General features: G+C 32.7%; 35 protein-coding genes and 1 tRNA gene (1 of these 36 cut by a window edge). 28 read left to right on the forward strand and 8 right to left on the reverse strand.

Translation table 11 applies throughout. The features are described from left to right. Nucleotides 1-1,677, reverse strand: the 5' portion of a protein-coding gene (sppA, locus tag LBP67_03565) for a signal peptide peptidase SppA (GenBank protein MDR2084054.1). It extends 99 nt beyond the left edge of the window; the window shows 1,677 of its 1,776 coding nt (coding positions 1-1,677); its start codon is at nt 1,675-1,677; its stop codon lies off the left edge, out of view. A gap of 131 nt (nt 1,678-1,808) precedes the next feature. On the opposite strand from sppA, the gene folK reads away from it, so the two are divergent. The 13 genes from folK to LBP67_03630 all read left to right on the forward strand — a co-directional run bounded on the left by folK (nt 1,809) and on the right by LBP67_03630 (nt 16,731). Further along, the gene (gene folK, locus LBP67_03570; protein ID MDR2084055.1) at nt 1,809-2,975 is read left to right on the forward strand and encodes a 2-amino-4-hydroxy-6-hydroxymethyldihydropteridine diphosphokinase; all 1,167 of its coding nucleotides are present in this window, start codon (nt 1,809-1,811) and stop codon (nt 2,973-2,975) included. Nucleotides 2,976-3,074: 99 nt separating this feature from the next. Then, nucleotides 3,075-4,355 carry a TolC family protein gene (locus LBP67_03575; protein MDR2084056.1) on the forward strand — a complete coding sequence of 427 codons (1,281 nt, stop codon included), beginning with the start codon at nt 3,075-3,077 and terminating at the stop codon, nt 4,353-4,355. A 7-nt stretch (nt 4,356-4,362) separates the two neighbouring features. Further along, complete coding sequence (locus LBP67_03580) at nt 4,363-5,253, forward strand: HlyD family efflux transporter periplasmic adaptor subunit (GenBank protein ID MDR2084057.1); 891 nt, start codon at nt 4,363-4,365, stop codon at nt 5,251-5,253. A 12-nt stretch (nt 5,254-5,265) separates the two neighbouring features. Continuing rightward, nucleotides 5,266-6,195: an ABC transporter ATP-binding protein gene (locus LBP67_03585; protein MDR2084058.1), complete on the forward strand. Its 930-nt coding sequence runs from the start codon at nt 5,266-5,268 to the stop codon at nt 6,193-6,195. Further along, nucleotides 6,188-6,925, forward strand: coding sequence for an ABC transporter ATP-binding protein (locus LBP67_03590; protein ID MDR2084059.1), 738 nt, complete (start codon nt 6,188-6,190; stop codon nt 6,923-6,925). The genes LBP67_03585 and LBP67_03590 overlap by 8 nt, the downstream gene beginning before the upstream one ends. Further along, complete coding sequence (locus LBP67_03595; protein ID MDR2084060.1) at nt 6,922-8,085, forward strand: ABC transporter permease; 1,164 nt, start codon at nt 6,922-6,924, stop codon at nt 8,083-8,085. The genes LBP67_03590 and LBP67_03595 overlap by 4 nt, the downstream gene beginning before the upstream one ends. Before the next feature lies 1 nt (nt 8,086). Next, complete coding sequence (locus tag LBP67_03600) at nt 8,087-9,199, forward strand: ABC transporter permease (GenBank protein MDR2084061.1); 1,113 nt, start codon at nt 8,087-8,089, stop codon at nt 9,197-9,199. Between the two features lie 161 nt (nt 9,200-9,360). After that, nucleotides 9,361-10,899, forward strand: a complete 1,539-nt coding sequence (locus LBP67_03605) for a YifB family Mg chelatase-like AAA ATPase (protein ID MDR2084062.1) — start codon at nt 9,361-9,363, stop codon at nt 10,897-10,899. 108 nt (nt 10,900-11,007) lie between these two features. After that, the gene (locus LBP67_03610; GenBank protein MDR2084063.1) at nt 11,008-11,799 is read left to right on the forward strand and encodes a hypothetical protein; all 792 of its coding nucleotides are present in this window, start codon (nt 11,008-11,010) and stop codon (nt 11,797-11,799) included. Between the two features lie 5 nt (nt 11,800-11,804). Beyond that, nucleotides 11,805-13,790, forward strand: a complete 1,986-nt coding sequence (locus tag LBP67_03615; protein MDR2084064.1) for a hypothetical protein — start codon at nt 11,805-11,807, stop codon at nt 13,788-13,790. A gap of 32 nt (nt 13,791-13,822) precedes the next feature. Further along, nucleotides 13,823-14,206: a GxxExxY protein gene (locus tag LBP67_03620; protein MDR2084065.1), complete on the forward strand. Its 384-nt coding sequence runs from the start codon at nt 13,823-13,825 to the stop codon at nt 14,204-14,206. Between the two features lie 103 nt (nt 14,207-14,309). Then, on the forward strand, nt 14,310-15,494 hold the full coding sequence (locus tag LBP67_03625) for a PatB family C-S lyase (GenBank protein ID MDR2084066.1): 1,185 nt from the start codon (nt 14,310-14,312) through the stop codon (nt 15,492-15,494). Continuing rightward, nucleotides 15,487-16,731, forward strand: a complete 1,245-nt coding sequence (locus LBP67_03630) for a peptidoglycan DD-metalloendopeptidase family protein (GenBank protein ID MDR2084067.1) — start codon at nt 15,487-15,489, stop codon at nt 16,729-16,731. The genes LBP67_03625 and LBP67_03630 overlap by 8 nt, the downstream gene beginning before the upstream one ends. A 78-nt stretch (nt 16,732-16,809) precedes the next feature. Here LBP67_03630 and LBP67_03635 read toward each other — a convergent pair whose 3' ends face one another. Next, nucleotides 16,810-17,799 carry a hypothetical protein gene (locus tag LBP67_03635; GenBank protein MDR2084068.1) on the reverse strand — a complete coding sequence of 330 codons (990 nt, stop codon included), beginning with the start codon at nt 17,797-17,799 and terminating at the stop codon, nt 16,810-16,812. 90 nt (nt 17,800-17,889) lie between these two features. Here LBP67_03635 and LBP67_03640 point away from each other — a divergent pair, with 90 nt between their 5' ends. The 9 genes from LBP67_03640 to lptB all read left to right on the forward strand — a co-directional run bounded on the left by LBP67_03640 (nt 17,890) and on the right by lptB (nt 30,241). Further along, complete coding sequence (locus LBP67_03640; protein MDR2084069.1) at nt 17,890-18,630, forward strand: PorT family protein; 741 nt, start codon at nt 17,890-17,892, stop codon at nt 18,628-18,630. A gap of 15 nt (nt 18,631-18,645) precedes the next feature. Next, nucleotides 18,646-19,455: an NAD(+) synthase gene (nadE, locus tag LBP67_03645; protein MDR2084070.1), complete on the forward strand. Its 810-nt coding sequence runs from the start codon at nt 18,646-18,648 to the stop codon at nt 19,453-19,455. Further along, nucleotides 19,455-22,010: a PKD domain-containing protein gene (locus LBP67_03650; GenBank protein ID MDR2084071.1), complete on the forward strand. Its 2,556-nt coding sequence runs from the start codon at nt 19,455-19,457 to the stop codon at nt 22,008-22,010. The genes nadE and LBP67_03650 overlap by 1 nt, the downstream gene beginning before the upstream one ends. 6 nt (nt 22,011-22,016) lie before the next feature. Next, a complete protein-coding gene (locus LBP67_03655; protein ID MDR2084072.1) occupies nt 22,017-24,218 on the forward strand; it encodes a gliding motility-associated C-terminal domain-containing protein in 2,202 nt (733 codons plus the stop codon). 125 nt (nt 24,219-24,343) lie between these two features. Further along, nucleotides 24,344-26,302 carry a peptidylprolyl isomerase gene (locus LBP67_03660; protein MDR2084073.1) on the forward strand — a complete coding sequence of 653 codons (1,959 nt, stop codon included), beginning with the start codon at nt 24,344-24,346 and terminating at the stop codon, nt 26,300-26,302. After that, complete coding sequence (locus LBP67_03665) at nt 26,302-27,159, forward strand: hypothetical protein (GenBank protein ID MDR2084074.1); 858 nt, start codon at nt 26,302-26,304, stop codon at nt 27,157-27,159. Before LBP67_03660 ends, LBP67_03665 begins: the two co-directional genes overlap by 1 nt. 37 nt (nt 27,160-27,196) lie before the next feature. Continuing rightward, nucleotides 27,197-28,543, forward strand: coding sequence for a peptidylprolyl isomerase (locus tag LBP67_03670; GenBank protein MDR2084075.1), 1,347 nt, complete (start codon nt 27,197-27,199; stop codon nt 28,541-28,543). A 4-nt stretch (nt 28,544-28,547) separates the two neighbouring features. Continuing rightward, on the forward strand, nt 28,548-29,516 hold the full coding sequence (locus tag LBP67_03675; protein MDR2084076.1) for an AAA family ATPase: 969 nt from the start codon (nt 28,548-28,550) through the stop codon (nt 29,514-29,516). After that, the gene (gene lptB / locus LBP67_03680) at nt 29,516-30,241 is read left to right on the forward strand and encodes an LPS export ABC transporter ATP-binding protein (GenBank protein ID MDR2084077.1); all 726 of its coding nucleotides are present in this window, start codon (nt 29,516-29,518) and stop codon (nt 30,239-30,241) included. Before LBP67_03675 ends, lptB begins: the two co-directional genes overlap by 1 nt. Before the next feature lie 45 nt (nt 30,242-30,286). On the opposite strand, the gene LBP67_03685 is transcribed toward lptB, so the two are convergent. From LBP67_03685 to LBP67_03695, 3 genes are all read right to left on the reverse strand, one after another. Next, nucleotides 30,287-32,341, reverse strand: coding sequence for a T9SS type A sorting domain-containing protein (locus LBP67_03685; protein MDR2084078.1), 2,055 nt, complete (start codon nt 32,339-32,341; stop codon nt 30,287-30,289). 67 nt (nt 32,342-32,408) lie between these two features. Next, nucleotides 32,409-34,169, reverse strand: coding sequence for an ABC transporter ATP-binding protein/permease (locus LBP67_03690; protein MDR2084079.1), 1,761 nt, complete (start codon nt 34,167-34,169; stop codon nt 32,409-32,411). Then, a complete protein-coding gene (locus LBP67_03695; protein MDR2084080.1) occupies nt 34,169-35,887 on the reverse strand; it encodes an ABC transporter ATP-binding protein/permease in 1,719 nt (572 codons plus the stop codon). The genes LBP67_03690 and LBP67_03695 overlap by 1 nt, the downstream gene beginning before the upstream one ends. 177 nt (nt 35,888-36,064) lie before the next feature. Here LBP67_03695 and LBP67_03700 point away from each other — a divergent pair, with 177 nt between their 5' ends. After that, nucleotides 36,065-38,380 carry a UvrD-helicase domain-containing protein gene (locus LBP67_03700; GenBank protein ID MDR2084081.1) on the forward strand — a complete coding sequence of 772 codons (2,316 nt, stop codon included), beginning with the start codon at nt 36,065-36,067 and terminating at the stop codon, nt 38,378-38,380. Nucleotides 38,381-38,639: 259 nt separating this feature from the next. Here the strand turns inward: LBP67_03700 and LBP67_03705 are convergent. Continuing rightward, nucleotides 38,640-38,713, reverse strand: a tRNA-Ala gene (locus LBP67_03705). A 163-nt stretch (nt 38,714-38,876) separates the two neighbouring features. Between LBP67_03705 and LBP67_03710 the strand changes: the two genes are divergently transcribed. The 5 genes from LBP67_03710 (at nt 38,877) to rho (ending at nt 44,758) form a co-directional block, all read left to right on the forward strand. Continuing rightward, nucleotides 38,877-39,545: a DUF4290 domain-containing protein gene (locus LBP67_03710; GenBank protein ID MDR2084082.1), complete on the forward strand. Its 669-nt coding sequence runs from the start codon at nt 38,877-38,879 to the stop codon at nt 39,543-39,545. Between the two features lie 16 nt (nt 39,546-39,561). Next, entirely contained in the window at nt 39,562-40,866 is a 1,305-nt protein-coding gene (gene murA / locus LBP67_03715; GenBank protein MDR2084083.1) for a UDP-N-acetylglucosamine 1-carboxyvinyltransferase, read from the forward strand. A gap of 197 nt (nt 40,867-41,063) precedes the next feature. After that, nucleotides 41,064-41,963 carry a DUF3078 domain-containing protein gene (locus LBP67_03720; GenBank protein MDR2084084.1) on the forward strand — a complete coding sequence of 300 codons (900 nt, stop codon included), beginning with the start codon at nt 41,064-41,066 and terminating at the stop codon, nt 41,961-41,963. Between the two features lie 54 nt (nt 41,964-42,017). Then, entirely contained in the window at nt 42,018-42,494 is a 477-nt protein-coding gene (locus LBP67_03725) for a DUF4293 domain-containing protein (protein ID MDR2084085.1), read from the forward strand. 320 nt (nt 42,495-42,814) lie between these two features. After that, nucleotides 42,815-44,758: a transcription termination factor Rho gene (gene rho / locus LBP67_03730; protein ID MDR2084086.1), complete on the forward strand. Its 1,944-nt coding sequence runs from the start codon at nt 42,815-42,817 to the stop codon at nt 44,756-44,758. Between the two features lie 361 nt (nt 44,759-45,119). On the opposite strand, the gene LBP67_03735 is transcribed toward rho, so the two are convergent. Together LBP67_03735 and LBP67_03740 are read right to left on the reverse strand one after the other, a co-directional pair. Beyond that, nucleotides 45,120-45,416 (reverse strand): T9SS type A sorting domain-containing protein, encoded by a 297-nt coding sequence (locus tag LBP67_03735; GenBank protein ID MDR2084087.1) that lies wholly within the window; start codon nt 45,414-45,416, stop codon nt 45,120-45,122. Nucleotides 45,417-45,650: 234 nt separating this feature from the next. Then, on the reverse strand, nt 45,651-46,556 hold the full coding sequence (locus LBP67_03740) for a leucine-rich repeat domain-containing protein (GenBank protein MDR2084088.1): 906 nt from the start codon (nt 46,554-46,556) through the stop codon (nt 45,651-45,653). Between the last annotated feature and the right edge of the window lie 121 nt (nt 46,557-46,677).

Genomic DNA, 46,677 nt, shown 5'->3' on the forward strand with positions numbered 1-46,677 from the left:
CGCAGCAATTTTAGTTTCAGTATCACTATTACCGCTTAATATTTCCATCAACTGTTCATAAGATGATTTTTCCTTGGGGTAGTTTACAATTTTATAATTTTCTAATCCAGCTTTTTCTGCGGCAACTTCAATCGCACGAGTTAATCCGCCAAGCTCATCAACCAAACCGAGTTCAAGTGCATCGGTTCCTGTCCAAATCCTGCCTTGCGCAATAGCATCAACTGCTTCAACAGTCATATTTCTTCCTTTTGCAACATGACCGAGAAATGTTTTATATACATTATTAACATGCGTGTGATGAAAAGCTGCATCGCCGGCAGACATGGGATAAAGTACCGAAAGCGGCGTAGAATACTTATTCGTCTTAACAAAGTCGGTTGTAATACCAATTTTATTATTTAATAATTTATGCGCATCGGGGATCATACCGAAAACACCTATAGAGCCGGTTAATGTATTTTTATCACTTATTATATAATCTGCCATACAAGAAATATAATAACCTCCAGAAGCAGCGTAAGTACCGTAAGAAGCTATTACAGGTTTCACTGCCTTAGTTAAAATTATCTCATTAAGAATAATTTCCGAAGCCAATGCACTACCACCCGGACTATTAACTCTGAAAACTACGGCTTTAACATTTTTATCCAAGCGCGCATTTTTTATTTGTTTTGCTAAAGTTTCATCACCAATTTGAATATCACTCCCTTTACCGTCAATAATATCTCCTAAAGCATAAATAATCGCAATTCTATCTTTTGATAATTCTTTCTTAGATTCAGGAACTTTACTGTAAGTTTCCACTTTTATTTGTTCTACTTTTTTATCATTCTCAACTCCAAGCAAGCCGTTTATATAAGCATATGCATCATTAATCTGTCCGACTTGGTCTATAAAATTTAAATTCTTTGCATCATTAGCTGTTTTAATCATTAACTCATCGGCGTAATAATTTAAATCGGCAACACTGATATTTCTCGAACTGCTTATTGCGTCTATAACGGTACTCCATATTGATGTAATATAACGAGACAACTGCTCTCTATTAGCATCACTCATTTCATCCGTAATATACGGTTCAACAGCGCTTTTAAATTTATTTCCGTCAGGGCGAAATACATTTACATCAATCTCAAGTTTATCAAGCATTCTTTTGTAAAACATTGTTCCTGCGCTAATACCTCTAAAGTTTATTAAACCTTCCGGATTGATAATAATATGATCTGATACCGACGAAAGATAATACCCGTTTTGTGACATTCCTTTTGAATACGTTACCACAAACTTTCCAGACTTTTCCTTGAAATCGGATAACGCATTTCTTATTTCTTCTGCAAATGCATAACCACCTGAAACGCCTTGTGTATCAATAAAAATACCTTTAATATTATTATCGGTTTTTGCTCTGTTAATACAATCCAATACGGTATTTAATCCCTGTGATTGCTGAATCTCCATACTAAACATATCAAAAGAAGATAGTAAATCCGACGGAGCTTTGTCGTACATTTGTTTATCAAAATTCAAATATAAAACACTGTTCGGTTTTACAGTGGGCGTGCTTTTAGACATCGAAGAAATGCTCGATACCATTATCATTAAACAGATAAACCATAAAATTCCGAATAGAATCAGCCCGGTTAACGTTGCCAATACGCTTTTAAAGAAACTTTTCATAAAAAAATAGATTTTAATTAGTTATTAAGTTAAATTGATTTTGTTAATTTTAATTTTGAATTTATTATTGCAAAAGTATAAAATTTTATATAATATTGAAAATTATTTTTAAAGAATAAGATTTATTGCTAATGAGGGATTTAGTTTTAATGTTGGGTACAAATTTAGGCGATAGACAAGAAAATTTAAATATCGCCATTAACAAACTTTTATCATATTTTGGTAAAATAACAATCACTGGCTCTGTTTACGAAACTGAACCATGGGGATATAATGATGAACAGAATTATTATAATCAGGCTGTTGTGTTTTCTGCAGATTACTCTCCGCTTGATGTTTTACATATCTGTAAATCGATTGAAATACAAATGGGTAGAGTAAAATTATTAAATGATATGTACGAAAATAGGATTATTGATATTGACATCCTTTTTTATGGCGATATTGTTTTTCATAATGATTTCTTTAAAATTCCTCATGATAAAATTATTCACAGGCGATTTGTTTTGGAACCTTTAAATGAAATTATTCCAAATTTTATTCATCCCGTTCTAAAAAAATCCATTCACGAATTATATCTGGAAAACACTGATAAACTCACTGTTACCAAACTTCAACCATCTAATATTAATTTTCACGACAATGAAAAATTTTCCGAAATACAATTAAATTATAATTATATTGCTATCGAAGGTTGTATCGGAGCTGGTAAAACATCACTGGCAACAAAAATCGCAAATGACTTTAATGCAAAACTTATCCTCGAACAATTTGAGGACAATCCTTTTTTGCCGAAGTTTTACGAAGATATGGAGAAATATGCTTTTCCATTGGAATTATCTTTTCTCGCTACAAGATACCGGCAATTAAATGATCAATTAATGGGGATTGATTTGTTTCACAGTCATGTTATTGCTGATTATTTTTTATCGAAGTCTTTTATATTTGCCGGACAAAATTTACCTGATGATTTATTCAAACTTTATTCTACAATGTTTAAGATCATGAAAACCAAAACTCCGGAACCCGATTTGATTGTTTACCTTTATCTTGACATTGACAACTTATTATCGAACATAAAAAAACGCGGTCGTGGTTACGAACAAACTATCGATTCCAACTACTTGTCAACCATACAAAAAGGATATTTTGATTTTTTCAAACAAGAAGAAGATCGAAGAATTTTAATTATTGACACAAATAACATCGATTTTATTAATAATGAGAGTGATTATTTGAAGATATTATCTGAAATAAATAAGGAAAGGTGTGTAGGAATATATGAATTAAGCCTGTAAATGAGCACTAATAATATTTTTTTACACTCATTAGCATTTGTTAATACATTTTTTATAATTTTGCAGTTTGTATCAATTTTTTTGAATATAAAATTTTTTATGTATAAGAGGCTAATAATTATATTAATAATACTTGCGACAACTTATCAATTGTCTCTATCACAAACTAATAATACATTATGTTTGGACACTTGTTTTGCTCTTCTTGAGAGAAATTATCCATTACTGGATAAAATAGAAATGATTGACAGGGAAAAAGAATATTCAAAAAGTAATTCTAAAAAAGAGAATCTACCTACATTTAGTATTTCCGGCGACGTATCATACCAGTCGGAAGTTCCTTCATTTGTAATCAATTCCGATCTCGGCGATATTTCATTTTCTCCCGATAATAAATTTCGTTACGGAATAAATCTAGACTTGGAGCAACCGGTTTTCGATGCAGGTATATCAAGGAAAAAAAGAGAGCTGACATCAAGCGAATATGATAGTGAAATTCAGAACATTCATATCGAACTTGAAAAAATAAAACTATCCGTTTGCGATATATTTTACAGTGCAATATTAGTTGACGCTTATATTGAGCAATTACAACTTGCAATGGAAAGGCTTGTTGCAAGAAAAGATGTGGTTAGCGCTGCTGTAAATAATGGTTTGGCTTTAGCTTCCGACCTCGATTTAATTAAAGTTGAAATTATAAAAATCGAAGGAAATATTTCCGAAAGAATAATTCAGAAGAAAATCATTACAAAAAATTTATCGCTTTTGCTCGGTACAAACATAAATGAAAATACTGCTTTTGAAATTCCGACTTTAAATATTAACAGACAGTTTATTAACAAAAGACCTGAATTAAAAATGTTTGAGGTCCAAAAAAATCGAATTTCAGCAGCAGAAAGTCTTTACAAAACTTATTGGCCTCAGGTTGACGGCTTTGCAAGAATTGGTTATGGCAATCCTGGATATTACGATTTCTTTCACGAAAAAGCTCATCCTTATTTATTTGTCGGACTAAAAATGAATTGGACTTTTTGGGATTGGGATAAGGCACGTACGGAAAGAAAAAAACTCAACATCGGAAAGGATAAATTAGATGTTGATAAAGCTGTCTTCGATATGAGCGTTAAATTAAATATGAATTCATATTTAGATGAAGTTGAACGTTATGATATGCTGATAAAGAAAGACAAACAAATTATTGAATTAATGGAAAAAATTTCCTTAGCCGCAGAATCTCAATACAATAATGGCGAAATAACATTTTCCGAATATTATGAAAAACTTAATGCGGAATTGAATTCAAAATTAGAACTTAACACGCATGAAATAATGCTTCAAAGAGCTAAAACTAATTATTTATTAAATTTAGGACTATATTAGAATCTTTATGAATAGAAAAACTTTACCCATTATATTTCTAGCTTTCTCTACTATTTTATTTTCTTGTAAAAGTAAAGAACAAAAATCCGATGCATACGGTAACTTTGAGGTAATTGAAGTTATGGTTGCTGCGGAAAGTAACGGAAAATTGCTTTCTTTAAATATTGAAGAAGGAATGTATGTAGAAGAAGGTCAGATTGTTGGAATGATAGATACTATGGATTTGTATCTGAATAAATTGAAACTCGAAACTGCAATCGCTTCAATCAAAACAGGAAGAAGCAGTATTAAGTCCGAAATAGATGTTTTAGAACAACAAAAAGAAAACTACGAAAAAGAATACGAACGTCTGAAAAAAATGTTTTCCGAAGGCGCTGCCACACAAAAACAAATGGATGATGTTACCGGTGCTATCTCGCTTATCGACAAGCAAATGATTGCTGCAGGAACAAAATACAACTCCATTGATTCCGAAATTGGGGCAAATCAAATCAGCATTCAACAAATTAATCATTCTATCGATCGTTGTAAAATCGTTTCCCCGATCTCGGGAACAATAGTCAGCAAATACTTACAACAAGGCGAATTTGCAGCAGCAGGAAGAGCTGTGTTCAAGGTTGCAAACCTGGAGGATATGATTCTTCGCGCTTACATCAGCGGTGACCAACTTGCTCATGTTAAAATCGGACAAACCGTTGAAGTTCTTGTTGATTACTCAAAAGATTCAAATAAAAAATTCGAAGGTACAGTCAGCTGGATATCTCCGGAAGCAATATTCACCCCAAAAATCATTCAGACAAAAAAAGAGCGCGTGAATATGGTTTATCCGATTAAAATTTCCGTAAAAAACAACGGCGAAATTAAAAGAGGTATGCCCGGTGAAGTGAATTTCAAATAGAATGAATCTTACATGATTAGCGTCGAAAATATCAGCAAATCATACAAAGATGTTAAAGCATTAAGTAACGTTAGCTTTAATGTTGATGAGGGAGAATTATTCGGATTAATAGGTCCGGATGGCAGCGGCAAAACTACCCTTATGAGAATAATGGTAAGTTTGATTTTGCCGGATACTGGAAAAATTCTGCTCGATAAACTTGATACCGACAAAGATTTCAAAAAAATCAGAAGTATTATCGGTTATATGCCTGGAAAATTTTCCTTGTATATGGATCTGACAGTTAAGGAAAATATTGATTTCTATTCTAATGTTTTCGGAGTATCATACAAAAAAAATTATTCTTTAATATCAGATGTTTACGACCAACTTGCACCATTTGAAAATCGTAGAGCAGGACAACTTTCCGGTGGAATGAAACAAAAACTTGCTTTATGCTGTGCCTTGATTCACAAACCAAAAATGTTGTTTCTTGATGAACCTACTACAGGTGTTGATGCCGTATCACGTAAAGAATTTTGGGATATGATATATAAACTTCGTGCCGACGGGATGACTATTGTTGCTTCCACTCCTTATATGGATGAGGCCGAAAGATGCGATAGAATAGCTTTATTCCAGAATGGAAATATTCTTGAAATAGACACGCCAAAACAATTAGTTGCGAAATATGAAGGCAAAGTAATTGCCTTAGTAACTCCTCAGGTAAATAAATGTATAAAATTGTTGAAATATTGGAAAAAAGTTCACATTGCATATCTTTTCGGAGATACAATTCATCTCACAATGAACGATAAATCAGAACCAATATCCTCTGTAACCGATTATCTCCACGAAAATAAAATAGATGTTACTTCAATAGAATTTGTAAATCCGAATATTGAAGATTGCTATATTTATCTCAATTATAATGTAAATCCCGAACACCACTCAAATGTCTGAAAATTACGCCATACAAGTAAAAAATTTAGTTAAAAGCTTCGGTGATTTTACTGCTGTGGATAACCTTACTTTCGATGTGAAGAAAGGTGAGATTTTTGGGTTTTTGGGTGCAAACGGTGCCGGCAAAACAACCGCAATGAAAATTTTATGCGGAATTCTGTTACCTACTTCAGGAAGTGTTAAAGTTGCCGGATATGATTTAAAATCTAATAGAGAAAAGGTTAAGTTGAAGATCGGTTATATGAGCCAGAAATTTTCTTTATATGAAGACCTTACCGTTAAAGAGAATTTCAGATTTTTCGGCGGAATATATAAAATGACGAGAAAGCAAATTAGCTCATCTATTGATATTCTTCTTAAACAATTGGATATGGAGGAACAACTTAACACTATTGTAAGAAGTTTGCCCATGGGATGGAAGCAAAAACTTGCTTTCACAATTGCAAATATGCATAATCCCGAGATTGTTTTTCTGGATGAACCTACCGGAGGCGTTGACCCGCTTACAAGAAGAAGATTTTGGGAAATGATTTACGATGCTGCCGAGAAAGGCGTAACAGTTTTTGTAACAACACATTACATGGATGAAGCTGAATACTGCAATCGTGCATGTATCATGAATGAAGGCAAAATTGTAGCCTTAGACACTCCCGAAAAGCTTAAAGTTAAGTACAATGCATCTAATATGGACGAAGTATTCTTGAAAATTGTAAACAGGAGGAAAGCATGATTAGATTTTTCGCCTTTGTAAAAAAAGAATTTCTGCATATTATACGCGATGTTCGTACTTTAATAATACTCATAGGTTTACCTGTTATTATGGTTGTCATTTTCGGATATATCATCTCTAATGAAATCAAAAATGCAAACATAGCTTTTCTTGATTATTCCAATGACAATATCACATCTCAATTAAAAAATGACATCTTAGCATCCGGATATTTTATAGAAGATAATAGTTTTTCCTTGGCACATACAGACGGCGACTATCCTTCAACTTATGATCCTCTTGATATTGGTGTTGAATATGGCGATATAGATGCTCTATTCAAAAAAGGAAATACAAGAATAATAATGGTTTTCGAAGAAAATTTTGCCACAAAATTCGAGCGCGAAGGTTCGGCAAATATTCAACTTATCGTTGATGCTTCTGACCCTAATACCGCTACAATTCTTGTAGGTTACATACAAGCTATTGTTGCCGATTATCAGGAAACATTATTCTATCAAGGCAGAGAATCCATGCAAATAAACATTGAACCGCGTATGATGTTTAACGAAGAATTGAAAAGCTCGTATATGTACGTTCCCGGTACAATCGCATTTATTTTAATGCTGATTTGTGCGATTATGACATCGGTTTCCATCACAAGAGAAAAAGAATTCGGCACAATGGAAGTTTTACTGGTCACACCGCTTAAATCCTCGCAAATAATTATCGGAAAATTAGTTCCTTACGTATTTTTATCAATTATTTGCTCGACAATAATATATACTTTGGGATACCTACTTTTTGATATTCCTTTTGAAGGAGGTGTTTTTAACGTTGCGTTATTTACCTTACTTTTCGTATTAATTGCCTTGCTGCTCGGATTATTAATATCATCATTCACAAAAACAATGGAAATAGCAATGACAATGTCATTAGTAATGTTGTTGCTTCCTACATTAATGCTTTCCGGATTTATTTTTCCAATAGAAAACATGCCTAAATTCCTGCAAATTATTGCATCCCTATTACCGCCGAGATATTTTCTAGATGCCATAAAAACACTTATGCTCAAAGGAGGCGGGCTCGCCGATGTATATAAAGAGCTATTGGTTTTAATTGGTTTTATAGTATTGTTGAATATTGCTAATTTAAGAAGTATTAAACAAAGATTAGAGTAAAATGAAAACAATATTATATATAGTTCAAAAGGAATTTATTCAAATCTTCAGAGATAAGGTTCTGCTGAATCTTATTCTAATTGCCCCTTTAGCGCAATTATTGATACTGATTTTCGCCGCTAATTTGGAAATGAAAAATATTGATTTCTGCGTTGTAGATAAAGATAACACACAAAATTCAATAGAACTTACAAATCTTTTGGCAGCATCTCCATTTTACACTTTAAAAGATTATGTTTTCACTGAAGATCAAGCTATTAATATGTTAATAAGTGGCAAGGTTGACATGGTACTGGTTATTCCTCATAATTTCTCTATAGACTTAGAAAGTGCCAGCAATCCAAAACTTCAACTCTTAATTGACGCAATTAACGGAACATCAGCGTATCTAATTAATAATTATACTTCATATATAGTTGCCGATTACAATGTCGATATCGTAATGCAAACTTATCCAGACTCAATTGACACCGGCACATTCGACATCACATATTCATATTGGTACAATCCGCTATTGGATTACAAAATATTTATGTTTCCGGGATTAATTGTTATTCTGGTAAGTTTAATAGGATTATTTATTGCCGCTTTGAATTTTGTAAAGGAAAAAGAACTTGGAAATATTGCACAAATTAATGTTACGGCAATTAAGAAATATCAATTTATTGCCGGAAAGCTTATTCCTTTCTGGATTATCGGAATTATTGAACTCGCTGTCGGATTGCTCTGCGGAGTAATTTTATTTAATGTACCCTTCTTGGGTAGCGTTTGGACTTTATTTTTATACTGTTCAATTTATCTGATATGTGTTTTAAGTTTAGGATTATTCCTCGGAACCCTGTCAAATAGCCAACAACAGGTTATGTTTTTCACCTTTTTCTTCTTTCTCACTTTTATCATTTTATCGGGCTTATTTACACCCTTAGAAACCATGCCGAAATGGGTTACTTATGTAAATTATGCTAATCCGTTCGCATATTTAATGAAAGTATTGAGAATGATTTTATTGAAAGGAAGCGGATTTTCGGACATTTACATGGACATAGTATATTTATCTATATACAGTGTGATAATGTTTTTCATTGCCGTAAAATCATACCGGAAAACAGGATAAACATCTGAATTTCAAATATCATATTAAATTTTATATTTAGATCCTATAACGTTTGAATATAAATTGTAATCCTACAAATTTCATATCATTATACCAATTCCTTAATTTTTGTTAACAACAACCGACATTTTTTCTTTTATATGATATAGAAGAAAAATAAGATGTTAGTTAAAGTTTACGGAAGCGCAATTATTGGTATTAATGCTATACTAATTACTGTTGAAGTAAGTGTAGAAGTAGGAATTCAATTCTTTTTAGTAGGATTGCCCGATAATACAATCAGAGAAAGTCAACAAAGGATTGAAACCGCTTTACGTGAAGTTGGATACAAATTACCCGGAAAAAAGATTACTATAAATATGGCGCCTGCAGACATCAAAAAGGTAGGTTCTGCATATGATCTTACATTAGCGATAGGCATCTTAGCCGCTTCCGAACAAATAAACAGCGATAGAGTTAGTAATTATGTCATTATGGGAGAGTTATCCTTAGACGGGAGCATTTGTCCGATAAAAGGAGCTCTTCCTATTGTAATTGAAGCTAAAAAAAGAGAGTTCAAAGGAGTTATTATTCCAAAAGAAAATGCGGAAGAAGCAGCAATAATCGAAGGAATAGACATTTATGGAGTTTCAAATATAAAAGAAGTTATTGATTTCTTTTGTGGTTATAACGATTTGAAAGCCACTAAAGTTGATATAAAAAGTATGTTTGAAACACATAATAATGTTTACCAGCAAGATTTTAGTGAGGTCAAAGGACAGTCAAGTATAAAGAGAGCATTGGAAGTTGCCGCTGCCGGCGGACACAATATTATGATGATCGGCTCGCCCGGCAGCGGCAAAACAATGCTGGCAAAACGATTACCAACAATTCTACCTCCATTGAATATTGAGGAATCTTTGGAAACAACGAAAATACATTCCGTAGCCGGGAAACTATATCCCGAAACATCGTTGATTACGAACCGTCCTTTCCGTTCTCCGCATCATACAGTTAGCGATGCCGGATTAGTCGGCGGCGGAACTTTTCCACAACCCGGCGAAATCTCCTTGGCTCACAACGGTGTCCTCTTCCTTGATGAACTACCGGAATTTAAACGCTCTGTGCTTGAAGTAATGAGACAACCTCTGGAAGACAATGTTGTAACTATTACACGCGCACGACAATCTATTTGTTTTCCAGCTAATTTTATGCTCGTTACTGCTATGAACCCTTGTCCGTGCGGCTATTACAATCATCCTGATATTAATTGTACTTGTTTACCAGGAACTGTACATAAATATTTAAACAAAATTTCCGGTCCGCTATTAGATAGAATTGATATTCAAATAGAAGTTGTACCTGTTCCGTTCAAAGAATTAAGTAATATAAAAAACGGAGAAACCAGCGAAATAATCAGGTCGAGAGTAATAAAAGCCCGGAATATTCAAAACGAAAGATTCAAGCAATACAAAGGAATTCATTCCAATTCAAATCTTACCTCAAAATTAATGAAGAAATATTGCGATCTTGATAACGAATGTCTGGATTTATTACGAAAATCCATGGAACAGCTTAATTTATCGGCCAGAGCTTATGACAGAATTATCAAAGTTTCACGCACTATTGCCGATCTTGATAATTCGTCTAATATCCAACCTCATCATGTTTCCGAAGCAATTAACTACAGAAACCTGGATAGAAATAATTGGGGAAATTAAATTAGACGTAATACAAAAATTGAAAGTTGAAAATTTCAAATTATAGTAATTAATAAATAATCAAAGTATTGAAAATCTGAACTTAACAATAAACAAACATTGTAAATTATGAAAAAACACGCGATTATATCCATATTTATATTGTATTCCGCAACGTCTTTTTGCCAGAATATCGCACATGATATTGTTTTCGGGTCATCTACACTCTGTTCGCAGAAAGGAATAACAGCAATTAATAAAAATATTGCAGGATTATCTATTTCAGATAATTCAAAATGGATAATCGGAATAAATCAAACATATTCGATTCCGGAATTATGGAATGTTTCGGCGTCTTATTTGGTAAAAATAAAAAAACGAGGCATATTACCTATAACATTAACATGTCATGGCCCGGGTAATTTCTTAAACTTCAAACTAAAGTTCGGGTATGCGCAAATGTTTTCAAAATATTTTTCTGTAAACATCAGGTTTTTAGCTGAATATTACTTTATTGATCATTCCGAAAACATGTTCAATGCAGGTTTTGAAGTCGGAACTTTATATTTGATTAATAATAAAGCATCCGTCGGATTTATTTTTACAATGCCGAATCTAGTTCACAATACAACAGAAAATGCTTGGAGAAATATCCAGATTGAAACCGCATTCAGTTATTATCTATTCGATAAAGCAAATATAAATTTCGGCATAAGAAAAGAACAATATACAAACATTGAATTTATTGTAAGTATTGTCGGACAAATAGCAAAAAACATGGGTTTGTTTTTAGCATATAATTCCGGGAATAGTCAAATTTCTTCCGGATTAACCATAATCTTTAAAAGCATTAGCATTGCTTTGATAATGGAAACAAATTTCAATTTAGGAGCCAGTCCTGAAATACAATTTATATTCTAAATAAAATGATAAAATTCTATTTACATATTATCACAATACTAATATTATTATTCTGTTTTTCAATCCTTTTATATTCACAAAATACAGAAAATAATATAGATTACACAGAATCATTTATTGAAAATATTTTAGAAAATAATGAAGATACTAATATACTTGAAGACATTGAGCTTTATAATTATTCAATAATCAAAATAAACATTGTATCAGACGATTATTTGTTAAACATTCCGTTTCTTTCGGGATTTCAAAAAGAACAATTGATTCTTTACCGAAAAGAATGGGGCAATATCTTATCAATCGGAGAATTAATACTAATTGACGGTTTCACTAAAGAATCCTACGATTTTTTATCAAAAATTATTGACTTTTCATTAAAAAATGAAAAAATCAAATATAAATTCGGTGATTATTTCAAACAGGCGGATTATGAAATCATTACAAGAATCGGAAGTACTTACGGAGATAATCTTCCATATACAAGCGAAAAAATATCGGAAAAATATTATGGCGGCAGGGAAAAAGTTTTGTACAAATTCTTATATAACCTAGAAGAACAACTGCGCATTGCAATTATAATAGAAAAAGATGCAGGTGAAAGATTCATTGATATTACTAATAAAAGTTTTGAACATTTATCGGGATTTATTCAATGGAAGAGCAGAAATTTTACAATTTCCGCAGGAGATTATTATATTCAATTCGGGCAAGGATTAGGAGTCTGGACAGGACAATCTTTTTTATCAGGAATTGAAACCATTTCTCAAATCAAATATTCAGGTAAAATAAAAGTCAAAACCTCATCAGACGAAGTGAATTATTTCCGAGGCGGTGCAATATCCTGCAGAATAAAATCTGCTTCAATCTACACATATTTTTCATCAAAGAAAGTAGATGCGAGTTTAGATTATAATAATGATTTAGAAAAAGATGTTTTCACGTCGTTATCAACATCGGGTTATCATCGAACTGCAAACGAAATAAATAAAAAGTTCAATTTGCCGGTGATAAATACGGGAATCGGAGCCGGTATAGATATTAAACGATTAAGAATATTTGCGAGTTGTAATTATTCTCAATTCAAAAATATATATTATCCTAAAGAAAACATTGAAAATATTTTCAAAGAACGGAATAACAAATATTTAACATATACTTTAGATTTTGTTGCTTGTTTGCGGAAAAGTGTTATTTACGGCGAAATTGCAATGATGAACAATTTTTCATTAGCGTCAACATTCGGAATAAATTTGCATACAAGTTCATTGACGGAGATAGATATAAACTTAAGATATTTATCTCCAAGATATACCAATCTATTCTTCAATAACATATTCAAATCAAAAAACGGCGAATACGCAATCTCAATAAAGCAGATAACATATTTAAACAGAATATTCACTCTATACAATCATTTAGATATTTCAAAACCGCTTTGGTTAACAACTAATATCTCTGTATTAAATCCGATAATCAGAATATCATCAAAACTGAACATCAACATAACAAAACACACATCAGGAAGTATATTTTACAGATACACAAGTATTTCTTCCAAAGATAATTCGGAAAGAATAACATCATTTTACGAAGAAAAAGGGCATAATCTCAGAATACAAATAGAATTGATTCCCTACCCCTTCTTAACATTACGTTCAAGGGCAGAATTCGTAAAAAAAGAAAACAGCAATGGAATACTTTTATATCAAGATTTATCCTTAAAATTCGATGGAAGATATTCTATAACATACAGGGTTACTTGTTTTGATACAGACGATTATGCGTCAAGAATATACAGCTACGAAAATGATGTATTATATGCATTCTCATCACCTATGTATTATGGCAAAGGAGCATCAATGTTTTTATTAATCAATTACAAAATAAAAAGGTCGATATCAATATGGGGAAAAGTCGCATTTTTTAAGGTGCTTGACAGAGAAAATGCGGATAGGTTTATATATACACTACAAGTTATTTATAAGCCATAGACATAATTACATAATTTACAAAATTTATTATTATGAATAAGATTGACAACATAATAAGAAAAGCAATATCAGCATCTTATAAAGTTCATAATACTTTAGGAGCAGGTTTTCTTGAAAAAGTGTATGAAAAAGCTTTATGTATTGAACTTAAAAATATAGAAATGAACGTTGAGCAACAATTTCCCATTACAGTTTATTATAAAAGTGAAAAGGTTGGGTTCTATTATGTAGATCAATATATAAATAACATTCCTATTGTCGAGCTGAAAGCCGCTGAAAATTTATGTCTTGCTCATGAAATACAATTAGTAAATTATTTAGTTGCAACAAATATTGATGATGGGCTACTTATGAATTTCGGACAAAAGTCTGTAGAAGTAAAAAGAAAATTCAGGACTTACAATAAAAATAGTTGACTATCAGGAATAATTTAATTATATCATAATTTATAAAATTGTTAATTTTCTAAATTATGTCACTCCGTCTATAAGTATTTAATTATTTTTGCATAAAAATTCTATGCGTTACGATTTTGATGAAATAGTAGACAGACGCGGCACTCATAATGTAAAACATGATCTTGCGGAGAAAGTCTTCGGTACAAATGAAATAATTCCTATGTGGGTTGCGGATATGGATTTCAAAACTCCGGATTTTATTGTAAAAGCTTTGAAAGAACGTTGCAAGCATGAGTTTTTCGGATATACTTATGCTTATGAAGGATATACTTCTTCTGTGCTTAACTGGTTGAAAAATCATTATAATCTACCTGCAACGAAAAATGATATTCATTTTATTCCAGGAATTGTTGCAGGAATTGCTTTTTGCATACAAGCTTTTACAAAAGAAAATGATAAAATATTAATCTTAACACCTGTTTATCCTCCATTTATCAATTTGCCGGAAAGAAATAACCGACAAGTAGTTTGTTCAAAGTTGAAAACAGAAAACAGTAGATTTTCCATTGATTTCAGTGATTTTTTTGAAAAAATCAAAGGTTGCAAAATGATGATTCTTTCCAATCCGCATAATCCGGGCGGAACTGTTTGGTCTAAGGAAGAGCTTCAACGAATAGCACGTATATGTCACAAAAACAATGTTGTTGTAATTTCAGATGAAATACATGCCGATTTAATCTTACCCGGCCATAAGCATCACTCATTTGCTTCTGTATCTGAAGATGCAAAAGAATGTTCCATAACTTTTATTGCACCGAGTAAAACGTTTAATATTGCCGGATTATCAAGTTCAATAAGCTGCATTTTCAATAACAACATCAAAGAAAAATACTACGGATATTTAAATCGTAATGAGATAGCCAACGGTAATATTTTTGCATTTACCGCGTGCGAAGCAGCATTTAATTACGGTGATAATTGGTTGCTTCAACTTAGTTCATATCTTGAGAAGAATGTAGAATACCTCAGAAATTTCTTTGAAAATCATTTACCGATGCTCAAAATTATTATCCCTGAAGCGTCTTATCTTATATGGATAGATTTTAATGCTCTTGGGATGAACCATGAGGAATTAAAGGATTTTCTCGTAAAAAAAGCTAAACTCGGACTAAACAGCGGTACTGAATTTGGCGACGGTTATGAAGGATTTATGAGAATGAATATCGGTTGTCCCAGATCAATTCTCATTACTGCATTAGATAATTTAAAATCATCAATTAAAAGTTTAGGCAAATTAAATGAATAAAATCAAAATAATAAAGATAATAAGTGTAATTATTGTTCTATTTTTTATCATTCTTACAATAACGTCTATTTCAAAATGTTCAAGAAAAAAATCAGCAGATTCTCACGAAGGAGAAATCGGGTATGTTGAAGAACAACCGACCATGCTTTATGGAATTTGTGTTGATAATTATGATATCTCCGAAAATACAATAAAGAAGGATGAAGTTTTATCAACAATATTGAGACAATACAGCGTTTCTCCGGGAATTATCCATCAATTAGAGAATGTTTCAAAAGACACATACAATGTAAGAAAATTGAAAAGCGGCGCAACATACAGAATTTTGCAAACAAAAGATTCGGTTCCCCAAGCGCATTATTTCATTTATGATATTTCGCCGATTGAATATTGCGTTTATTCTTTAAATGACAGTATTTATTCTTATTTGGGTGCATTACCGACTGATACTATATTTAAAAACATCTCAGGTGAAATTAATTCTTCTCTCTGGAATGCAATGATAGATATAGGAGCCGCCCCGGTTTTAGCAATTAAATTATCTGATATATATGCCTGGACAATAGATTTCTTCGGAATTCAGAGTGGAGATAAATTCGAAATGATTTATGAAGAAATTTATGTAGGCGACGACCGGGTTGATTACGGCAGAATATTAGCATGTAATTTCATTCATGCCAATCAAAGCAATAAAGCATACTATTTTGTTATTGACGGAAAAGGTGATTATTTTGATGATAACGGCAAAAGTTTGAGACGGCAATTTTTAAAAGCGCCATTGAGTTACAGCAGGATAAGTTCAGGATTTTCTTATGCACGAAAACATCCTATAACAAAACAAGTTAGACCTCATTTAGGTGTCGATTATGCTGCCCCTGCGGGGACGGCTGTTCAATCTATAGGCGATGGAACCGTTATTGCAAAAGGCTGGGACAATAAAGGCGGCGGTAATTATGTTAAAATCAAGCACAATAGCGTTTACACCACAGTATATATGCATTTAAAATCATTCGGAAAAGATATTTCTGTCGGAAACAGAGTCAGGCAAGGACAAGTAATTGGTTATGTAGGCAGTACTGGAATGTCAACCGGTCCTCATCTTGACTTTAGAGTTTACAAAAACGGCGCTGCGATTAATCCGCTAAAAATGGAATCGCCGCCAGTAGAGCCGGTACCGACCGAAATGATGGATGAGTTTTTTAAATTGGTGAAAAATTTTGAGGAAATTCTCAGATAATAATTTAAATATTAAGAACCAAGAATTTTACTTTAATTTCAAATAAAGTAAAAAAATATGATGAACTTAATTTACAAATTATTTTGGCCTATATCCTGATTTATTAAGAATTGCCTCACTATCAACAGTTATCATCAACTCTTTTAAGTCTAAACTATTATTCTTTGTATAAGAATGAACTATTTGCCACCCTATCCATTTACAAACAGAGCCCGGCGAATCCTGAGTAAAGAAAGAAGTATACGGCGCATCATCAATCAATTTTCTCATAACCCTTAAATCGTTAGTAAATAAAGTATTATCGGAAATCAAATATTTCCAAACGTCTTCTTCGTTTTTTTCGCACCATTTCAGTTGTGCATAAGTAAACCCTGTAATAATAGTATCGTGCGTATCCGGTAAACTTCTTTTAATAAACTCCCAATTTTTTCCGTGATATATCATTAAATCAATCAAGCGAGTATAAGCATCGTTCGAAAAATTATAGTATTTGGCAATTTGCTCAAGACAATCGCGAACAATATAATCCCTATTCATTCTTCTAATTATATAATTGGGAATACCTAAAGCATAATAGTTTTCATTTTCGCCAAGATACATATCAATAGCAATAAATAAATCCCTACCGTTATAAAACACAGGCAAATCCAGATCAAAACCTGAAATATAAGTATAAATATTTGGAGGAGTAAAATCGGAATAATAATATTTTATATGTTTAAACGCTTTTTCAAAATCCTTTTCAATTTGAGAGAAATCTTTAAAGACCTGCATACATTCGTCGTAAATAATTTCCACATTTTTGTCTGTGGCAAATTCATAAATAAGATGTATTCCTGTAGTATCCGTTTTAAGATCTCCCAAAAAAACTTCATATTTTTCAGACAAAGATATCAACCCTTCATCAAAATCGTCAATAGGAATATTCATTAAATCAACTTCGTATCTATTAACCAAATAGCTGTCCAAATCAATTTTCTTTACATCAATCTTGTAATCATTTTTAGTACAAGAAACCATCGATAAAAAAACCAATAAAAAAAGTGTAAATTTTAGATATACCTTCATTTTTTTAAATATTAATCGACAAAAATATTTATTTTTCTTAAATAAAAACTATATCTTTGTAACTTAAATTTATGAGATATTATTGTATCTATGAATAAACTTAGACATCAATTTGTTTTATTTTTATTATGCCTTCTTCTATTTTCAAGTAGCTTAAAGGCCTCTGCGCAAAAACCTGAAAGCAAGTTATTTAGGGTTGGGATAAAATTAACGCCGAATTATTCATGGGTAAAATATAAAACTCAAGATTATATTGCTAATTCTCAAAGTCCGGGAATTGCATTCGGTTTCATCAGCGATTATTTAATTAGTGATGATTTCATGGTAAAAACAGGTTTTGACTTTTATACTTTGAAACTTGACTATACTATGCCGTACAGTATGACGGTCGATGAATCATATCAGATAAATTATACGGGAAGTTTACATCGCAAAGCAAAGTTGAATTACTTTGAAATTCCTATTACCCTGAAATACTTAGTTGTAAATTCTAATAAATTCAGCGTTAATGCACAATTAGGATTAAAATTCGGGTTTAATTTTAGATCGAAGGCCGATGAGGATTTTACTTATGTGGATTTAGACATGAAGCATCAGACTTTCAGCAGAAGCGGAGTAAATATAAATGAAGAAATTGCAGGTTTTAAAATGGCTTTGGTTGTAGGCGGAGGAGTGGAATATAATATTTATAAAAATGTAGTTATATTTTGTTCACTATTGGTAAATCCCGGAATAACCAACATAATGTCGGGTTTTAATACTACAAATACAAATATCTTAAATAAAGCTACCGCAAACAGTATAGAGTTATCAATAGGTTTTATTATATAATTTCTTATAACAAAGATGAAAAAAATTAAAGATCATATAGTACTTTCAATTAAAAAGTTTTTTGAAGACAGTAATTTTAAGAAAGCTATTATAGGATTATCAGGAGGTTTGGATTCCGCCGTTGTTTTTGCATTAGCTGTTGACGCTTTAGGAAAAGAAAATGTTCTTCCGGTTTTATTGCCGTCAATGTTTTCTACTCAACACTCTATTGATGATTCTATTGAGATGACTAAAAATCTGGATACTTCGTACGAAATTATAAATATCACCAATGTTTATGATACCATTTTGGAAACACTTTCGCCAATATTTAAAAATGCGGAGTTTGATGTAACGGAAGAAAACATTCAAGCTAGAATAAGAGGATTACTTTTAATGGCTATTGCAAACAAACAAGGACGATTACTACTGAATACCACAAACAAAAGTGAATTTTTGGTAGGTTACGGCACTTTATACGGAGACTTATGCGGCAGTATTGCCGTTATCGGCAATTTATATAAAACTCAGGTTTATGAACTTGCAAATTTTATTAATTCCGGAAAAGAAATAATTCCAAAAAATATTATTATAAAAACTCCTTCGGCGGAGTTAAGACCAAATCAAAAAGACACAGATTCGCTACCTGATTATTACATTTTAGACCCGCTTTTAAAAGCATATTGTGATGAAAAGAAAAGTTACGACACACTTATAAAAGAAGGTTTTGATAAAAATCTTGTAAATAAAGTCATATCCTTGATTGAGCGTAATAAGTTCAAAGAACTTCAAACTCCACCTAAAATTTCTTTAAATTCATTTATTATCAATAAAATATATTCATAATGAAAAAACCGGCATTTATATTTATTCTAATCTTTTTATCTTTTATAACATTTGCACAAAATAAGTATTTTGATTTTTCAAATCGTGGTGAAGTTTATTTTTCTTTCAAAACCGATGACAAGAAAATAATTGAACAACTTGCCAGAATAATTTCTATTGATAAAATTGAAAATAATGACGATATTATTGCTTATGCTAATGAAAAAGAATTTAATAAATTTCTTGAATTTGGTATTGAACCGCAGATATTAACACCTCCGTCAATGCTTGAGGAACATAAAATGTTCACTCTTGATGATTATTATTCTAAGGCTGTAAATGAATGGGACTCCTACCCTACTTATGAAGCCTACATTGCAATGATGGAAGATTTTGAAAATGACTTCCCCGACTTATGTGAAACAATAGAATTCTGTACCACTGTTAATAACAGAAAATTATTGATTTGTAAAATTACCAGCGATATAAATCCGAATAAAAAGACTAAAGTACATTTAAGTTCGACTATGCATGGCGACGAAAACACAGGTTATGTATTAATGCTAAGATTAATTGACTATATTTTAAACAATTACGAAACCGATACCAGAATAAAAAACATTCTTGATAATGCCGAAATCTGGATTTGTCCGAACGCTAATCCCGACGGAACATATAAAACCGGCAACAGTAATGTTAGCGGCGCAACAAGGTATAATGGAAATAATGTTGATTTAAACAGGAATTACATGGATGATGCTTCCGAGAATCCTCACCCCGACGGCAACGAATGGCAACCGGAGACAGTAGCATTTATGGCATTACAAGAAGAACAAAAGTTTAACCTTGCGGTAAATATACATGGCGGTGCGGAAGTTTGTAATTATCCATGGGATAACAAAAATACGTTGAGTGCCGATAATAGCTGGTGGGTATATGTTTGCCGCGAATATGCAGATACCGTACATGTTCACAATCCATCGTACATGACATATCTGAACAATGGAATCACAAGAGGCTCAATGTGGTATATGATTGATGGCGGCCGCCAGGATTATGCAAATTATTATGATCACTGCAGAGAGTTTTGCTTAGAAATAAGTAATACAAAAACTCCGACTGCCAGCACATTACCGAATTATTGGAATTGGAATTACCGTTCATTCTTAAATTTTATTGAACAAGCATTATATGGTATTCACGGTACGACAACAGACGGAGGAACAGGCTTACCGGTTAAATGTAGTGTTGTTATTGAAAGTCACGACCATACGGAATCACATGTTTTTTCCAACCAGACAACAGGTTATTACGTAAGACCAATAAAAGCAGGTACATATACAATTACATATACCGCTCAAGGTTATGATCCTGAAGTAAGAACGCTTACCGTTAATGATAAAGAGAAAATAATCCAAGACATTCAATTTAATTATTCGGGAATGACACCTGATTTCTCTGCCGATAATACAGATATAAACATAAATACGCAAGTATCATTTACTGATGAATCGTATTCAATAAATCCCATTACTGAATATGATTGGACTTTTGAAGGCGGAACACCATCTGTTAGTAATGTTGAAAGCCCTGTCGTAACATATAATGAATCAGGAGTTTTTAATGTAAGCTTAACAATTTATGACGGCACAACCTATAAAACAATTACAAAAGAAGATTACATTACGGTTTCTGTCCAACATATTATGCAGAACGGCATTATTGAAACTTGTGACGGATATTTTTTAGACTCGGGCGGCATAAACGGAGAATATTCTAATAATGAAAACTATATCATGACCTTTAAACCTTCTTCACAAACATCATTAATAAAAGTAACATTTTTAGAATTTGATATTGAAGAGCACAGTTCATGTGATTATGATTATTTAATCGTTTATGACGGTCCGGATACTTCATCCCCATCACTGGGAAAATATTGCGGAACCAATCTTCCAGGACCATTTATTTCTACTGCTGACGACGGTGCTTTAACCTTTGTTTTTAATAGTGATTATTCTCAAACAGGTGCGGGTTGGAAAGCTGTTGTAGAATGTATTCCGACAGTAGCAATACCACCAATTGCAGAGTTCTCGGCATCACATACAAGTATCACAATTAATAATCAAATCAACTTTTTCGACGAATCTGAAAACAATCCTACTTCGTGGGAGTGGACTTTTGAAGGTGGCTATCCAGCATCCAGCAATGAACAAAATCCAATTGTAACATACTATTCGCCAGGAGATTTTGACGTAAATTTAAAGGTCAGCAATCAGGACGGAGAAGATATTATACTAAAAGAAAATTATATTAATGTAACTTTATCTATTGATCAATTTGATGCAAACATCAAGATTTATCCTAATCCGGCTAAAGAAACAATTAAAATAGAATCCGAAACGTTAATAAACGAGATTGAAGTTATTGATTTATCCGGCAAAAGAATACTACATCAGCATATTAAAGAAAATAATGCTACAATTAATATAAATAGGATTCCTTACGGAGTATATCTACTTAATGTTCAATTAGAAAATTCAAAAATTACATCAAAAATAATAATTTCCGAATAATCAAATATGTTAAAAAAAATATTAACATCAATATTATTTTCACTTATTATTTTTACTGTATATAGTCAAAATAATACAGTAAAACTTAATTTAGAAGCAGGTAGTGATAATACTTCGGTGAGTGTCGGTTGGGAAATACCCTCACATATCAATCCCGTTAATTTGGATATATATATGATGGATAATATTAACCAAGCATTTTCATTAATTGAAAGCATTCCTAATCCTGCAAATAATTTTGCGACAGTAATAAACATTATTCTTTCCGATTTTACATTTCACTTTACGGCACAACTTACGGACAGCCAGTCAAATATTTATCATTCAGACACTCTAAGCCCTATTTACATGACACTCGGGGGCGGCAGTATATCTCAACCTCATCCAACAATAAGATGTCCTAAATATCCTTTAATAGCGCCTGATACTTTATATCTTTACAGAAAGTACCCTTACGATCAAACATTTATCAGAATTAATCCGCAGATTGAAACAGGAACTTCATTTATTGACAACACTTTAACTGCCGTATGCGATACAAATATCTCGTACTATGTTATCAATAAAGCAGGAAATTCTGTTTCGGCAATAAAATCAGCAAGATACACAGATCCTAATCCTCCCGACAAACCTATGATCCGAGGACTGACGGTAAATGATAACGGAGACCTTATTATTCAATGGCATCATTCAACGGATATTGATGTTGAATTTTATAAGATTGATACGATTCTTCCGTATGGAACATGGCAAAACAAAGATAGTATTCCGGCAAACCAGACATCATATGTTCTGATGAAAGACTTCTGTAGTTATAATAGTGATTTTTCCATACAATACAGGGTTTTAGCAGTTGATTCGTGCGGCAATAGTACAGTATGGGATTTAGATGAAATTGCATATAACCCGATGATTCTGAACATTCCATACGTTCATGAATGTAACTCCGTGCGTTTCTCATGGAATAATGCAAATTGCATTAGCGGGAACATAAATAATTATTTCATAATCCTAAATGATCTTAATGAACAAACTACAGATACAATTACTTTTAACAATAACAATATAATTTCCGAACCTAACGAAAATACTTATTATTGTAATATCAATAGATTTAATGCAAATACATCGTATCAATGTTTATTATATGCGGTAAATGATCAGCAACCACCGGATACGGTTAGAACATGTGCTGTCGATTTTTATGTTGGTAACATTCCCAACGCTCCGGATACGCTTTCTATATTGGGCATTAAATATGAAACACAAAGCGGAAACAATATTATTGATATTTATGTTGATCCGGAACCTGGCAAAGATGTTGAATATATTCTATACACGAATCCGCGAAATAACAGTGACGGAGTTTTAAAACAAGATACTATAGCAATAATTTCTTCAGATCAATTTCCTTTAGAATCCGGAAATTTAACTTTTCGCGACAATATGCAAGTTTCATCTGCTTACAATTATTACTTGGTTGCAAAAAATTCATGCGGAACATCATTCATTGATTCTTCTTTTATGAAATCTATTTATTTAATGGGTGAAGAGGATTCAGACTCACACATGTTTCGCCTTTGTTTTTCCCAAAATATTACTAATTATGAGTATGATGAAATTACATATACGGTTCACAGAGAATATTTTTCGACTAACTCAAATGAACCTAACGAAGACAACATAGATTGGATGAGTTGTAACACTACGCCGGTTGGTAGTCAGGAATTTTGCACATATTGTCAGACAAACTCTCCAGATGCTGTTTACAATTACTGTGATTATGATATGGATTTTTATTACGGAGAAGACAACTTTTCAATAACATGGCATATTGAAACTGAAATTACACATATTAACGGTGAAACAAGTATTTCAATATCAAATCCTGTTACATTATATGCTTCTGTTCGAATGCCAAATGCTTTTATTCCAAACGCTATTAATGAGGTGAACAGCCGGTTCGGACCGCTTAATTTCAGCCCGTACAATTCTCAAGACATCCAATCAATAGATTTTCAAATATTTAATTCTTGGGGAGAAAGAATATGGTATGGCAAAGATATTTTCATTGATTTTTATTGGACTGGAAAAACGGTAAACGGTAAAGATGCTCCGGCGGGCGTTTATTTATATATCTATACCATAACGTTTAAAAACGGATTAAGTTTCAAAACTCAAGGCAGCGTAAACTTAATCAGGCATTAGTTTTTTTTAAGATTCATATATTATTTTTTATTATATCTTTGTACCTTAATTGAAAATCCCCAAATTAGGGGTTAAAGATTTGTTATTCTGTATATTTTTAATAAAACAACTAAACTTTTAAAAAGATGAGATACAAGCATTTATTTTTAACTACTATTTTATGTTTATTTATTTTTGCGGGAAATGCGCAGGTTATTGTAAAAATTGGCAATGATGAAATTCTAACTGAAGATTTTATCGCTTTATATCAGAAGAATAACGACCCTGATCTTACAATAGAACAGTTAACAAAAGAAGAATATCTCGATCTTTATATTAACTTCAAATTAAAAGTTAAGGAAGCCGAAGCATTAGGAATGAACCAGGAGCGTTCATTTATTAGAGAATTTAACGGATATAGGGATCAACTTGTAAAACCTTTTTTAGTTGACAGTTCCGCTTACGAAAACTTGATAAAAGAATCTTACGAACATATGAAATATGATCTCAGGGCAAGTCACATTTTAATTAATCTCCCTGAGATGGAAGTGAGCAGTGATACTATTTATGCTTGGAATAAAGCAATCTCAATCAGAGATAAATTTTTAAAAGGTGAAGATTTCGGAGATTTGGCATATAAATACTCAGACGACCCATCGGCAAGGGAAAGAGATTGGGACGGAAGAAAAATTCCTGCAAACAGAGGCGATTTAGGCTATTTCTCCGCATTTGATATGGTTTATCCTTTTGAAAATGTAGCCTACGAAACAAAAATCGGTGAAGTTTCAATGCCTGTAAGAAGCAAGTTCGGCTATCATATAGTTTATGTAACAGATAGAATTCCTTCATTAGGAGAATGTTCGGTATCACATCTTTTATTAAGAGTACCGGCAGATGCTACAAAATCTGATTCTGCAAAAATAATGGAAAGAGCTCAGGCTTTGTATGACAGAATGATGAAAGGTGAAAATTTTACAACTTTGGTTAAGGAATACAGTGAAGATAAATCAACCAGTGATATTGGCGGGCAGTTAAGAATTTTTACATCCAGTAAACTTGAACCGACTTTCATTAAGTATGTTTCAACTTTGCAAAACCCCGGTGATATAAGTGTTCCGTTTTTTACTCCATACGGCTGTCATATTGTTAAACTCGACAAAAGAGGTAAACTGGGAACATTGGAGGAAGAAACCCCTATTATCAAAAAAAGAATAACCGGCTCGGATAGGTTAAAGATTCAAAACGATCTTTTATACATTCATCTGCGCAATGAATATAATTACAAATTAAACGGCGATAACTACAATGAAATACTTCCATTAATAGAAGAGCATTTCAAAAATCTTTCCGTAATAAAGCTGGACGAAAATAAAGAATTATTTACCTATTCTGACCGCTCTGCAAGTCAGAATGATTTCATAACTTATATGTTCGTCAATGAAATGGAAATGCCTACAGGGTATTCTAAAGCTAATATTCTAAAATATCTTGACAATTTTGTTAACACAAAGCTCTTTGAAATTGAAGCAGAAAAAATTGCAAATGAAAACTCGGAGTTCAAATTATTATTACAAGAATACTATGACGGTATATTATTATTTAATATTAATGATGAGTTTATCTGGAAAAAAGCTATGAACGACAGCTTAGGATTGGCAAATTATTACGAAAAGAATAAGGATAATTATTATTGGAAAGAACGCACAAACGCTACGCTATATACAATTAGTGATCCTTCTACCGCCAAGAAAATCAGAAAATCTATTATTAAAGGTTATGATGATAAGGAAATTGCAAAAATGTATGCAACCGACAACAACCCCAGACCAATAAATGTAGAGAAACGTTTGTATGAACAAGGCGAAAATACTGTAATTGATACAGTTGATAAAAAAGTCGGCATTTCAAAAGTAATAAATAATAACGGCAAAACTTATCTTGTAAAGATAAATGAAGTTATTCCTCCGAAAAACAAAACATTAAGTGAATGTAGAGGTTCTGTAATTTCCGATTATCAAACATACCTTGAAGATGAGTGGTTAAAGGAATTAAAAGAAAAATATCCGGTAGTAATCAACTACACCGAACTCGAAAAAATAAAATAATGAAAATCACACATATAAATATCTTTATATTAATCATATTAGTTTTTTCCTCCTGTTCTTTAAAAAAAGATAAGCAGGAACAGGAAAAAGCTATTGCAAGAGTATATGATAGATATTTATATCCGTCTGATATTATCGGAATAAACTCAACTAAATTAAGTGAAATAGATAGCATTGAGTTTATTAAGGCTTATACCGGTTCATGGATAAAAAATCAATTACTGCTATACAAAGCCGAATCAAATCTTACCGAAGAAGATTTGGACATCGACAAATTGATTGAAAATTACAGAGAGTCATTAGTTATTTTTACATACGAACAAAAAGTTATTGAACAAACTCTAGATACTATTGTTACCGAAATCGAAATTGAAAATTATTACGAAAACAATAAAAGTAATTTTGAATTAAGACAAAATATTGTCAAGGTATCTTATTTAATAACTAAGTCTAAAGTAGTTAAGAAACCTGCCGAAATTAAAAAATGGCTTATGTCTGATAATGAGGATGATCAATACAAACTTCAGAAATTTTGTGAAGCAAATGCCGAAAAATATTATTTTGATGAAAATAAATGGTTCCTTTTCAGCGATATTATTAAAGAAATACCGATAGACACTTATAATGAAGAGGCTTTTTTAAAAACAAATAATTATATTAATTTTAAAGATTCGGACTACGAGTACTTTATTTACATCAAGGATTTTATGGCAAAAGAAAGTATTTCTCCTTTAGAATTTGTAAAGTCTAACATAAATAACATTATCATCAATAAAAGAAAGAAAATGTTATTGCAACAGATTGAAAACGATTTATATAAAACAGCTCTAAAAAATAACGCAATCGATATTTATTAATATTAAAATACTTTTATAAACGATAACAGCGACCTTAATGAAAACAATAAAAAAAATACTCATAATCTCTTGTATATTTTTGACAAGTACGGTTTTTGCTCAGGAAAATTCTAAAATAATTGATGAAGTAATAGCAATTGTCGGACAGGAAATGATAATGCTTTCCGATTTAGAAAATCATTATCTTCAATACAGATCAAGTTTACCGGACATAACCAAATGTGAAGTACTTGATGATTTATTATTTCAAAAATTATTGATTACTCAAGCCGCAATAGATTCAATAGAAGTTAACGAAGCTTATGTTGAAATGGAATTGGATAACAGAATACGTTATTTCATTTCATCTATGGGTTCTAAAGAAAAGTTTGAAAGTTTTTACGGTAAAAAAGTCGATGAAATTAAAAACGAATTTAGAGAATCTATTAGAGATCAAATGATAGTTGAAACTGTTAAAGATAATATTACAGTAAATACAAAGATAACACCTACAGAAGTTCGAGAGTATTTCAATTCTATCCCGAAATCCGAAGTACCTGATATTCCCGCTGAATACGAAATTTCGCAAATCATTAAGAAACCAACTATCAGTGTTACGGAAATGGAAGTGGCATATAATAAAATTGCCGGAATTCGCGAACGTGTAATTAATGGCGAAGACTTTTCAACCATGGCGGTACTTTATTCCGAGGATCCGGGTTCCGCATCGCAAGGCGGATCTATAGGTACTGTCGGAAGAGGTGATACATATCCTGACTTTGAAGCCGCTGCTTATGCTCTTAAACCCGGTGAAATATCTAACGTTATTAAAACCCAGGCAGGTTATCATATAATAAAATCTATCAATCGTATGGGAGATTATATTGATGTTCAACATATTCTTATTGTCCCGAAAGCTTCTCCATACGATTTACACAGAGCAAACCAGTTTTTAGATTCTGTATATAATGTTATTAAAAATGATACAATGTCTTTTGAAACTGCTGCCAGAAAATTCTCTGATGATCCGGGAAAAATCAATGGTGGTATTATTGTAAATCCTTATACCGGAAATACTTGGTTTGATGCGACACAATTAGGTAACTACGACGCACAATTGTTTTTTATTATTGATAAACTCCAAGTTGGTGAAATTTCGCGGCCGTCAAAAATGATGACGGAAGACGGCAATGAAGCTTACAGAATTCTACTTCTTAAATCGCGTACCGTACCTCATAAAGCTAATTTAAGAGACGATTATAATAAGATTCAGGGTTGGGCAGAACAAGAGAAAAATACTCTTACTATTGCTAAATGGGTAAGATCTAAAGCTGCAAAAACATATATTTTTATAAAAGACGAATATCAGAATTGTGATATACTAAATAAATGGATTCAAAAATAATATTATGAATAAAGAAGATCACGTAAAAGAATTTAATGAATTTGTTTCCGCATATAAACGATTAAAAGAAGAAATAGCGAAAACTATTGTAGGGCAAGATAAGGTTGTTGACGATGTACTTATAGCCATTTTCAGTAAAGGTCACGGACTGCTTGTCGGAGTTCCTGGATTGGCAAAGACTTTATTGGTTAGCACAATTGCCAAAGCATTAAATTTAACATTCAACAGAATCCAGTTTACTCCCGACCTTATGCCGTCGGATATTATCGGTGCCGAAATTTTAGATAAAAATCGTGATTTTACTCTTATAAAAGGCCCTCTTTTTTCTAATATCATTTTAGCTGACGAGATAAACCGAACACCTCCAAAAACACAATCCGCACTTCTGGAAGCGATGCAGGAAAAATCTATTACGATTGGTAAAGAAACTCATAAACTTGAAGAACCCTTTTTTGTTCTTGCAACACAAAATCCGATTGAACAAGAAGGTACATACCCTCTGCCCGAGGCTCAACTCGACAGATTTATGTTTAATATTGTTTTAGATTATCCTTCATTTGATGAAGAGGTTGAAATTATTAAACGTACTACCGCCAATGAAATGCCGGAAACAAATGTTATTCTTTCAAAAGAAGACATTATCAAATATCAGAATATTGTGCGTATGATTCCGGTTCCCGATAATATTTACAGATATGCAGTAAATATAGCGGCACAAACCCGCCCGTTTACACCACAAGCTCCTGAAATTGTGAATACATACTTATCATGGGGCGCAGGGCCGAGAGCTTCGCAATATCTTATCCTCGGTGCAAAATGTCATGCGGCTATCCACGGTAAATTTTCTCCGGATTTTGAAGATATAAACGCCGTAGCAAAATCTATCCTTCGCCATCGTATTGTAAAAAATTACAAAGCGGAAGCAGAAGGAATTTCTCAAGATTACATTGTTGATCAACTTTTAGAGAAATAATGATTCTTCGAACCGAAAATCTGGTCAAAGTTTACAAGAAACGTGCTGTTGTAAACAATGTTTCAATAAATGTTGAACAGGGCAGTATTGTCGGGTTATTAGGTCCTAACGGAGCAGGAAAAACCACATCATTTTACATGATAGTCGGATTAATAAAACCGTTATCGGGAAAAATATTTTTAGAAAACATGGATATTACCGAAATGCCCATGTATAAAAGAGCAAAGCTGGGAATCGGTTATCTACCGCAAGAAGTATCCGTCTTCAGGCATTTAAGCGTTGAAGACAATATTTATTCTATTTTAGAATTTACAGACAGGACAAAAGCCGAAAGAGAGGAGAAACTTGAATCTCTTTTAAAAGAATTCGGGCTTGACCATGTTAGAAAGACAAAAGGAATTTCTTTATCCGGCGGCGAAAGAAGAAGAACAGAGATTGCGCGTTCATTAGCTGTAGATCCGAAATTTATTCTTTTGGATGAACCTTTTGCCGGCGTAGATCCTATCGCGGTAGAAGACATTCAACGCATAGTCAGACAATTAAAAGAAAGAAATATAGGAGTAATCATAACAGACCATAATGTACATGAAACTCTGAGCATTACAGACAGAGCTTATCTTTTATTTGAAGGTAAAGTTTTAAAATCCGGCACAGCCGAAGAGCTCGCCGCAGACGAAATGGTAAGGAAAGTTTATCTTGGCGAGCATTTCGAACTAAGAAGATAAGAGAGATTCTTTTATTACTTTACAGCCTTATCTTGTGTATTGAATTTACTTAATGACAATCTTTTGGCTTGAAGTACTATTATCTTCGAAAGATATCTTAAGAATATAAATTCCATTGGAATATTTACCGGTAATAATTTTGGCATTAGAAACATTATTTAATTTAACTTCATCTATAAGTTGACCTAAATTATTATATATTTCTACCCTATTTATATTTTTATCGGAATTTATAATTACATAGTCATCGGCCGGGTTGGGATAAATTCTAACATTACTATTATATCTATTAATTCCCTGGCCGCTGGTATAAATATAATCTGCTATGCGAACAGATTCAATACCATTGTCATATACAGCTGAAACTTTTACTATGTATAATTCATTAAAATTTGTTTGAAAAGTATAAGATGTTTCTGTAATATCGGAAGCTACTAATTCATCATTGATATAAACGTTATATCCTGTAAGACCGGATTTAAAAGGAGCTTCCCAAGATGCAAAGCACGTTATACCTAAAAATTCATCCAATTGAAGATTTTTCGGCGGAATATTATCAAGTTGCTCTTTTTCCAATAAATAATTTCCATTATAAATAGTTTTACTAACCGGATCCTGAACAAATACAACAACTTCCAAATCATCATATTCTTCAACAAAAGTATTTGATAAATCATATTGGAAGGTAAAATTTTGGGGATCAAATTGTTCAAAACTTGTAGATGTTCCATTTCCATCAGGAAGCATTTTCATCATAACATGGTAAAAATCCGTTTCGCCGTTATTTCCTACATTTCCGGTTGTATGCTTTTCATTTACAGAAACATAAACTGCAAGATTTTCTAAATCTTCATAAGCAACAATATTGAAATCGATATTAACATTTGTGTCATCGATATTAAATGCTCCCCGAATTTCAAGAATAGGAATTTGTTTTGCAAAATAAAATTTAAAGAAACTCTCAAAATTAAATGTATTCAAAATATTTCCATTAAAAAATATTTTAGGAACACTCTCTACTTCATAAAAGACTTTTCTTAATCCGCCGTCGGCATTATAATACGGGTCTCCTATTCCCGGCCAATTCATCTGATATTTAGAAATTACCGTTTGTTCTGAATAAATATCCAGAAATTCCGACATAGCTTGATTGGCTGAAGGGCATGGAGAACAAGTAGAGCTTGTGAAGTGATCTATCAACAAACGTTTTTCACCTAAGGCGGTATAAGCATGAAGATTCATATTTAAAGAATTATTGGCCGGCTCTTGATCATCTTGTCCGTTTATCTTATCAATCTTAACAGTTAAAGTATAATCCTCATTTAATGTTAATGAAGTTTTTTCTGAAAAAGTTAAACTATATATTTCATTCTGAGCTATTGATAAAGAATTGAAAGTTTCGGTAATCAAAGACATACCATCAAATTGATAACTTGCTTCAATTGATGTTATTGTTTCTCTACCTTTATTAGCAAAAGTAAAAGCAACTTCGTTCCAACCCTGCTGTACAGCTTCAGCAATGCCGTCAATTGATAATAGTTGTGCATCATAATCTACAAGACTATACAAAATAACATTATCAATAGCCCATCTTTTAGCGGTCATACCTGTTTCATCACTATGAAAGAAAAAACAGAACCTAAAATTTTCACTACCAACATCCGGACTGTTAATTTCTATTGAAGCATATTCTATGGGAGAAGGATATTGAGGAGAATCTTTCTCATAAACAATATTCCAAGTATTACCATTATTAGAAGTAGTAGCAACACCTAACAAACATTCTCCCATATTTTGAACTAAATATTGAAATTCCAATATTAATGTTCCGTTATGATTTGAAAGATCTATGACGGGAGAACCTAAACGACCGGTTGTTCCGGTTAATGCCGGAACCCACATCATAGAGATTTCATAGGGTTCGCCACCTGCTTGATTAGAATTGGCAAGTGACCAATTTGAAGTGCTCCAGCTTAATATTTCCCAACCTTCAGGAAAATCAGCCTCATCAAAAGATTCGCTGATATACAATGCTTTACTTTGGGCAGATAGTCCAACACAAAAAGCAATCATTAATAAAAATGTGTAAAGTTTTTTCATGTGTAAGATTTTAATTAATTATAATTTAAATGCAAATCTAAATTAAATTTTCTTAAAATCAAAGAAATCAGATATTAACATGTGCGAGTTCGTAATATCGTCCCTTAAGGTTCATTAATTCCGTATGAGAACCTCTTTCCACAATTCTTCCCTTTTCAATAACTAAAATTTCATCGGCATTTTTCACTGTCGATAATCTATGGGCAATAACAAAACTCGTACGACCAACCATTAATTTATCAATTCCTTTTTGTATTAAAACTTCAGTTCTTGTATCAACATCGCTCGTAGCCTCATCTAATAATAAAATCGGGCGGTTTGCAATCGCAGCACGGGCAATATTCAACAATTGGCGCTGTCCCTGACTAAGATTAGAACCATCGTTAGTTAAAACAGTATTATAACCATCGGGAAGGCGTTTAATAAAAGAATGTGCGGCAGCTAATTTTGCTGCATCAATAACTTCATCATCAGTTGCATCGAGTTTGCCGTAACGTATGTTTTCCATTACAGTTCCTGTAAACAGGTGAGTATCTTGCAAAACAACCGCAAGAGATTTTCTAATATCTTCTCGATTAATTTTTTCATGAGAAATACCGTCGAAAAGAATTTCACCTTTTTGCGGATCATAAAAACGCGGAATAATATTGAAGATTGTGGTTTTCCCCGCACCGGTAGAACCTACCAAAGCAATCTTTTTACCCGGAGATGCCTGAATATTAATATCTTTAAGAACTTCATGGTTTTCAATATAAGAGAAAAAAACATTTTCAAATACAACATCGCCCTTCAAATTAACCGGATTGTCATTGTTTTTAATAAGATCAAGTTCATTTTCCGGCTTTTCGTCAATAACATTGAAAATTCTTTCAGCTCCGGCAATAGCAGCCTGCAGAGTATTGTATTGATTAGACAATTCATTAATCGGACGACCGAACTGACGCGAATATTGTAAAAAAGTTGCCAATCCACCAAGATCAAGTCCGCGAGTAAATGCAAGGAAAGCACCTACAATTGTTATCAGCACAAAATTAAGAGTGTTCAGATTATGCATCATCGGCATCATAATTCCGGAATACAGTTGTGCCTTGCGAGCTTTTTCACGTAAATCCTCATTCAATTTATCGAAATCTTCTTCCGATCTTTCTTCATGATTAAATACCTTAACAACTTTCAATCCACCGATATTTTCCTCAACATAAGCATTTTCGGCACCTAAAGCTTTTTGCTGCCATTTGAAATATTTCTTACTGCGGGTAACAATCATTCTCGCCGCCAAAAGCATAACAGGAATCATTAAAATAGTAACTACTGTGAGAATCGGACTGATATAAATCATTAATACTAAAATACATATAAGCGATAGTGCATTGCTGAAAACACTTGATAAAGTTTCGGTTAAAACCTCACTAACTCTATCAATATCATTGGTGAAGCGACTCATTAATTCACCATGCTTATTTTTATCAAAAAATTTTATCGGCAATGATTCCATCTTAACGAATAACTCGTATCTCAGTCGTGCAACTGTTCGTTCCCCTATCCTGTTCAGCAAAATATTTTGAAAGAAGACAGTCAGCAATCCTAAAATATAAATACAACCAAGAATAATAAGCATTCTAAGCAATCCTGAAACATCCTGAGGGATTATATAATCATTGATAATCGGGCGTAAAAGATAGGAACCGCCAATGTTTGTTGCAGTGCTCACAATAATAAGAAGGAAAACGGCAAGCAGCAATTTCTTCTCTTTAGAAAGATATGAAATCAATCTTAGAATAGTGCCCTTAGATTCTCTAAGTTTTTTTTGTTTATGTTCTTTTACCATTAACTTATCATTAATTGTTGTGAGGTAAAAATTTCATTAAATATTTCCGATTTTTCCAGTAGTTCGTTTGGTTTTCCGATTGATTCAATTTGTCCGTCATCAAGTACAACAACATAATCACAAGAACTCATAGAAGAGTATCTTTGAGTAACCATTAACACTGTTGTATCCGTAAGATAATTTTTCAGATTATTCATGATTTTGCTTTCGGTATCGGTATCAACAGCGCTGGTGCTATTATCAAGAATCAATATTTTAGGTTTTTTCAGAATAGCTCGGGCAATACAAAGTCTCTGTTTTTGTCCGCCCGATATATTTACACCACTTTGACCAAGAATAGTTTCATAACCTTCAGGGAATGACATAATAAAATCGTGTGCTTCAGCAATTTTACTCACTTCTTCCAATTCTTCCATTGAAGCATTTTCATTACCCCATCTTAAATTAGAAGCAATTGTTCCGCTGAAAAGTTCATTCTTCTGGAGAACCATTCCTATAGATTCCCTCAATTCATGCAAAGAATAATCTTTAATATCCCTTCCGCCGATAATAATTTCGCCGGAAGTAATATCATATAAACGCGGAATCAAATGCAGCAAAGTTGATTTTGAAGATCCGGTAGCCCCGGCAATAGCAACTTTGTCGCCGTTATTTATTTTTAAATTGATATTTTTCAAGACAAAGTTTTCGCTATCCTTATTATATTTAAAACAAACATTTTTAAATTCGATACTTCCCGAATTTACTTTGTATTTATCTACAGCACAATTCTGTGAGTCAGAGATAGAGACTTCTTTATGCATTATTTCCCTAATCCTTGTTGAAGAAGCCGAAGCGCGCACCATCATAACAAGTGTCATAGAAACAAACATCAGAGCCATAAGTATCTGCATGGTGTAATTAAGCATTGAAATTAATCCGCCAATTTGCATCTGCCTGGAACCGCCAACCCAGAGAATCGCAATAACAAGAGCATTCATAATAAATTGCATTACAGGCATCGCCATAACAATCAAATCCAAAGCCTTTATAAAATTATCTCTATATTCTAAATTTGCTTCTTGAAATTTCTCCTTTTCATAATCTTCGCGAACGAAAGATTTAACAACCCTGATATTTATTAAATTCTCCCTGATAATTCTATTTAGATTATCCAACTTTTTCTGAACGCTTGAGAACAGAGGATAAGCTTTGCGCATAAGTATCGCAACGGCAATTGCAAGAATAGGTATTGCAAGTCCTATATACAGAGCTATCTGCGGATTAATTCTGATGATAAAAAAGAATGCGAGAATCATCATCAAAGGAGCACGGTAAAGTACCATCATAATACGAATAATAACTTGCTGCAGCATTGTCGTATCATTTGTCATTCTTATTATCAAAGATTCCGAACCGAATGAATCAATATCACTAAATGACATTTTTTGTATCTTGGAAAACAGCGCCTTACGAATATCCGTAGCAAATCCCGTTCCAGTTTTTGATGCACAATAAACATTGGATACACTAAAAATAATTCCTAAAACCGAAAGTGCAACCATTATACCGCCGACTTTAAAAATACGCGGCATATCACCTTTCATAACGCCATTATCAATAACATCAGCCATTAATGTAGGTTGTAAAGTTTCGCATAGCACAAAGCCGAATACCAATATCGGGCTTAAAATGATGTACCGCTTGTAAGTTTTAAGTATCTTCCAGTAATCTTTCATGTTGAAAAATTGATTTGCAAAGATAAGAAAAAGTGTTGAAGAAAAATGCGTAAAAGATATAGAAATTCGAAACTTAAAACTCATAAATATCAAATTCGATAAACTTCCGATAGCATTATAAAAAACTTTTATACCAAACCTCTCAACTCTCAACTATTTATTATCTTTGCGGTCAATATGAAAAATCTTTTTAGTGATTTAAATTCTTCTCAAAAACAAGCAGTTGAACAACAAGACGGACCTGTAATGGTTATTGCGGGTGCCGGTTCGGGTAAAACACGCGTTCTTACTTACAGAATTGCTCATCTCTTGCAGCATGGTGTTGATGCATTTAACATCATGGCATTAACTTTCACTAATAAAGCGGCAAGAGAAATGAAAGAACGTGTCTCAACACTTGTTGGCAGTGAAGCACAAAATGTTTGGATGGGAACTTTCCACGCTATTTTTGCACGACTGCTTAGAGCCGACGGACATTTACTGGGATATCCGCATAATTTTACAATTTACGATACCGATGATTCGAAAAGTGTTTTAAAAAAAATAATTAAGGATTTGGAACTTGATCCTAAAACATATCCGCCTAACTTAGTATTGTCAAGAATTTCTGCAGCAAAATCGAGGTTGATTTCAAGTAAAGAATATAATGAACTTCCCGAACTTTCCGAACATGATCGTTCCGTTGGAAAACCGGAAATCGGGAAATTATACACTTTATATCAGCAAAGTTTATTTCGCTCATCCGCAATGGATTTTGATGATATTATTTTCAACTTCTATATTCTTATTACAAATTTTTCTGAAGTTTTAGCTAAATATCAAAAACGGTTTAAATATGTTTTAATTGATGAGTTTCAGGATACTAATACTGCTCAATATCAAATAGTAAAACAAATTGCCGCTCCTGATAATAATATCTGCGTTGTAGGCGATGATGCACAAAGTATTTACGCATTCCGGGGAGCAAACATCGGAAATATTCTCGGTTTTGAAGCCGATTATCCGCACCTGAAAACTTTCAAGCTCGAACAAAATTACCGCTCCACATCACATATTGTTGAGGCGTCCAATTCGGTTATTGCAAAAAATAAACATCAGATACATAAAAATCTATGGACTGATAATGAAGACGGCGAATTAGTCAGATTGTTTCAAGCGGTTAGTGACGGCGAAGAAGCATCAAAGGTCGCAAGTTTTATCTTCGAAAAGAAGATGAATCAACAATTGAAAAACAGCGAGTTTGCAATTTTGTACAGAACAAATGCGCAATCGCGTTCTTTTGAAGAGGCGCTCAGGAGGATGAATATACCTTACATTATTTATGGCGGACTTTCGTTTTATCAAAGAAAAGAAATCAAAGACCTGTTGGCGTATTTCAGGCTTGCCGTAAATCATAATGACGAAGAAGCTTTAGCGAGAATAATTAATTATCCCGCGCGCGGAATCGGTCAAACTACTTTCGAAAAGATACAGAATCTTGCTGCCGAACACGGTACATCTACCTGGCAGGTTTTACACAACACAGATGGCTTGCGCACATTAAAAATTTCTATCAATACAATTAACAGGATTGATGAATTTGTAACCATGATTACTAATTTCGGACATAAGGTTTCCAAAACAGATGCTCATTCATTGGCAAAGGAAATCTCAGTTAAATCCGGAATCATCAGAAACATTACTGAAGACAGTACGCCTGAAGGAGTTGCTCGTTTGCAAAATATTGAGGAATTAATAAATGCTATCGGCGATTTTACGGAAAAACGTAATGCCATGACTGCTGTTGAGAATTTAGGTGAAATTAATCCCGAAGAGCTTATCACTTTGGATATGTTTATGCAGGATGTAGCTTTACTTACAGACAAAGATACTCAGGATGACGACGATAACAACAAGGTTCAACTGATGACTATTCACGCGGCTAAAGGTTTGGAGTTTTCACATGTTTTCGTAGTCGGAATGGAGGAAAATTTATTTCCGGGTGCGCAAAGCATTTATTCCCGTGAAGATCTTGAGGAAGAAAGACGATTATTATATGTAGCTTGCACAAGGGCTCAAAAATCACTAACCCTGTCCTACGCTGAAAATCGTTATCGTTGGGGTTCATTAATGTCGTCCGAACCGAGCAGGTTTTTAAAAGATTTCGATTATTCACATTTTCATACTCCTGAAAGAAGTGCAAACAAATTCGGAGTTTTATCAAATATTCATGGTTTCGATGAAGAAAAACCTGTTTTCAGACCGTCAAATACGGTTAACACGAAAAACTTAAAACCTATTGATAATAATAAGATTGTTACTCCAAGCAACCAACCTCCACTCGATTATAATACAATTCAGATAAACGACCGTGTAATACACAGTAAATTCGGTGAAGGTGTTGTTATTAGTTTAGAAGGAAACGGGCCTAATAAAAAAGCAAAAGTAAATTTCAAACATTTTGGGGAAAAATTATTACTTTTGCATTTTGCTAAGTTACAAAAATTGAATTAAGAAGTACTTTTATTTTAGGTTAGATATAGAAACGGATTTTTAAATAATATTTAAACAAATAAAATTCTAATAGGTTTTAAAAAAAATTGCAATAATTAAAAAAAATATTATTTTTGCAAAACTTTTATTAAGATTCATTAAGGTTTTTGATAAAAAAGGAAAAGGTCAAGGATAAATGTTTGAAGATTTGGATCTCAAAAATGAATTAATTGATAAATAAAGGCAAAATTAATAAATCTGGAATTTGAAATCTAAAATGTGGAGTATAACGGAATCGAACCGTTGACCTTTTGACTGCCAGTCAAACGCTCTAGCCAACTGAGCTAATACCCCAACTAAAAAGCGATGCAAAATTAATAATAAATTTTGAATTAAAATAATAAAAATAAAAAAGTTGTATAAACCCAAAATAAACACAACGAATAAAAATGTTAATTCATTGACATTGACCTATAATTAAAAATGTTTTATACTTAAACACAATTAAATTTCCCTTATGGAATATAACACAGAGAGAGAGAAGTTATTTCTACCCGAACATGGCAGAAATATACAAAAGATGATTGAAAGCATTACAAAAATTGAAGACAAGGACAAACGCACAAAATATATTTACGGTTTGGTAAACGTACTTTACAACCTTAATGACGGCGACAATAAAGACGGCAACTATCTTCGTAAACTTTGGGATCAAATACATATTATGTCTAATTATGAGCTTAACGTTGATAGTCCTTTCCCTCCTCCAACACCGGAAGAAATATATGCAAAACCAAACAGGATTCTTTATAATTCAAATCGTATTAAATTCAGGCACTACGGCAATTTAACACAAATGCTAATAAACAAAGTTGTAAATCTTCCCGAAGGAGAGAAAAAAGATAGAGCTATTGTTATGTTAGCCACACAAATGAAAAAACTTTATCTTATTTGGAACCGAGAAAGTGTTGACGATAAGCTTATAATTGAAGATATGCAAGCTATAGCCGAAGGAAAGCTTGATATTAATAATAAGATAAAACTGCCTTCAACCGCTTTATTACTAAGTCAAGAGAAAAATAGAGTCTTAAAAAGTATTGAACCCGAACCTGCAAAGGGTAAGAATAAAGGCAAGAAGAAAAACGCAGTAATAAATAAAAACAAAAAAATAAAAGCCAGAAGATAATCAATACTAAATTATAATGGCAACAACATTTAAAATCAACGGCGGCAAACAACTAAGCGGCGACATTACTCCGCAAGGAGCTAAAAACGAAGCTCTTCAAGTACTCTGCGCTGCCCTGCTTACTCCCGAAGAAATAAATTTTACAAACGTTCCGGATATCATCGACGTAAATAAACTCTTGGATCTAATATCTTATTTAGGTGCGGATGTTAAGAGATATCAAGATAAAGTAAGTATTAAAGCCGAGAATATTTTTATTGGTAGAATGCTCGATAATGACTTTGCTTTAAATGCCGGAAAACTGAGAGGTTCGGTAATGCTTGTAGGTCCGTTACTTGCACGTTACAAACACGCATATATTTATAAACCCGGCGGTGATAAAATCGGCCGGCGCAGATTGGATACACATTTCCTCGGATTAGAAAAACTCGGCGCTAAATTAAAATATAGCAACGATAACAAATTCATCATTGTTGAAGGCAAAAAACTCGAAGGCAAATATATGCTTTTGGATGAAGCTTCGGTAACCGGAACGGCAAATATTATTATGACTGCCGTAATGGCTGAAGGGAAAACAACAATCTTCAATGCCGCTTGTGAACCGTATATTGTTCAATTATGTAGAATGTTGACAAAAATGGGTGCAAAAATAAACGGAATCGGATCTAATCTTTTGGAAATAACAGGAGTTCATAAACTTAAGGGTTGCGAACATACTTTACTGCCAGACATGATTGAAATAGGTTCATTTATTGGGTTGGCGGCAATGACTAATTCCGAAATTACAATTAAGAATGTATGTTATGATGAATTAGGACTAATTCCTACTGTTTTCAGCAGACTCGGAATAAAAATGGAAAGAACCGGTGATGATTTATTAATACCCAAACAAAATCATTATGAAGTAGAAACATTTTTCGACGGATCTATAATGAATATTGCCGATGCACCATGGCCGGGATTCTCTCCTGATTTGATAAGTATAGCACTTGTAACTGCTATCCAAGCCAAGGGAAGCGTTTTAATACATCAAAAAATGTTCGAAAGCAGATTGTTCTTTGTTGACAAACTTATTGAAATGGGCGCACAAGTTATTCTTTGTGACCCGCATAGAGTTACGGTAATCGGATTAAACCGGGAACAACAACTAAGAGGTATTGAAATGTCATCTCCCGATATTCGCGCCGGAGTAGCATTGTTGATTGCCGCACTTTCAGCCAAAGGCACAAGCATAATTCATAATGTAGATCAAATTGACAGAGGTTATCAAAATATTGACGGAAGATTAAACGCTTTGGGTGCAAGAATTGAGAGAATATGAGGGAAAGGGGAAAGGTAGATGTATTATGACTGGAAATGACAAAATACCGGCAAGTTTAGGATTAATGCTAATATTGATTAAGGAAATAAACTAATATTACATTCTATCAAGTCATGAAATGCAACACCATGCAAATTATAAACATAAATTATTGAATATTTTAATAACGAAATTTATAAAACTAAAAAAATATTTATATGAAAAAGAATCTAATTTTAGCATCTGTAATATGCTTAATAAGCATATCAACTTTTGCGCAAGACACACAACAAGACTCCACAGCAGTAGAAAAGAAATGGAAATTCGGGTTAACAACTTCCATTAATTTTTCACAAGTAAGTTTTACCAATTGGGCTGCCGGTGGCTCAAACAGTTTGTCGTTAAACTCATTCGTTAACACTTTTGCCAATTATCATAAAGACAGACACCTCTGGGAAAACGGCCTTCAACTGGGTTACGGTACCATTTATACTAAAGACGAACCTATAAAGAAAAGTGACGACAGAATTAATTTTGACAGTAAATATAGCTGGTCTCTCAATAAATTATTCAGATTAGCTGCAACACTGAATTTCAAAACCCAATTTTCCAATACATTTGAATATAAAGATGATGTTGACCCGAAGCTTGTTTCAAGTTTCATGGCACCAGGTTATCTTTCTGCCGGTATTGGCATTGATATTGTGCCTTTAGATTGGCTCACAATTAACGTATCGCCCGCTGTTGCAAGGTTAACATTTGTTACTATTGAAGAATTACAAGTGCAATACGGCAACGATTTAGGACAAATATGTAAAACAAGATTCGGCGGATTAATTAAAATCGACTTAAAAAAGGAAATATTCAAAAATGTTGAGGTTGCATCAAATCTTCTTTTATTTACCGATTATCTTGATGAAGCTCCCTTTGATGTGATTGTAAATTGGGATGTATTTATCATTATGAGAATCAACAAATTTTTATCGGCAAACTTAACCACAAATCTTATCTGGGATAAAGATATTTTGACTACAGATACTAATAATGACGGCATTAATGATACCGCCAAAGTTCAATTTAAAGAATTATTCGGAATAGGATTTACGTTTTCGTTCTAAGATTACTAATTCCAAATTTCATATTATTATCAAAAAAATTTAATCCCTAATAAAATGATTCAGAGAAAACAAACATTATTTTTACTAATTGCCGTAGTAGCATTAATTCTAATGCCGTTCTTCCCCATAGCAAAATATTACGGCGACTTTTCATTTGTATTAAACCTTTTCAGTTTTAAAGATTTAACGGGAGAATCACCTTTCTCTTCAGTGTACAATATTCCTTTGATTGTTGTTTGGGGATTAACATTATTATTGAGTATCATTACCATTCTTCTTTATAAGAAAAGAAATCTACAATTAAGATTAACGAGCATTGCTATCGGATTAATCATGGTTTTTCTGCTTTTGGTTTTCATTTATTATACACCAATGATTGAGCGGGAATTTAAAGCGTTTGATATCAGCACTGTTTATAGCGATTGCATAAGTATATATTTACCGATTATCGTTTTCATTTTCTTAATTTTAGCTTATAGATTTATTAATAAAGATATTAAGATGATAAAATCTCTTGATAGAATTAGGTAGAAAAAATCGAAATAAAAAACAAAAGATATTATTTATCAAACGAGATGAAAATTAATATAACTAATGGTTTTCCGGAATCGTTTATGAAAATTTTCATCTCGTTCGATATGATAACAACATTAACTTCAAACATTAAACCTTATCGCTTTCGTCAACAAATAAAATTAATTATAGATTATATTAAAAATTATTTTATCTTTGCAAATCAAATATGTACTCTTTAATAAAATATATGTTTAGTTAAGAGCATATTCAATTTCAAAACAATTTCTAAACCGAAGCATTTTCGCTTCAAATTATTTCATAATAAAAAAATATTTATGTACGATTTAAATGAATTAGAAGGCAAACTTCTTAGTGAGTTGCGGTCAATTGCTAAAGAATTGGGCGTTCCTAAAACTAACTTCTTAAAAAAACAAGAACTGATATTCAAAATATTAGATCATCAAGCCTTACAAACTAGTAACAACAAATACAATTCCGACAATAAAAAAGACGACAAAAAACCTGCAAATAATCAACAAAAAAATAAGAACAATACTGAAAAACCAAAACAAAACAAAACTAACGAAGAGAAAATTGCAGAAAACAATCGGACTGAAGAAAATCATAATGATAAATCAACCAATAATGAGCAATCGCAAAAAAATAAACGTCCGCGCCAAAGACAACGCGTAGCCGTTAATGCCAACAACAAGTTAGCGAGCTCTTCTACCAACACTAATAACTCATATATAAAGGTAAGTTCGGAAGTTGAAAACGAACCCAAAAAGAAACCATTATTCAATAATTTTAATGATAACGACGATAACGGATTCCTCACATCAATAGAGCATAATGCTAAAGTTTCTGTTGATATGTCCGACAATAATAATCAGTTCAACAATAACGATACTTATAAAGTTTCCAAAAAAACGCATGAGAATGTAAATGAAGAGAAACACGTTGAAAAAGTTAACAATAAAGAAAACGAAAGCAAAAAGAATATTAAAAGCGAGGAAACTGTTGTAACAAATAATAATAACAATAACAACAGAATTTCTAAAAATAACAACCAGCAAAACAATCAGAAAAATCGTAATAATAACGATAATAATAAGCAACGAAATAGAAATAACACCAAAGATTCTGTTTCCACTGTTGATTTGGAAGTTGTTGTTTCTGCCGAAGGCGTTCTTGAAATAATGCCAGAAGGTTACGGGTTTTTAAGAAGTTCCGATTATAATTATCTTAATTCTCCTGATGATATTTACGTTTCTCAATCGCAAATTAAGTTATTCGGATTAAAAACCGGTGATACTATTAACGGACAAATTCGTCCGCCGAAAGAAGGAGAAAAATATTTCCCATTGATAAAAGTAGAATATATAAACGGTAAAACTCCTGAGGAAGTAAGAGACAGAGTTCCTTTCGATTTCTTAACGCCCCTATTTCCGGAAAAGAAATTCAAACTCACAGAACATCCTTTTGAAACATTATCATCAAGAGTTATTGATTTATTTGCTCCTATAGGTATGGGACAGAGAGGTTTGATTGTTGCTCAGCCTAAAACAGGTAAAACCGTTTTACTAAAAGAAATAGCAAATGCAATATCATACAATCATCCTGATGCATATCTTATTGTTTTACTTATTGATGAGCGTCCTGAAGAAGTAACAGATATGAAACGCAGCGTTAGAGCGGAAGTTGTTTCATCTACTTTTGATGAGCCTGCAGACAGACATGTAAAGATTGCAAATATTGTTCTTGAAAAAGCCAAAAGAATGGTAGAATGCGGTCATGATGTAGTAATTCTACTTGACTCAATAACTCGTCTTGCACGTGCATACAACACAGTTTCTCCGGCATCTGGAAAAGTATTATCAGGTGGTGTTGAAGCTAATGCACTTCAAAAACCGAAAAGATTCTTCGGTGCAGCCCGTCAAATTGAAAACGGAGGTTCGCTTACAATACTTGCTACCGCTCTTATAGACACAGGTTCTAAAATGGATGAAGTTATCTTCGAAGAATTTAAAGGCACCGGTAATATGGAGCTTCAACTCGACAGAAGGTTATCCAACAAGCGTATTTATCCGGCTGTTGATATTGTTGCATCAGGAACAAGACGCGAAGATCTGCTGATAAACAAAGATATTCTTCAACGTACTTATATTATTAGAAATCATTTGGCAGATATGACACCCGTTGAAGCTATGGAATTTATTCGCGACCGCATGAAAAACACTAAGAACAATGTGGAATTTCTTGCGAATCTAAACGAATAAGTTTAGATATTAAAGGTTAGTTTTTTATTTCCGGAGTTTATCCGTGCACGATGCCCCTGAATCAGGACAACAATCTTTCTCTAAGTTTGCCGATTTAAATGTTAGCGTCATAACCTTTAAGGAATACGCAATTTTACTGAAAAAATAAATAAAAAGCGGGAGATTTATATTCTCCCGCTTTTCCGTATAACTTTGCTCCTATAGAAAATACTGTCTATTTAAATAAAAGTCAGCATTTCTTTAATCGTGATTATTGGTGTTAACTCTTAATCAACTTTATTGCTTTTCCGTTTATCCTCAAATAATATATTCCCCGCAAATATCCGCTTATATCTATTTTTAAGGATTTATCTTCTATATATTATATTTTCTTTCCGGCGGAGTTGAAGATAATCAGTTCTTCTATTATTTCATCAGATTCAATATTAATATAATTTACAGTCGGATTCGGATACACTTTTATTTCTACGGAATAAGCATCAATAGAAAGAGGAATGACAACAACTACCATTGTATGATTTTCAGAAACATTCTCGAAGGTATAATATCCATCACTTAAGGCTTGCGTGTTATTAACTCCGTCTACTAAAACTTTATCTATAGAATAATCTGCTTCTGCCGAGAATGTAAAGGTTTGATCTTCTCCTTCAGCAACCACTACAATTCCTTCGGGCGAGATTGAGCCGCCAAAACCGGAAACACTTGCATCTAACTCATAGGATAATACATCTAAGCGCGTAACAACAATAGTATATGTTTTCCTTGTGGTTACGTCTTCCGCTGTTACTATAATATCAAAACTATTTGTTCCGAATTAAATAGTATCGCAAACGCCAATAATAAAATTTTCTTTTCCATAGTGTTGTTAATAAGAATATTAATAATATATATTTTACTCAAATACAATCTTTCCTTTATAACTCTTCTTACCGTTACTCAATAATGCAGTATATATTCCCTTTGCATCTAAATTTAATTTTATACCTGCTTCTTCAATACCGTTATCTATATTGATTTGTTGCAATAACTTTCCCGAAATATCATAAACTGATAAGCTTAATCCGCTTTCATGTAAAAAATCCTGAGGCAGGATTATTTTGCAACTGCCTGCGGTAGGATTGGGATAAATAACCAACTGCTCGCTCCCAGCCTCATCTTCATAATCTTCAATTCCAAAGGCTAATATATTAAACTCTTTCCACACTGGAGCTTCTTTGTAAAGAGATACTGATGCAGCTGGAACATACAAATTACACGCACTGACATTTACATCTTCAAAAACATTTGGATCAATAGATAGCGGAACAGGATTATGGTTGATAACGGATGTAAGATTTTTGCAAGCTATAAAAGCACCTTGTCCTATATTTGTTACATTGTCTGGAAGAGTTACGGAAGAGAGACCGCATACACTAAAAGTAGCTTCATCAATAAATGTAACACTATTTGGAAGAACAATGGAATCCGGATTAGAATTAGTAAAAGCATTGCTCCATAATTTTGTAACACTGTTGGCAATCTTAATAGACGAAAACTGTCGGCAGGCATAAAACGCCATTTCTCCAATACTGGTAACACCATACTCAATAACAACAGCGCTAAATTCAAAATCGTGCCACGGGGATGGCCAACTGCCCGGCATGGGAGGAGGATAATTGAGCATTTCACCTTCTCCGCTGATAATCAGTGTGTCATTTTCTATTTTCCAGTTAAGCGGTCCTGTAATTCCGCCTTGCGAGAATACACTTACAATATTAAATAGTATCGCAAATGCCAATAACAAAATTTTCTTTTTCATAGGGCTGTAAAATAAGAATATTAATAATATATATTTTACTCAAATACAATCTTTCCTTTATAACTCTTCTTTCCGTTACTCAATAATGCAGTGTATATTCCTTTTGCATTTAAATTTAATT

The organism is Bacteroidales bacterium (assembly GCA_031276035.1).
GTDB lineage: Bacteria > Bacteroidota > Bacteroidia > Bacteroidales > BM520 > RGIG7150.

Excerpts from the sequence above, each read along its gene's own strand:
- folK (MDR2084055.1), top strand. The coding sequence starts at position 1,809 with ATGAGGGATTTAGTTTTAATGTTGGGTACAAATTTAGGCGATAGACAA.
- LBP67_03575 (MDR2084056.1), top strand. The coding sequence starts at position 3,075 with ATGTATAAGAGGCTAATAATTATATTAATAATACTTGCGACAACTTAT.
- LBP67_03580 (MDR2084057.1), top strand. The coding sequence starts at position 4,363 with ATGAATAGAAAAACTTTACCCATTATATTTCTAGCTTTCTCTACTATT.
- LBP67_03585 (MDR2084058.1), top strand. The coding sequence starts at position 5,266 with ATGATTAGCGTCGAAAATATCAGCAAATCATACAAAGATGTTAAAGCA.
- LBP67_03590 (MDR2084059.1), top strand. The coding sequence starts at position 6,188 with ATGTCTGAAAATTACGCCATACAAGTAAAAAATTTAGTTAAAAGCTTC.
- LBP67_03595 (MDR2084060.1), top strand. The coding sequence starts at position 6,922 with ATGATTAGATTTTTCGCCTTTGTAAAAAAAGAATTTCTGCATATTATA.
- LBP67_03600 (MDR2084061.1), top strand. The coding sequence starts at position 8,087 with ATGAAAACAATATTATATATAGTTCAAAAGGAATTTATTCAAATCTTC.
- LBP67_03605 (MDR2084062.1), top strand. The coding sequence starts at position 9,361 with ATGTTAGTTAAAGTTTACGGAAGCGCAATTATTGGTATTAATGCTATA.
- LBP67_03610 (MDR2084063.1), top strand. The coding sequence starts at position 11,008 with ATGAAAAAACACGCGATTATATCCATATTTATATTGTATTCCGCAACG.
- LBP67_03615 (MDR2084064.1), top strand. The coding sequence starts at position 11,805 with ATGATAAAATTCTATTTACATATTATCACAATACTAATATTATTATTC.
- LBP67_03620 (MDR2084065.1), top strand. The coding sequence starts at position 13,823 with ATGAATAAGATTGACAACATAATAAGAAAAGCAATATCAGCATCTTAT.
- LBP67_03625 (MDR2084066.1), top strand. The coding sequence starts at position 14,310 with ATGCGTTACGATTTTGATGAAATAGTAGACAGACGCGGCACTCATAAT.
- LBP67_03630 (MDR2084067.1), top strand. The coding sequence starts at position 15,487 with ATGAATAAAATCAAAATAATAAAGATAATAAGTGTAATTATTGTTCTA.
- LBP67_03635 (MDR2084068.1), bottom strand. The coding sequence starts at position 17,799 with ATGAAGGTATATCTAAAATTTACACTTTTTTTATTGGTTTTTTTATCG.
- LBP67_03640 (MDR2084069.1), top strand. The coding sequence starts at position 17,890 with ATGAATAAACTTAGACATCAATTTGTTTTATTTTTATTATGCCTTCTT.
- nadE (MDR2084070.1), top strand. The coding sequence starts at position 18,646 with ATGAAAAAAATTAAAGATCATATAGTACTTTCAATTAAAAAGTTTTTT.
- LBP67_03650 (MDR2084071.1), top strand. The coding sequence starts at position 19,455 with ATGAAAAAACCGGCATTTATATTTATTCTAATCTTTTTATCTTTTATA.
- LBP67_03655 (MDR2084072.1), top strand. The coding sequence starts at position 22,017 with ATGTTAAAAAAAATATTAACATCAATATTATTTTCACTTATTATTTTT.
- LBP67_03660 (MDR2084073.1), top strand. The coding sequence starts at position 24,344 with ATGAGATACAAGCATTTATTTTTAACTACTATTTTATGTTTATTTATT.
- LBP67_03665 (MDR2084074.1), top strand. The coding sequence starts at position 26,302 with ATGAAAATCACACATATAAATATCTTTATATTAATCATATTAGTTTTT.
- LBP67_03670 (MDR2084075.1), top strand. The coding sequence starts at position 27,197 with ATGAAAACAATAAAAAAAATACTCATAATCTCTTGTATATTTTTGACA.
- LBP67_03675 (MDR2084076.1), top strand. The coding sequence starts at position 28,548 with ATGAATAAAGAAGATCACGTAAAAGAATTTAATGAATTTGTTTCCGCA.
- lptB (MDR2084077.1), top strand. The coding sequence starts at position 29,516 with ATGATTCTTCGAACCGAAAATCTGGTCAAAGTTTACAAGAAACGTGCT.
- LBP67_03685 (MDR2084078.1), bottom strand. The coding sequence starts at position 32,341 with ATGAAAAAACTTTACACATTTTTATTAATGATTGCTTTTTGTGTTGGA.
- LBP67_03690 (MDR2084079.1), bottom strand. The coding sequence starts at position 34,169 with ATGGTAAAAGAACATAAACAAAAAAAACTTAGAGAATCTAAGGGCACT.
- LBP67_03695 (MDR2084080.1), bottom strand. The coding sequence starts at position 35,887 with ATGAAAGATTACTGGAAGATACTTAAAACTTACAAGCGGTACATCATT.
- LBP67_03700 (MDR2084081.1), top strand. The coding sequence starts at position 36,065 with ATGAAAAATCTTTTTAGTGATTTAAATTCTTCTCAAAAACAAGCAGTT.
- LBP67_03710 (MDR2084082.1), top strand. The coding sequence starts at position 38,877 with ATGGAATATAACACAGAGAGAGAGAAGTTATTTCTACCCGAACATGGC.
- murA (MDR2084083.1), top strand. The coding sequence starts at position 39,562 with ATGGCAACAACATTTAAAATCAACGGCGGCAAACAACTAAGCGGCGAC.
- LBP67_03720 (MDR2084084.1), top strand. The coding sequence starts at position 41,064 with ATGAAAAAGAATCTAATTTTAGCATCTGTAATATGCTTAATAAGCATA.
- LBP67_03725 (MDR2084085.1), top strand. The coding sequence starts at position 42,018 with ATGATTCAGAGAAAACAAACATTATTTTTACTAATTGCCGTAGTAGCA.
- rho (MDR2084086.1), top strand. The coding sequence starts at position 42,815 with ATGTACGATTTAAATGAATTAGAAGGCAAACTTCTTAGTGAGTTGCGG.
- LBP67_03740 (MDR2084088.1), bottom strand. The coding sequence starts at position 46,556 with ATGAAAAAGAAAATTTTGTTATTGGCATTTGCGATACTATTTAATATT.